This window comes from Nonomuraea sp. NPDC005650, assembly GCF_040605375.1.
Classification (GTDB): Bacteria; Actinomycetota; Actinomycetes; order Streptosporangiales; family Streptosporangiaceae; genus Nonomuraea.
In genome coordinates, this window is sequence record NZ_JBEXCR010000011.1 from 229165 (window position 1) to 284880 (window position 55716).

General features: G+C 70.5%; 54 protein-coding genes and 1 tRNA gene (1 of these 55 only partly in view). 25 read left to right on the forward strand and 30 right to left on the reverse strand.

The annotated features are described in order from the left end of the window. The 5 genes from chvE to ABZS69_RS20940 form a co-directional block, all read right to left on the reverse strand. Positions 1-1016, reverse strand: the 5' portion of a protein-coding gene (gene chvE, locus ABZS69_RS20920; RefSeq protein ID WP_355374693.1) for a multiple monosaccharide ABC transporter substrate-binding protein. The gene continues 94 nt to the left of window position 1, outside the view; only the first 1016 of its 1110 coding nucleotides appear in the window; its start codon is at positions 1014-1016; its stop codon lies off the left edge, out of view. 193 nt (positions 1017-1209) lie between these two features. Beyond that, entirely contained in the window at positions 1210-2193 is a 984-nt protein-coding gene (gene yjfF / locus ABZS69_RS20925) for a galactofuranose ABC transporter, permease protein YjfF (protein WP_350741728.1), read from the reverse strand. Beyond that, on the reverse strand, positions 2190-3203 hold the full coding sequence (locus ABZS69_RS20930; RefSeq protein WP_355374696.1) for an ABC transporter permease: 1014 nt from the start codon (positions 3201-3203) through the stop codon (positions 2190-2192). The genes yjfF and ABZS69_RS20930 overlap by 4 nt, the downstream gene beginning before the upstream one ends. Further along, entirely contained in the window at positions 3200-4711 is a 1512-nt protein-coding gene (locus ABZS69_RS20935) for a sugar ABC transporter ATP-binding protein (RefSeq protein ID WP_355374699.1), read from the reverse strand. The genes ABZS69_RS20930 and ABZS69_RS20935 overlap by 4 nt, the downstream gene beginning before the upstream one ends. A 140-nt stretch (positions 4712-4851) precedes the next feature. Continuing rightward, positions 4852-5817 (reverse strand): ABC transporter substrate-binding protein, encoded by a 966-nt coding sequence (locus tag ABZS69_RS20940; RefSeq protein ID WP_355374702.1) that lies wholly within the window; start codon positions 5815-5817, stop codon positions 4852-4854. A gap of 345 nt (positions 5818-6162) precedes the next feature. Between ABZS69_RS20940 and ABZS69_RS20945 the strand changes: the two genes are divergently transcribed. After that, entirely contained in the window at positions 6163-9576 is a 3414-nt protein-coding gene (locus ABZS69_RS20945) for an alpha-L-arabinofuranosidase C-terminal domain-containing protein (protein WP_355374705.1), read from the forward strand. Positions 9577-9626: 50 nt separating this feature from the next. Here the strand turns inward: ABZS69_RS20945 and ABZS69_RS20950 are convergent, their stop codons facing one another. Next, positions 9627-10376 carry a metallophosphoesterase gene (locus ABZS69_RS20950; protein ID WP_355374708.1) on the reverse strand — a complete coding sequence of 250 codons (750 nt, stop codon included), beginning with the start codon at positions 10374-10376 and terminating at the stop codon, positions 9627-9629. A gap of 147 nt (positions 10377-10523) precedes the next feature. Between ABZS69_RS20950 and ABZS69_RS20955 the strand changes: the two genes are divergently transcribed. Both ABZS69_RS20955 and ABZS69_RS20960 read left to right on the forward strand, forming a co-directional pair. Next, positions 10524-10727 (forward strand): DUF4236 domain-containing protein, encoded by a 204-nt coding sequence (locus ABZS69_RS20955; protein WP_355374710.1) that lies wholly within the window; start codon positions 10524-10526, stop codon positions 10725-10727. 114 nt (positions 10728-10841) lie between these two features. Continuing rightward, on the forward strand, positions 10842-12293 hold the full coding sequence (locus ABZS69_RS20960) for a pyridoxal-dependent decarboxylase (RefSeq protein WP_355374713.1): 1452 nt from the start codon (positions 10842-10844) through the stop codon (positions 12291-12293). A 4-nt stretch (positions 12294-12297) separates the two neighbouring features. Here the strand turns inward: ABZS69_RS20960 and ABZS69_RS20965 are convergent, their stop codons facing one another. After that, on the reverse strand, positions 12298-13242 hold the full coding sequence (locus ABZS69_RS20965) for a WYL domain-containing protein (protein WP_355374716.1): 945 nt from the start codon (positions 13240-13242) through the stop codon (positions 12298-12300). Positions 13243-13332: 90 nt separating this feature from the next. Between ABZS69_RS20965 and ABZS69_RS20970 the strand changes: the two genes are divergently transcribed. Continuing rightward, positions 13333-13722, forward strand: a complete 390-nt coding sequence (locus ABZS69_RS20970; protein ID WP_355374718.1) for a VOC family protein — start codon at positions 13333-13335, stop codon at positions 13720-13722. A 9-nt stretch (positions 13723-13731) separates the two neighbouring features. Here the strand turns inward: ABZS69_RS20970 and ABZS69_RS20975 are convergent, their stop codons facing one another. Beyond that, complete coding sequence (locus ABZS69_RS20975; RefSeq protein ID WP_355374721.1) at positions 13732-14163, reverse strand: GNAT family N-acetyltransferase; 432 nt, start codon at positions 14161-14163, stop codon at positions 13732-13734. 171 nt (positions 14164-14334) lie between these two features. Between ABZS69_RS20975 and ABZS69_RS20980 the strand changes: the two genes are divergently transcribed. Beyond that, on the forward strand, positions 14335-15438 hold the full coding sequence (locus ABZS69_RS20980; RefSeq protein ID WP_355374724.1) for an SGNH/GDSL hydrolase family protein: 1104 nt from the start codon (positions 14335-14337) through the stop codon (positions 15436-15438). 9 nt (positions 15439-15447) lie between these two features. Here ABZS69_RS20980 and ABZS69_RS20985 read toward each other — a convergent pair whose 3' ends face one another. Together ABZS69_RS20985 and ABZS69_RS20990 are read right to left on the reverse strand one after the other, a co-directional pair. After that, entirely contained in the window at positions 15448-16170 is a 723-nt protein-coding gene (locus tag ABZS69_RS20985) for a hypothetical protein (RefSeq protein WP_355374726.1), read from the reverse strand. Then, a complete protein-coding gene (locus ABZS69_RS20990; protein ID WP_355374729.1) occupies positions 16157-16684 on the reverse strand; it encodes a SigE family RNA polymerase sigma factor in 528 nt (175 codons plus the stop codon). Before ABZS69_RS20990 ends, ABZS69_RS20985 begins: the two co-directional genes overlap by 14 nt. Before the next feature lie 116 nt (positions 16685-16800). On the opposite strand from ABZS69_RS20990, the gene ABZS69_RS20995 reads away from it, so the two are divergent. After that, entirely contained in the window at positions 16801-17730 is a 930-nt protein-coding gene (locus tag ABZS69_RS20995) for a hypothetical protein (RefSeq protein WP_355374732.1), read from the forward strand. A 54-nt stretch (positions 17731-17784) separates the two neighbouring features. On the opposite strand, the gene ABZS69_RS21000 is transcribed toward ABZS69_RS20995, so the two are convergent. Further along, positions 17785-17967, reverse strand: a complete 183-nt coding sequence (locus tag ABZS69_RS21000; RefSeq protein WP_185078139.1) for a hypothetical protein — start codon at positions 17965-17967, stop codon at positions 17785-17787. Between the two features lie 146 nt (positions 17968-18113). Between ABZS69_RS21000 and ABZS69_RS21005 the strand changes: the two genes are divergently transcribed. Genes ABZS69_RS21005 through ABZS69_RS21015 form a run of 3 tightly spaced genes read left to right on the forward strand, consistent with a single transcriptional unit; the run spans position 18114 to position 20916 of the window. Then, positions 18114-18665: a TlpA disulfide reductase family protein gene (locus tag ABZS69_RS21005; RefSeq protein ID WP_355374736.1), complete on the forward strand. Its 552-nt coding sequence runs from the start codon at positions 18114-18116 to the stop codon at positions 18663-18665. Between the two features lie 2 nt (positions 18666-18667). Further along, positions 18668-20497, forward strand: a complete 1830-nt coding sequence (locus tag ABZS69_RS21010; protein WP_355374738.1) for an ABC transporter ATP-binding protein — start codon at positions 18668-18670, stop codon at positions 20495-20497. Then, positions 20494-20916, forward strand: coding sequence for a S26 family signal peptidase (locus ABZS69_RS21015; RefSeq protein WP_355374740.1), 423 nt, complete (start codon positions 20494-20496; stop codon positions 20914-20916). Before ABZS69_RS21010 ends, ABZS69_RS21015 begins: the two co-directional genes overlap by 4 nt. Here the strand turns inward: ABZS69_RS21015 and ABZS69_RS21020 are convergent. Continuing rightward, positions 20900-22639, reverse strand: coding sequence for a BTAD domain-containing putative transcriptional regulator (locus ABZS69_RS21020; protein ID WP_355374743.1), 1740 nt, complete (start codon positions 22637-22639; stop codon positions 20900-20902). The two genes, ABZS69_RS21015 and ABZS69_RS21020, sit on opposite strands and share 17 nt — an antisense overlap. Before the next feature lie 163 nt (positions 22640-22802). On the opposite strand from ABZS69_RS21020, the gene ABZS69_RS21025 reads away from it, so the two are divergent. Further along, complete coding sequence (locus ABZS69_RS21025; protein WP_350740609.1) at positions 22803-22982, forward strand: hypothetical protein; 180 nt, start codon at positions 22803-22805, stop codon at positions 22980-22982. Between the two features lie 127 nt (positions 22983-23109). Next, the gene (locus ABZS69_RS21030; RefSeq protein ID WP_355374747.1) at positions 23110-24192 is read left to right on the forward strand and encodes a pentapeptide repeat-containing protein; all 1083 of its coding nucleotides are present in this window, start codon (positions 23110-23112) and stop codon (positions 24190-24192) included. Between the two features lie 69 nt (positions 24193-24261). On the opposite strand, the gene ABZS69_RS21035 is transcribed toward ABZS69_RS21030, so the two are convergent. Beyond that, a tRNA-Ala gene (locus ABZS69_RS21035) sits at positions 24262-24334 on the reverse strand. A gap of 75 nt (positions 24335-24409) precedes the next feature. Here ABZS69_RS21035 and ABZS69_RS21040 point away from each other — a divergent pair. Beyond that, the gene (locus tag ABZS69_RS21040) at positions 24410-25300 is read left to right on the forward strand and encodes an RNA polymerase sigma-70 factor (RefSeq protein ID WP_355374750.1); all 891 of its coding nucleotides are present in this window, start codon (positions 24410-24412) and stop codon (positions 25298-25300) included. A gap of 4 nt (positions 25301-25304) precedes the next feature. On the opposite strand, the gene ABZS69_RS21045 is transcribed toward ABZS69_RS21040, so the two are convergent. From ABZS69_RS21045 to ABZS69_RS21075, 7 genes are all read right to left on the reverse strand, one after another. Continuing rightward, the gene (locus ABZS69_RS21045; protein WP_355374753.1) at positions 25305-25835 is read right to left on the reverse strand and encodes a Clp protease N-terminal domain-containing protein; all 531 of its coding nucleotides are present in this window, start codon (positions 25833-25835) and stop codon (positions 25305-25307) included. A 4-nt stretch (positions 25836-25839) separates the two neighbouring features. Continuing rightward, positions 25840-26055 carry a helix-turn-helix domain-containing protein gene (locus tag ABZS69_RS21050; RefSeq protein ID WP_355374755.1) on the reverse strand — a complete coding sequence of 72 codons (216 nt, stop codon included), beginning with the start codon at positions 26053-26055 and terminating at the stop codon, positions 25840-25842. 85 nt (positions 26056-26140) lie between these two features. Then, positions 26141-26974, reverse strand: coding sequence for a metal-dependent hydrolase (locus ABZS69_RS21055; RefSeq protein WP_355374757.1), 834 nt, complete (start codon positions 26972-26974; stop codon positions 26141-26143). Next, entirely contained in the window at positions 26971-28200 is a 1230-nt protein-coding gene (locus tag ABZS69_RS21060; RefSeq protein ID WP_355374760.1) for an MFS transporter, read from the reverse strand. Before ABZS69_RS21060 ends, ABZS69_RS21055 begins: the two co-directional genes overlap by 4 nt. Before the next feature lie 206 nt (positions 28201-28406). Beyond that, positions 28407-28787: a hypothetical protein gene (locus ABZS69_RS21065; protein WP_355374762.1), complete on the reverse strand. Its 381-nt coding sequence runs from the start codon at positions 28785-28787 to the stop codon at positions 28407-28409. Beyond that, positions 28784-29146 carry a hypothetical protein gene (locus tag ABZS69_RS21070; RefSeq protein ID WP_355374765.1) on the reverse strand — a complete coding sequence of 121 codons (363 nt, stop codon included), beginning with the start codon at positions 29144-29146 and terminating at the stop codon, positions 28784-28786. Before ABZS69_RS21070 ends, ABZS69_RS21065 begins: the two co-directional genes overlap by 4 nt. Positions 29147-29206: 60 nt before the next feature. Continuing rightward, entirely contained in the window at positions 29207-29896 is a 690-nt protein-coding gene (locus tag ABZS69_RS21075) for a TetR/AcrR family transcriptional regulator C-terminal domain-containing protein (RefSeq protein ID WP_355374768.1), read from the reverse strand. A gap of 44 nt (positions 29897-29940) precedes the next feature. Here ABZS69_RS21075 and ABZS69_RS21080 point away from each other — a divergent pair, with 44 nt between their 5' ends. Beyond that, a complete protein-coding gene (locus ABZS69_RS21080; RefSeq protein WP_355374771.1) occupies positions 29941-31296 on the forward strand; it encodes a DHA2 family efflux MFS transporter permease subunit in 1356 nt (451 codons plus the stop codon). Next, positions 31266-31760, forward strand: coding sequence for a DUF523 domain-containing protein (locus ABZS69_RS21085; protein WP_355374774.1), 495 nt, complete (start codon positions 31266-31268; stop codon positions 31758-31760). The genes ABZS69_RS21080 and ABZS69_RS21085 overlap by 31 nt, the downstream gene beginning before the upstream one ends. Here ABZS69_RS21085 and ABZS69_RS21090 read toward each other — a convergent pair. Both ABZS69_RS21090 and ABZS69_RS21095 read right to left on the reverse strand, forming a co-directional pair. Then, the gene (locus tag ABZS69_RS21090) at positions 31705-32148 is read right to left on the reverse strand and encodes a hypothetical protein (protein ID WP_355374776.1); all 444 of its coding nucleotides are present in this window, start codon (positions 32146-32148) and stop codon (positions 31705-31707) included. The two genes, ABZS69_RS21085 and ABZS69_RS21090, sit on opposite strands and share 56 nt — an antisense overlap. A gap of 79 nt (positions 32149-32227) precedes the next feature. Next, a complete protein-coding gene (locus tag ABZS69_RS21095) occupies positions 32228-32734 on the reverse strand; it encodes a hypothetical protein (protein WP_355374779.1) in 507 nt (168 codons plus the stop codon). 39 nt (positions 32735-32773) lie between these two features. On the opposite strand from ABZS69_RS21095, the gene ABZS69_RS21100 reads away from it, so the two are divergent. The 8 genes from ABZS69_RS21100 to ABZS69_RS21135 all read left to right on the forward strand — a co-directional run bounded on the left by ABZS69_RS21100 (position 32774) and on the right by ABZS69_RS21135 (position 41089). After that, positions 32774-33451, forward strand: coding sequence for a response regulator transcription factor (locus tag ABZS69_RS21100; RefSeq protein WP_355374782.1), 678 nt, complete (start codon positions 32774-32776; stop codon positions 33449-33451). Continuing rightward, positions 33448-34746 carry a HAMP domain-containing sensor histidine kinase gene (locus ABZS69_RS21105; protein ID WP_355374784.1) on the forward strand — a complete coding sequence of 433 codons (1299 nt, stop codon included), beginning with the start codon at positions 33448-33450 and terminating at the stop codon, positions 34744-34746. The genes ABZS69_RS21100 and ABZS69_RS21105 overlap by 4 nt, the downstream gene beginning before the upstream one ends. A 41-nt stretch (positions 34747-34787) precedes the next feature. Then, positions 34788-35798 (forward strand): lytic polysaccharide monooxygenase, encoded by a 1011-nt coding sequence (locus ABZS69_RS21110; RefSeq protein ID WP_355374786.1) that lies wholly within the window; start codon positions 34788-34790, stop codon positions 35796-35798. A 159-nt stretch (positions 35799-35957) separates the two neighbouring features. Further along, on the forward strand, positions 35958-37328 hold the full coding sequence (locus tag ABZS69_RS21115) for a Dyp-type peroxidase (RefSeq protein ID WP_355374788.1): 1371 nt from the start codon (positions 35958-35960) through the stop codon (positions 37326-37328). Between the two features lie 114 nt (positions 37329-37442). Beyond that, positions 37443-38126 carry a GAP family protein gene (locus ABZS69_RS21120; protein WP_355374791.1) on the forward strand — a complete coding sequence of 228 codons (684 nt, stop codon included), beginning with the start codon at positions 37443-37445 and terminating at the stop codon, positions 38124-38126. Between the two features lie 40 nt (positions 38127-38166). After that, complete coding sequence (nhaA, locus tag ABZS69_RS21125) at positions 38167-39963, forward strand: Na+/H+ antiporter NhaA (RefSeq protein ID WP_355374794.1); 1797 nt, start codon at positions 38167-38169, stop codon at positions 39961-39963. A gap of 38 nt (positions 39964-40001) precedes the next feature. Further along, a complete protein-coding gene (locus tag ABZS69_RS21130) occupies positions 40002-40466 on the forward strand; it encodes a hypothetical protein (RefSeq protein ID WP_355374797.1) in 465 nt (154 codons plus the stop codon). Positions 40467-40780: 314 nt separating this feature from the next. Further along, positions 40781-41089, forward strand: coding sequence for a hypothetical protein (locus ABZS69_RS21135; protein ID WP_355374800.1), 309 nt, complete (start codon positions 40781-40783; stop codon positions 41087-41089). A 16-nt stretch (positions 41090-41105) separates the two neighbouring features. Here ABZS69_RS21135 and ABZS69_RS21140 read toward each other — a convergent pair whose 3' ends face one another. After that, positions 41106-41558 (reverse strand): hypothetical protein, encoded by a 453-nt coding sequence (locus ABZS69_RS21140; RefSeq protein ID WP_355374803.1) that lies wholly within the window; start codon positions 41556-41558, stop codon positions 41106-41108. A 46-nt stretch (positions 41559-41604) separates the two neighbouring features. Here ABZS69_RS21140 and ABZS69_RS21145 point away from each other — a divergent pair, with 46 nt between their 5' ends. Then, positions 41605-42582: a YafY family protein gene (locus ABZS69_RS21145; protein WP_355374806.1), complete on the forward strand. Its 978-nt coding sequence runs from the start codon at positions 41605-41607 to the stop codon at positions 42580-42582. Here the strand turns inward: ABZS69_RS21145 and ABZS69_RS21150 are convergent. Genes ABZS69_RS21150 through ABZS69_RS21180 form a run of 7 tightly spaced genes read right to left on the reverse strand, consistent with a single transcriptional unit; the run spans position 42567 to position 49595 of the window. Further along, on the reverse strand, positions 42567-43583 hold the full coding sequence (locus ABZS69_RS21150; protein WP_355374808.1) for an ABC transporter ATP-binding protein: 1017 nt from the start codon (positions 43581-43583) through the stop codon (positions 42567-42569). The two genes, ABZS69_RS21145 and ABZS69_RS21150, sit on opposite strands and share 16 nt — an antisense overlap. After that, the gene (locus tag ABZS69_RS21155) at positions 43580-44560 is read right to left on the reverse strand and encodes an ABC transporter ATP-binding protein (RefSeq protein ID WP_355374810.1); all 981 of its coding nucleotides are present in this window, start codon (positions 44558-44560) and stop codon (positions 43580-43582) included. Before ABZS69_RS21155 ends, ABZS69_RS21150 begins: the two co-directional genes overlap by 4 nt. Continuing rightward, positions 44557-45381, reverse strand: a complete 825-nt coding sequence (locus ABZS69_RS21160; protein WP_355374813.1) for an ABC transporter permease — start codon at positions 45379-45381, stop codon at positions 44557-44559. Before ABZS69_RS21160 ends, ABZS69_RS21155 begins: the two co-directional genes overlap by 4 nt. Continuing rightward, on the reverse strand, positions 45378-46358 hold the full coding sequence (locus tag ABZS69_RS21165; protein WP_355374816.1) for an ABC transporter permease: 981 nt from the start codon (positions 46356-46358) through the stop codon (positions 45378-45380). Before ABZS69_RS21165 ends, ABZS69_RS21160 begins: the two co-directional genes overlap by 4 nt. Further along, positions 46355-47959, reverse strand: coding sequence for an ABC transporter substrate-binding protein (locus ABZS69_RS21170; protein ID WP_355374818.1), 1605 nt, complete (start codon positions 47957-47959; stop codon positions 46355-46357). Before ABZS69_RS21170 ends, ABZS69_RS21165 begins: the two co-directional genes overlap by 4 nt. Beyond that, positions 47956-48666: a PIG-L family deacetylase gene (locus ABZS69_RS21175; protein ID WP_355374821.1), complete on the reverse strand. Its 711-nt coding sequence runs from the start codon at positions 48664-48666 to the stop codon at positions 47956-47958. The genes ABZS69_RS21170 and ABZS69_RS21175 overlap by 4 nt, the downstream gene beginning before the upstream one ends. Further along, on the reverse strand, positions 48663-49595 hold the full coding sequence (locus ABZS69_RS21180; RefSeq protein WP_355374824.1) for a GNAT family N-acetyltransferase: 933 nt from the start codon (positions 49593-49595) through the stop codon (positions 48663-48665). The genes ABZS69_RS21175 and ABZS69_RS21180 overlap by 4 nt, the downstream gene beginning before the upstream one ends. Before the next feature lie 271 nt (positions 49596-49866). Here ABZS69_RS21180 and ABZS69_RS21185 point away from each other — a divergent pair, with 271 nt between their 5' ends. Then, positions 49867-51156: a PHB depolymerase family esterase gene (locus tag ABZS69_RS21185; RefSeq protein ID WP_355374826.1), complete on the forward strand. Its 1290-nt coding sequence runs from the start codon at positions 49867-49869 to the stop codon at positions 51154-51156. 130 nt (positions 51157-51286) lie between these two features. Continuing rightward, complete coding sequence (locus ABZS69_RS21190) at positions 51287-55207, forward strand: S8 family serine peptidase (RefSeq protein WP_355374829.1); 3921 nt, start codon at positions 51287-51289, stop codon at positions 55205-55207. Positions 55208-55716: the final 509 nt, after the last annotated feature.

Here is a 55716-nt window from a genome sequence, read left to right on the forward strand (position 1 = left end):
GGGACGACCTTGTTGCCGTTGTCGTAGTCCTTCTCGTTGTTGACCTCGGGCTTCTGGCCCTTGAGCACGGCGTCGGCCATCTTCACGGTCTGCTCGGCGAGCTTGCGGGTGTCCTTGAAGATGGTGGAGTACTGCTCGTCGGCGATGATCGACTTGACCGACTGGAGCTCGGCGTCCTGGCCGGTCACGATCGGGTACGGCTTGCCGTAGCCGGAGCTCTTCAGCGCCGAGAGGATGCCGATCGACAGGCCGTCGTACGGGGAGAGCACGCCGTCGACCTTCTTGCCGCTGGTGTAGGTCTTGGTGAGGATGTCCTCCATGCGCTTCTGCGCCGTGGCGGGGTCCCACCGCAGGATGGCGGCCTGCTTGAAGTCGGTCTGGCCGCTCGCGACCTTGAGGGTGCCGTCGTCGATCTTCGGCTTGAGCACCGACATGGCGCCGTTCCAGAAGAACGTGGCGTTGTTGTCGTCGGGCGAGCCGCCGAACAGCTCGACGTTGAACGGGCCCTTCTTGCCGTCCTCGACGCCGAGGCCCTTGAGCAGCGAGGTCGCCTGCTGCACGCCGACCTTGAAGTTGTCGAACGTGGCGTAGTAGTCGACGTTCGGGCTGTTGCGGATCAGCCGGTCATAGGCGATGACCGGGATCTTGTTGTCGGCGGCCTGCTGGAGCTGAGAGGTGATGGCGGTGCCGTCGATCGAGGCGATGATCAGGAGCTTGGCGCCCTTGGTGATCTGGTTCTCGATCTGGTTGGCCTGCGTCGGGATGTCGTTCTCCGCGTACTGGAGGTCGACCTTGTAGCCCAGCTTCTCCAGCTGCTGCTTGACGTTGTCGCCGTCGTGGATCCAGCGCTCCGACGACTTCGTGGGCATGGTGACGCCGATCAGGGCGCCCCCGTTACCGGCGGCGGCCGAGGCGGAGGCCTGGGTGTCGACGGTCTTGGCGCTCGATCCGCAGGCTGTCATCGTCGCGGCGAGGGCGATGACGGACACAACGCCCCCGATTCGTCCCAACCTCATGTCATCTCCTTGCGATGGGGGTCGCGGCAGCGCTGGACGCGGCGACTGCCGGTAGAGCGAGAGATTCGATCACAGAAAGCAACGAATCAGAACATAATTCTCGTTCGCTTCCGCCGATTGTTATCGCTAACAACGCTCATGTCAACGCCCGCGCATAACCTACCGGAAACTTTCGGGTAACTTTCATCGCAGGTCAGCGCCTCGCTCGGGCCGAAAACAGCCGCTGCAGCAAGATGAAGACGAAAAGCAACATTCCGATGAAGATCTTGGTCCACCAAGAGGACAAAGTCCCCTCGAAACTGATGATCGTCTGGATCAGTCCGAGCACGAGCACCCCGAGGACGGTGCCCAGCAGGAAGCCGCTGCCGCCGGTCAGGAGCGTGCCGCCGATGACGACGGCCGCGATCGCGTCCAGCTCCATGCCTACGGCGTGCAGCCCGTAGCCGGAGAGCATGTAGAACGACAGCAGCACGCCGCCCAGCGCCGAGCAGAACCCGCTGATCGTGTAGACGGCGATTTTCGTCCGGCCCACGGGCAGCCCCATGAGCAGCGCGGACTGCTCGCTGCCGCCGGTCGCGTACACCGCGCGACCGAGGCGGGTGTAGTGCAGCACGTACGCCGCCACCAGCACGACCACCACCGCGACGATCACGCTCGGTGAGATCCACATGTCGGCGAACAGGTCGATCCTCGCCTGCGCGAAGGCCGTGAAGGTGGGATCGTTGATCGGGATGGAGTCCGTGCCGATCGTGTAACACAGCCCCCGCGCCAGGAACATGCCCGCCAGCGTCACGATGAACGGCTGGATGTCGAAGGCGTGCACGATGTACCCCATCACCAGCCCCAGCCCCGACCCGATGACCAGCACCAGCGGGATCACCAGGTACGGCGGCCACCCGGGCCCCGCCATGAGGCTGGCCGAGATCATCGTCGACAGCGCCACCACCGACCCCACCGACAGGTCGATGCCCCCGGTCAGGATCACGAACGTCATCCCGACGGCCACCACCAGCAGGAAGGCGTTGTCGATGAAGACGTTGAGCACCACCTGCCCGCTGGCGAACCCCTCGTAGCGGATCCCGCCGACCACGAACATGGCCAGGAACAGACACCCGGTCACCAGGACCGGCAGGTACTTGGCGGGCACGCTCGCCCGCCCGATCGTCAGCGTGCTCATGTGGTGACTCGCACCTTCTCCTCGGCCACCGGGCCGGCGGGCGTCGCGCGCCCGCGTCTGCGGAACGCCTTCTCGCGGAAGGACGGGGACTGGATGAGGCAGACCGCCGTCACGACCAGCGCCTTGAACAGCAGCGTGGTCTCCGGCGGCACGCCGATCGAGTAGATCGTCGTGGTGAGGGTCTGGATGATCAGCGCGCCCAGCACGGTGCCGCCGAGCGAGAACCGCCCGCCGGACAACGAGGTGCCGCCGATCACGACGGCCAGGATGGCGTCCAGCTCGATCCACAGGCCGGCGTTGTTGCCGTCGGCGCTGGAGACGTTCGAGCTGATCATCAACCCGGCCACGCCCGCGCACAGGGCGGCGAACGCGTAGACCATGATGATGATCCCGCGCGCCCTGATGCCCGCCAGCCGGCTGGCCTCGGCGTTGCCGCCGACCGACTCGATCAGCATGCCCAGCGCCAGCCGCCGGGTCAGGAACGCCGTGATGGCCAGCACGGCGATCACGATGAGGATGCCGAACGGCACGGTCAGCCAGTAGCCGCCGCCGATCACCTTGTACGCCGGGCTGTTGACGGTGATGATCTGCCCGTCGGTGATGAGCTGGGCCAGACCGCGTCCGCCCACCATGAGAATGAGCGTGGCGATGATCGGCTGGATGCCGACGGTCGCCACCAGGAACCCGTTCCAGGCCCCCAGCACCAGGCAGAGCCCGAGCGCCGCCGCCACGGCGGTGAACAGCCCGGCGTCCTCGCTGATCTGCAGGCACGCCAGCGCCCCCGAGATCGCCACCACCGAGCCCACCGACAGGTCGATGCCGCCGGTGGCGATGACCAGCGTCATCCCGAGCGAGACCAGGATCAGCGGGGCGCCGAAGCGCAGGATGTCGATCAGGCTCCCGTACAGGTGGCCTTCCCTGACCTGGATCGAGAAGAAGCTGGGCGTGAAGAACACGTTCAGCGCCAGCAGCAGCACGAGGACCACCACCGGCCAGAGCAGCCGTCTCATGAGGTCCGGCCTCCGCTCGCGATCGTTTCCATGAGCACGTCCGTCGTCAGCTCGTCGTCGTTGGGCAGCTCGGCGACCAGCCGCCGGTCGCGCAGCACCTCGACCTTGTGGCTGAGCCGCAGCACCTCCTCCAGCTCGGCCGAGATGAACAGCACCGCCATGCCGCCGTCGGACAGCTCGGCCACCAGTCGCTGGATCTCGGTCTTCGCCCCGACGTCGATGCCCCGGGTGGGCTCGTCCAGGATCAGCAGGCGCGGTTCGAGGATGAGCCATCTGGCCAGCACGACCTTCTGCTGGTTGCCGCCGCTGAGGTTGCGTACGAGGTGCTCGGGGTTGGGCGGGCTGATCTTCAGTGCCTTGACGTATCTGCCGACCAGCTCGTCCTGCTGCTCGCGCGGCACCGGCCTGGTCCAGCCCCTGGTGGCCTGGAGGGCGAGGATGATGTTCTCGCGCACGGTGAGGTCGGGGATGAGTCCGTCGGCCTTGCGGTTCTCCGAGCAGAACGCGATCTTGTGGTTCATGGCCGCGCGGGGCGTGCGCAGCGACGCCGGGCTCCCGCCGACCGCGACCTCGCCCGTGCCCGCGTGGTCGGCGCCGAACAGCAGCCGCGCGATCTCCGTACGGCCGGAGCCGAGCAGCCCGGCCAGGCCCACCACCTCGCCCTCGTGGATCGTGAGCGTGAACGGCTCGATGGCCCCCGACCGGCCCAGCTCGCGCGCCTCGACCAACGGCCGGTCGAAGACCTTGGCCTCGCCGTGCAACCGCTCCAGCGCGGCCAGCTCCTGGCCGATCATCTTGGCGACCAGCTCGACCTGCGGGAGCCGGTCGGTGAGGTATTCACCGACGAGCCTGCCGTTGCGCAGGATCGTCATGCGGTCCGAGATCTCGTAGATCTGGTCGAGGAAGTGGGAGACGAACAGGATGGCGATGCCCTCCTCCTTCAGCCTCCGCATCACCCGGAAGAGCTGCTCGACCTCGTCCGCGTCCAGGCTGGAGGTGGGCTCGTCCAGGATGAGCACCCGCGCCTCGATGTCGATCGCCCGCGCGATGGCCACCATCTGCTGGACGGCCAGCGAGTACGCCGACAGCGGCGCCGACACGTCCACGCTCAGCTCCAGCCGCGACAGCAGCTCGGCGGCCCTGGCGCGCATCCGTTTCCAGTCGATGCGGCCCCTTCTGCGGGGCTCGCGGCCGATGAAGATGTTCTCGGCCACCGAGAGGTTCGTGCAGAGGTTGACCTCCTGGTAGACCGTGCTGATGCCGGCCTGCCGCGCCTCCAGGGGGCTGCCGAACGCGACGGGCGCGCCGCCCAGCTCGATCGTGCCCGCGTCGGCGGGGTGGACGCCGGTGAGCACCTTGATCAGGGTGGACTTGCCCGCGCCGTTCTCTCCCATGAGCGCGTGCACCTCGCCGGGCAGCAGCCGCAGGTCGACGCCGTCCAGGGCCTTCACGCCGGGGAACTGCTTGCCGATCCCGCTCATCGTCAGGACCGGCGCGGGTGTGACCATGTCTCTCCTCATATGGCTGGGAACCGCCGCCTGACCTCGTCACTACGCCTCCTTCGCGCCCCGGTCCAGAGCCTTCGGGCGTTCCGGAGGACGGCCGCGCACCCCGGCCGGAGAGCGGAGGCGCGCGGCCGGACGGCGGGTCAGTACTGGCGGGAGGACAGGACCTGCTTGGCCTGCTCCTGCGTGAACGTGGTCTCCTGGGTCACCACGCGGGCCGGCACCTGCTCACCCTTGACGACCTTCTTGGCCAGGTCCATGAGCTGCGGGCCGAGCAGCGGCGAGCACTCGACGATGAAGTTGATCTTCCCGTCGGAGAGCGCCTGCATGCCGTCCTTGACGGCGTCCACGGTAATGATCTTGATGTCCTTGCCGGGCACCTTGCCGGCGCCCTCGATGGCCTCGATCGCGCCCAGGCCCATGTCGTCGTTGTGGGCGTACAGCACGTCGATGTCCGGGTTCGACTTCAGGAAGGCCTCCATGACCTCCTTGCCCTTGGCCCTGGTGAAGTCGCCGGTCTGCGAGGCGATGATCTTGAACTTGGGGTCGGCCCCGATGACCTCCTGGAAGCCGGCCTTGCGGTCGTTGGCCGGTGCCGAGCCCGTCGTGCCCTGCAGCTCGACGATGTTCACCGGGTCCTTGGCGTCCTTGTACTCGTTCACCAGCCACTGGCCGGCCTTCTTGCCCTCTTCGACGAAGTCCGAGCCGAGGAAGGTCTTGTAGAGGGTCGTGTCCTTGGAGTCAACGGCGCGGTCGGTCAGGATGACCGGGATCTTCGCGTCCTTGGCCTCCTTGAGCACCGTGTCCCAGCCCGACTCCACCACCGGCGAGAAGGCGATGATGTCCACCTTCTGCTGGATGTAGGAGCGGATGGCCTTGATCTGGTTCTCCTGCTTCTGCTGGGCGTCGGAGAACTTGAGCGTGATGCCCGCGGTCTTGGCCGAGTCCTGCACGGACTTGGTGTTCGCGGTGCGCCAGCCGCTCTCCGCGCCGACCTGGGAGAAGCCCATGGTGATCGAGCCGCCGCCACCGCCACCGCCGCCACCGCATGCGGTCACCGACATCGCGGTCAGACCGGCGACGACCAGCGCCGAGATCCTCTTTAACACGTGGGGGTCCCTTCTGATGTTCGCGCTAACATCCCAGAGCGGGACGCGGGCGCCTTCCTGTCTTCCGGTCCGGCCTACGCACCAGCCACGCTGGTCCCCGAGGGCGTCGCCGACGCCTGTTTCCGATCGGCCGATGATGCCGACGAGCGTCTTGGAGTGCTTGGTGAGCTCGCCCCGACTGTGAACGTTAACAACGGGTCTCGTCAAGGGCCCGCCTGATTACGGTCGGATCACACGGGGCGGGCCTTGACGAGGGTCGGGGCCAGTCCTTAACTTGTCGCGAATCGCTGTTGTTAACGCTCACTTGACTTGTTAACGCTAACAACCTTGAGGAGCCCCCCACTCATGAAGCGAATCGCCTTATCCGCCCTGCTCCTGGCGGCCGCGCTGGTGGCGCCGCCACCGGCGAACGCGGCGGCCGGGCCCATCCCTGACGGCGCCGTCGTCGACCAGTTCGACGGCACCACGCTCGGCGAGGATTGGACGGTGCTGTCGCCGGACAGCTCCCGGTGGTCGCTGTCGGACGGCGCGCTGCGCGTGGAGAGCCTGACCGGCGACACCTACCAGGGCACCAACACCGCCAGGAACCTCTTCCTCGTGGACGTCCCCGCCGGCGACTTCGAGGTGGTCACCAAGCTGAGCGCCCCCGTCTCGCTGGACTACCAGAGCGCGGGCCTGCTGGCCTGGCAGGACTGGGACAACTACGTACGCGCCGGGCTCGCCCACGTCGGGTCCGCGGGCGGGCCGGTGATCGAGACGGACACCGAGGTCGGAGCCTCCTTCAACGCGAGCTTCGCGGCGCGGCCCGGCTCGACCGGCGAGATCGTCAAGCTGGCCAGGACCGGGGACGAGTTCGTCTCGTCGTACTGGGACGGCTCGGCCTGGGTCCAGGCGGCCAGGGTGAGCGCGAAGCTGGACGTGCGGCAGCTCGGCCTGTTCGCGCTGTCGGCGCAGGACGGCACGTCGATGAAGGCGGTGTTCGACTACATCGCGATCAGGGCGAGCGAGGGCCGGCCGGTGGTGCCGTCCGGGCCGTTCACGCTGCGCGCCGCCGCGCTGCCGTACCTGTCGGCGGACCCGTCGGGAGCGGTGCGGGCGTCGGCGAAGGCGGGCATGACCAGCCTGGCCCTCACGGCCACGGCCGGCGCCGACGGCGTGACGCTGAAGGACACGGCGACCGGCGAGCACCTGCGGGTCGCCGCCGGGAAGGTGCGGCTGGGCGGGACCCCGTCGGTCTTCCGGCTCAAGGACGCGGGCGGCGGCAAGGTCGTCCTCTCCTCCGGCGGCCAGAACGTCTCCGTCTCCGGCGGCGCCCTGGTCACGGGAACGGCGACCACGAAGTTCCGGGTCGAGGGCTACACCTCGGGCAAGCTGACCGTGGACACCGAGGCCAGGGGCACCAAGGTCAGCCCCGACCTCTACGGGGTCTTCTACGAGGACATCAACCACGCCGCCGACGGCGGGCTCTACGCCGAGCTGGTGCAGAACCGCTCGTTCGAGTTCGACAGCGTGGACGAGCGCTCCTACACGGGCCTGACCGCGTGGTCCAAGACCGAGCGCGGCGCCACCGCCGGGCTCGCCATCGGCACCGACCGGCCGCTGAACGCGAACAACCGCAACTACCTGCGGCTCGACGTGTCCGGCGACGGCACCGCGGGCGCGAGCAACGCCGGGTTCAACCGCGGCATCCCCGTGAAGCAGGGCAAGCGGTACGACGTGTCACTCTGGGCCAGGCGTGACGCGGCGGGGCCGCTGACGGTCTCAGTGGAGAGTGGCACTGGGGAGGGCGGCTCCACCGTGCTCGGCACGGCCACGCTGCGGGTGAAGGCCGGCGACTGGGCGAAGTACACCGCGTCGTTCACGGCCTCGGGGACGACGGACGCGGGCCGGCTGGTGGTGCTGGCGCCGGGCGGCCGGACCGACCTGGACATGGTTTCGCTGTTCCCGCGTGACACGTTCAAGGGGCACGGCATGCGCACGGACCTGGCCAGGATGATCGCCGAGCTGAAGCCCCGGTTCCTGCGCTTCCCCGGCGGGTGCGTCACGAACGTCGGCACGTATGACCCGTACTCGGACAATCAGGACCGGCGACGCATCTACCAGTGGAAGGAGACGATCGGCCCGGTCGAGGAGCGGCCGACCAACTTCAACTTCTGGGGCTACAACCAGTCCTACGGCCTCGGCTACTACGAGTACTTCCAGTTCGCCGAGGACATCGGGGCGCGGGCGCTGCCGGTGCTGTCGGTGGGCGTGAACGGGTGCGGCGAGAACCGGCCGCTGACCGACGAGGCCAAGCTGGCCCGGTGGGTGCGGGACACGCTCGACCTGATCGAGTTCGCCAACGGGCCGGTCAGCTCGGAGTGGGGGCGGAAGCGCGCCCAGCTCGGGCATCCGAGACCGTTCGGGCTGGAGTACATCGGGCTCGGGAACGAGGAGATCTATCCGGAGTTCTTCGCGAACTACCCGAAGTTCGCGGACGCCATCAGGGCGAAGTATCCGAACATCAAGATCATCAGCAACGCCGGGCAGACGTCGCAGGGCGCCTGGTTCGACCGGATGTGGCAGTTCGCCCGCGACCAGAAGGCGGACCTCGTCGACGAGCACTACTACAACAGCCCCGAGTGGTTCCTGACCAACAACCACCGTTACGACACCTATGACCGCACCGGGCCGAAGGTGTTCGTGGGCGAGTACGCCTCGCGGGGCAACACGTTCGGCAACGCGCTGGCGGAGGCGTCGTACATGACGGGCCTGGAGCGCAACTCCGACGTCGTGCGGCTGGCCTCGTACGCGCCGCTGCTGGCCAACGTGGACTACGTGGACTGGACGCCGGACCTCATCTGGTTCGACAACGACCAGGCCTACGGCTCGCCGAACTACTACGTGCAGCGGCTGTTCTCCACCAACGCCGGCGACCGGGTGCTGCCCAGCGCCTTCACCGGCGAGGGCAGGACGGTCGAGGACATCGGCGGCGCCGTGGGGCTCGGCGCGTGGAACACCGCCGTCCGCTACGACGACGTGAAGGTCACCGCGGCCGACGGGACCGTCCTGCTGTCGGACGACTTCTCGGCCGGGGCTGGCAAGTGGACCCCCGGCCTGGGCACCTGGGCCGTGCAGGACGGCGCCTACGCGCAGACCGCCCAGGTGACGGACGCCAGGTCCACGGCGGGCTCGCCCGGCTGGTCGAACTACACGATGGAGGTCACCGCCCGGAAGACCGCCGGCGCCGAGGGCTTCCTGATCATGTTCGGGGTCAAGGACACCGGCAACTTCTACTGGTGGAACCTCGGCGGCTGGGGCAACACCCAGTCCGCCGTCGAGAAGGCCGCCAACGGCGCCAAGTCCTCGATCGCCACCTCCGCCACCACGATCGAGACGGGCCGCGACTACCGGATCAAGATCCAGGTGAGCGGGCGGCGGATCACGACCTGGCTGGACGGGCAGAAGGTCTCCGACTTCGTGGACGACGCCGTCGTGGAGCCGCTGTACCAGGTGGTGTCCAGGGACGGGAAGTCCGTGACGCTCAAGGTCGTCAACGCGCAGGACACCTCCGTGCGCGGCAGCGTGGACCTCGGCCCGGCGCGGTTCCGGCCGGTCGCCACGGTGACCACGATGACGGGCTCGCCGTCCGACACGAACTCCCTCTCCGAGCCGGAGCGGGTCGTGCCGGTGGAGCGCCAGGTGCGCGGCTTCTCCTCGGCCTTCACCTACGACTTCCCTGCGCACTCGGTGACGTTCGTACGGCTGACCGAACGGTGACGGCGCGGGCGGGCCGCCGGGCGGATGCTGCCCGGAGGCCCGCCCCGCGGCTACGGGACGACCCGGTAGTGCGTGGTCATCCGGCCCGCGTCGTCGAGCACGTGGAACGCGATCGCCGGCGGGAGGTCGTAGTCCACGCCGTTGGCGAACGTCGTGCCGCCCTCCCACGGCAGCTTCAACGTGGACACGACGCCGGGGGCGACCAGCAGCGGGCGGCCGGCGAAGGTGGTGGCGGCGGCCGTGTGGGCGTGGCCGACGAGCACGGCGGGCACGTTCGGGTGCCGGCCGAGCAGCTCTTCCAGGGGCTCGTGCCGGTGCAGCCGGATGCCGTCGATCATCGGGCTGTGCAGGAGGGCGGGCGGGTGGTGGAAGGCCACGAACACCGGCAGGTCCGCGCCCGCGAGCACGTCGTCCAGCCAGGCGAGCGTCTCGTCGTCCAGGTGGCCGGAGTTTTCGCCGGGGATGGAGGAGTCGCACATGGCGTAGACGGCCCGGTCCGTGCGCAGGACCTGGTTGATCGGGCCCGCGCCGCCGCCCTGGTCGCCGAGCAGGACGCGGCGGAACGGCTCCCGCACGTCGTGGTTGCCCGGGCCGACCAGGACGGGATGGCGTGCGGACAGCAGCTTGCGCGCCTCCTCGTACTCCTCGGGGAGCCCGTGGTCGGCGATGTCGCCGGTGACGAGCACGGCGTCGAGGTCGGCGGGGAGCGCGTCGAGGTAGCGCATGACGGCGGTGGCGCGGCCCACGCTCTGGGGCGTCGCGCCGATGTGGATGTCGCTCAGATGGGCGATCACGATCATGTGACGGCGTCCTTCCCGGATTCTGCCTGCGCCCCCACCGTAGCCCCGGCCCGGATGTCCGCCGGAACCGGACGGCGGCCCCGTCCGTTGTCCAAGTGAGCGCACGAACGGCTGTCCAAGTGAGCGCACGAACGGCGAAGGAGGGACATGGGCTGGCACTACCGGAAGACCATCAAGGTGGGCCCGTTCCGGATCAACCTGTCACGGCACGGCGTCGGCCACAGTTACGGCAACCGCCGCTTCCACGTCACGACCACTCCCGACGGGCGCCGCCACGTCTCCGTGCACCTGCCCGGCGGCTTCCACCTCGGCAAGTCGTTCGGCGGCCGGCGCCACTCCGGACATTACTGACCCAAGGCGGTCATCCGACCGCTCGACATAGACGGGCCGGAGGCTGGAAAGCCTCCGGCCCGTCCCCTTTCCCAACGCCCGCCATGCGATCAGAGTGGGCGGATGAGCGGTCACATGAGTCCGGAGGAATTCCGCCGCCACGGCAGGCAGGTCGTCGACTGGATCGCGGACTATCTCGCCGGCATCGAGTCCCATCCCGTGATGTCCCAGGCGAAGCCGGGTGACATCCGCCGCGCGCTGCCGTCCGCGGCGCCCGAGCGGGGCGAGCCGTTCGAGGCCGTGCTGGCGGACCTGGAGCGGATCCTGCTGCCCGGCATCACGCACTGGCAGCATCCCGGGTTCTTCGCCTACTTCCCCTCCAACGCCAGCGGCCCGGCCGTCCTGGGCGAGCTGCTGTCCGCCGGGCTCGGCGTGCAGGGCATGCTCTGGGTGACCAGCCCGGCGTGCACGGAGCTGGAGACGGTGGTGGTCGACTGGCTGGCCGGGCTGCTCGGACTGCCGGATCATTTCCGTACGGACCGGGCGGGCGGCGGCGTCATCCAGGACTCGGCGTCGAGCGCGTGCCTGGTCGCCCTGCTGGCCGCGCTGCACCGGGCGAGCGGCGGCCGGGTCACCTCCGACGGCGTCACCCGGAGGTACACGATCTACGTGTCGTCCCAGACGCACTCGTCGCTGGAGCGGGCGGCGCGGATCACGGGGCTGGGGGCGGCGGGCGTACGAGTGGTGGACGCCGATCCCCGTACGCTGGCCATGGACCCCGGCCACCTGCGTGCCATGCTGGAGGAGGACGAGGCGGACGGCGCCGTGCCGGCCATGGTGTGCGCCACCGTCGGCACCACCTCCACCACCGCCGTCGACCCGGTGCCCGCGATCGGCGAGGTGTGCCGCGAGCGCGGGATCTGGCTGCACGTGGACGCGGCCTACGCGGGAGTGGCGGCGGTCTGCCCCGAGCTCCGGTGGCTGAACGAGGGGGTGGCCGAGTACGCCGACTCCTACTCCACGAACCCGCACAAATGGCTGCTGACCAACTTCGACTGCACCGTGCTCTGGACGGCCGACCGCGCCCCGCTGCTGGACGCGCTGTCGGTCATGCCCGAGTTCCTCAGGAACCCGGCCACCTCGGCCGGCTCCGTCGTCGACTACCGGGACTGGCAGGTGCCGCTGGGCAGGCGGTTCAGGGCGCTGAAGCTGTGGTCGGTGATCCGCTGGTACGGGGCCGAGGGGCTGCGCGCGCACATCCGCAAGGGGGTGGCGCTGGCGCAGGAGCTGGCGTCGTGGATCTCCGCGGAGCCCGGCTTCGAGGTGCACGAGCCGCATCCGCTCGGGCTCGTGTGCTTCCGCCCGGTGTGGCCGGGGCTGGCGGCGGACGAGGCGGACCGGGCCACGATGCGGCTGCTGGAGCTGCTCAACGCCAGCGGGTCCCTCTACATGACGCACACCAGGATCGGTGACCGGGTGGTGCTGCGGATGGCCATCGGCGGCGTGGCGACCGAGCGGCGGCACGTGGAGCAGGCGTGGGAGCACATCCGGTGGGAGCACGCGGCCCTGTCGGCCACGCTCCCGTAGCGGGTCAGGCACGGTAGCGTTCCACGAGCTCGGAGCCGATCCTGGCCAGGTGGGCCCTGACCTCCTCCGGCTCCACGACCTCCACCGTCGCCCCCCATCCGGCCAGCTGCTCGGCGATCGTCAACGCCATCGGCGCGGCCACCCGCACCCTGGCCCGCCCGTCCTCCTCGACGCGTTCGACCTCGCAGTGGCGCCCGAACTGGTGGCGCAGCACCGGCAGGAACCGCTCGGCGATGAGCACGGTCGCGGACAGCAGCGAGCGCCGCCGCTCCATCTCGTCCACGACCTTCCCCCACGCCTCCGACAGCACGAACCCCTCCGGCCGCTCGAACGCCAGCTCCGTCACCTCGGCCTCGACGATCCGGTCCACCCGGAACGTGCGCTGCCCGGCCTCGGTGCCGGCGATCAGGTACCAGACGTCGTCCTTGTCCACCAGGCCCCAGGGCTCGACGAGCCGGTGCGTCCGCTCGCCGGAGCGGCCCTCGTACCCGAGCCTGACCTTGCGGCGGCGTACGGTGGCGCTCTGCAGGACCCGCGCCAGCTCGGGGCGGTCGGGGTCGCGCTCACCCCAGCCGGTGGGGTCGATCACCACGGCGTCGGCGGCCGCCTCGGCGTCGTCCCTGAACGTCTGGGGCAGGGCCCGCACCAGCTTGCGCAGCGCGGACTCGACCTCGGGCGTGGCGGCCGCGGCCGGGCCGGCCAGCAGGAACAGCGCCTCGGCCTCGTTCGCGGTGAGCCCGCTGAGGTCGGTCCTGGCGCCGCCCAGCAGCGACCAGCCGCCGCCGCGCCCGGCCTGCGGATAGACGGGCACGCCGGCGGCGGACAGCGCTTCGAGGTCGCGGCGCGCGGTGGCCACGGAGACTTCCAGCTCCGCGGCCAGCTCGGCCGCGGTCACCCGGCCGCGGGACTGCATGAGCAGCAGGACGGCAACAAGTCGATCGGCTCGCATGGCAGGAAATTCTCCCCGGAAAAGTGCTCATTGGATGAGCACTTTGACCGGAAGAATCGTGGACATCACCCCGAAGGAAGGACCACACAGATGCTCCGCGGATTCGCCACGATCAGCTTCTACGCCGCCGACCTCGAGGCGGCCAAGGCCTGGTACACCGAGTTGCTCGGTTTCGAGCCGTACTACCAGGTGCCGGGCTACATCGAGTTCCGCGTCGGCGACTACCGGCACGAGCTGGGCATCATCGACGCCCGTTACGCCCCGGCGGGCGCGACCGACGGGCCCGCGGGCTCGATCATGTACTGGCACGTGGACGACCTGCGGGCCGCCCTCGACCGGCTGCTCGCCCTGGGGGCCAAGGAGTACCAGCCGATCACGGAGCGCGGCGAGGGGTTCGTCACCGCGTCCGTGATCGACCCGTTCGGCAACCTGCTCGGCGTCATGTTCAACCCGCACTACCTGGACGTGCTCGCCAAGTGACCGGGGCGCTCAGGAGTCGCCGACCCTCAGCCCGAAGGCGGACAGCCCCTGCTCGTGGTGCTCGATCAGGCCCAGCCGCCGGTAGAAGGCGTGGTTGGCGACCCCTTCCCGGGTGGACTCGTGGTCGGTGGTGAGCACGAAGTAGCGGCAGTGCGCGTACCGCTCCTTCAGGCGCTCCAGCAGCCGCCGCCCGATCCCCTGGCCGTGGAACCTCCCGTCGACGAGCAGCTCCTGCACGTAGCAGACCAGCTCGTCGTCGGAGACCGTCCGGGCCAGGCCGAGCAGGCGCCCGTCCTCGTCCCTGGCGACGAGGACGAGGTGCGAGTTCACCAGGCTCCGGCACACCTTGGCGATGTCGCGGGTCCAGGGCTTCCAGCCCACCGAGTCGTACAGGGCGAAGATCTCGGTCTCGTCGAACGACGTCTCCTGAGCGATGCTCACCACTTATGGGACTCCCGATATTCCTCGGCGAAGTAAACCTCTCCAGCTTAGTTTCACTCTCCTTTCACGGGGACGGCCGCAAAGGCCCAGGTCGGCGCGCAGGGGGTTGACCGGATCTTGCGGCCCCCGGGCAAGCGCTCGTTACAATCGCCCAGCCGAAAAGGAGAAGCTGTGCGAACTGTGCGTGTGACCGTCGTACTGGCCGCGTTGGCGGGCTCCCTGGTCCTGCCGCCCGGCTTGGCGAACGCGGGTACGGACTCCGGCGCCCTCGCCAGGGTGCACACCGCCGGACGCGTCAAGGCCGATGGGGACTCCCTGCGATACAGCTGGCCCGGCGTCTACTTCGAGGGCCGCTTCCGCGGCACCGGCGTCGGGATCGTCCTCGACGACTCCGACAACGACTACGCCGTCGAGGTCGACGGCGCGACCGTCGCCACCCTGGTGACGCCGGGCCGGACGACGTACTGGGTCAACGGCCTGACCCGGGGCACGCACCGCGTACGGCTCGTCAAACGCACGGAGAGCCCGTGGGCCACGAGCGCCTTCGGCGGGTTCGTCGCCGCCCCCGGCGGCGCGATCCTCGGCAGGCCCGCCGCGCGCCACCGGCAGATCGAGTTCATCGGCGACTCCTACACCGTCGGCTACGGCAACCGCTCCGACTCGCGCGACTGCACCGGCGACCAAGTCGCCAGGACCACCGACGCCGACCTCAGCTTCGGCGCCCTCACCGCCCGGCGCCTGAACGCCGACTACCAGATCAACGCCTTCTCCGGTCGCGGCATGGTGCGCAACTACAACGGCAGCGACCCCGGCACCGACTACCGCACCTACTACGACCGGGCCCTGCTGAACGTCCCCGGCGACGTCTGGCAGAACCCGGGCACCTGGCATCCCCAGCTGGTCGTGATCGGCCTGGGCATCAACGACTTCTCCACCGCGATCAACCCCGGCGAGCCGTGGACCCCGGAGACGTTGGTGGCCGCCTATCGCACCGCCTACCAGGGCTTCCTTGACAAGCTCCGCGCCCGGTACGGCCCCCGCACGACCATCGTGGTCAGCGCCACCCACATGTCCAACACCACCGTGTTCGCCGAGACCGCGCAGCAGATCGTCCAGGAGCGCAACAGCGGGGGCGACGACCGGATCCGTTACTGGTACTACAGCGAGTCCGGCCTGGACTACCTCGGCTGCCACTGGCACCCGTCCGTCCACGACCACCGGATCATCGCCGACCGGCTCGGCGAGTTCGTCGCCACCCTCCCCCTGCGCTGGTGACCGGAGCCGCTAGTCGACGGCGGTGAGCCCTTCGGCGATCCTGGCCAGCTCGCGGTCGACGGCCTTGGCATCGGGGAACTTCTTCACGTACACAGGGCTGAAACTGATCCTGGCCCTGCGTCGCTCCCCCATGTTCAGGATGAGCGTGGGAGTGCCCTTCATGCCGTCCTCGCCGACCCCTTCGACGACCGCGTACCCGGTCCGGTCGCCGACGGTCACCTCCTTGCCCTGCCCCTCGTCGCGGTACGCCTGCACGCTGTCGTCGAGTTCCTGGACGGCCTGGCCCTCGTACACGTAGATCTGGACGCAGTAGAAGCCTTTCCTGTCGCCGTCGAAGTTCCACGAGGTCGTGTAGGTCTCGCCGTTGTCCAACGACCAGTGGGACCACCGCAGGCCGTCGGGCAGGTAACCCACCCTGACGTTCTTGAGCGTCTTTCCGTCGCCCAGGTCCCCGAGGTCCGGGGGCTCGGACCGCGCGGGCGGGGTGTCATCGATGGCGGGCGGGTCCGGCGTCTCGGAGACGACGGGCGTCTGCATGGTGCCCGGGGCCACCGTCAGGTAGAGGGGGGCCGACGCGGCCACGGCCACCGACGCGGCCAGGGCCGCGATCCGGCCGCGCCGCCTCTTCCGCCGCGAGGACCGGACGACCCGCTCCACGAGGTCGGGCGCGGCGTGCAGCCGCGCGGTCTCCTCCGCCATGATCCGGCGGATCTGGTCCTCAAGCGTGGGCATTCCCGATCACTCCTTTCAAAGACTCCTCGCCCAGTGCCGTACGCAGCTTGGCCATCGCCTTCGACGCCTGGCTCTTCACCGTGCCGACCGTGCAGCCGAGCACCTCCGCGGTCTGCGTCTCGCTGAGGTCCTCCCAGTAGCGCAGGACGACCACCGCGCGCTGCCGGGGAGGCAGGTCGCGCAGCGCGTCCATGAGCACGTGACGCAGGTCGACGTCGGCCGAGCGGGCCGCTCTGTCCGGCGGGACGCGCATCGGGATGATGTTCAGGATCGCCCGGCGGCGGGCCCGGCTGATGGCGGTGTTGACGATGACGCGGCGCACATAGGGCTCGACGGTGTCGCGCCGCACCCGGTCCCAGTTCCTGTAGGTACGCTCCAGCGCGGTCTGCAGCAGGTCCTCCGCCTCCGCCTCGTTCCCGCAGGCGAGGTAGGCGACCCGCAGCAGGGTCGTGGCCCTGGCGGCCACGAACTCGCCGAAGTCGTCGTGCGTGCCGCTCATGGCTTTCTGTCCCATTTCACGCCCCCTTATACGCCTCGGCCGCTCCCAACGGTTGCCACCGTCGCGCGGGCAACCTCCCGCGACGCCCGGGCGTATTGGAGGACGTCGAATCGGATATCTGGAGGAAGCACATGAAGCGCGCGACCGCACCGGTCCGGCCGCTGATCGCCGTCGGGGCCGGCCTGGCCGCCATGGGCGCCGCAGCGCTACTGGGTCTGCCGAGCCTCGCGAAGGCGCCGGAAGTACGGCTCACGGCCGCCGCGTCGGCTCCGCCGGAAGGCGCCTACTGGCATACGAGAATGCTGTTCAAGAAGACCAGTCCTCGCCGTCTCGGCAGCGGCGCGAACCGCTACTGGGTGGTCGAGCAGCAGCTCATCGAGCGATGGACCACGCCGGACGGCAGATCCTGGGTCGGGTCCCGGGAGCTGGGGGCGTACCCGGAGAGCGCGGCGGACCGCGCGGCGTGGCGCCGCGACGGCTCGCCCGCCAAGTGGAGCCGCACGGCCGACGGCCAGACCGTGGCGCTGTCCACCCAACCGGCCAAGGGCCACGTCTCCCCCGCGCGGGGGGACAACACGTTCTTGCTGGCCGGGCAGCGGCTGACGTACGAGGAGGTCCAGCGGCTGCCCGCGGACCCGAACGCGCTGAAGTCCTGGCTCGCGCAGGCCGCGCGGGTCTCACGCGCTCAGGAGAACGCCGTGGACAGGGACGTCACCTGGGCGCTGCCTGATCTCCTCTACCGGCTTCCGGCGCCGAAGGAGGTCCGCGCGGCGGCCTACCAGGCCCTGCTGACGATGCCCGGCGTCCGCGCTCGCGGAAAGACCGTGGACGGTGCGGGCAGGACCGGCATGGCCCTCTCGATCGAATTTCAGACGGGCGATCGGAAAGAACCGACCAAGGCCACGACCGACCTGGTCATCGACACCGGCACGATGCTCCTGCTGTCCGAAGGGCAGACGAGCGTGATCAACGGCAAGGAGTCCCGTGGCGAGGCCGGCAACCAGACCGTGCTCCAGGCCGGCTGGACCGACGCCGCGCCGGCCGTGCCCGCCCTGCCGTAAGGCGGACGGAACAGGCGCGAAGGCCCGTCCGGACGGGCCTTCGCGCCTACACGGTCATCGGCAGCGCGGGTCCAGGCACTGGGCGCACGCGATCACGCCGCTCCCGCTCCGGAACTTGCAGATCTGGAAGTCGCAACACCCGATCCACTCCGGGGGCGGAGCGTACGCCGCCGCCTCGGCCCTTGGCACCACCAGGCCGAGCATGAAGTCGCTGACCTTGCCGAACAATCTGTTCATTCCCGCCTCCAAGCGGAACGCCGACGGTTCTCGGAGTCGACCGTAGAGAGGCTGCCGATCGGGCCGATACACGAGTGCGTATGCGGGGCCTATCGCCGCGGTTCCTAGGGTTCCGATGCCCGGCCACGGCGAAAGGGAGAGGACCCATGTCAGGTCTCGTCGCGATCGTTGCGTTCGTCAGCGTGCTGACGGTGCTCAATCTGCTGCTCACGTTCGGTGTGATCCGGCGGCTCCGCGAGCACACGGAGCTGCTCACCGGCCGGGCGACCCCGATCATGGGCGAGGTACCCTCTCTGCCGGTGGGCAGCCAGGTCGGGGACTTCGCCGCCACCACGACCGACGGGGAGCCGGTCGCGCGGGCGCTGCTCGCGGGCGACACCCTCGTCGCCTTCCTGACCCCCGGCTGCGAACCGTGCGAGGAAAGCCTGCCCCACCTCGTCGAAGCCGCGAAGAAGTGGCCGGGCGGCCGGCGGAACACCCTGGTGGTCGTCATCGGCAAACGCGACCGCGCCACCGAGTACGTCGAGCGGCTGACCCCCGTGGCGAGGGCCGTGGTCGAGGCGCCCGACGGGCCGATCGCCACGGGGTTCGGCGTGACGGCGTACCCGCTCTTCGGGGTGGTGGACTCCTCGGGGCAGGTGCTCCGATCCGAGTCGGCCCCCGCCGCACTGCTGCCGCACGACGTCGCAACGGCCTGACGGTGCGGCTGCCTCGCCTGGGAGGCGTCGGCCATGCCCTCGGCCTGGCCTGGCGGGCCGGTCCGGCGACGTTGCTGGTGTACGTGGGCCTCACCGTCGTGAGCGGCGCCGTCCCCGTCGCCGTCTCGTGGCTGACCAAGCTGATCCTGGACCAGATCTCCACCGGCCACGCCGACGCGACGACGCTGACCGGTCTCGGCGCCGGATTGGCGGTCACCGGAGCCGTCGTCACCGTCCTGCCGCGTGCCGCCCAATATGTCACCGAGGAGCTCGGCCGCTCCGTGGCGCTGCTGGCCGATGATCGCCTGTACGCGGTGGTCAACTCCTTCGCCGGGCTCGGGCGCTTCGAGGATCCCGCCTTCCTGGACCGGCTGCGCATGGCCAAACAGTCGGGCGTGGTCGCCCCGGGGCGGGTCGTCGCCGCGGTGCTCTCCCTCGTCCAGGCGGCGATCAGCGTCGCCGGATTCCTGGGCTCGCTCATCGTCATCAGTCCCCTGATGGTCGTGGCGGTGCTCATGGGAGCGATTCCGATGACGATCGCCGAATTCCTGCTGTCCCGGCGGCGGGCCCAGATGTTCTGGCACATCGGGCCGCTGCAGAGGCGGGAGATCTTCTTCGGGGATCTGCTGGGAAGCGTGGACGCCGCCAAGGAGGTGCGGCTGTTCGGCATCGGCGGTCACCTGCGCGGCCTGATGCGCGCCGACAGGCTTTCCGCGAACGCCGCCGAGCGGCGCACCAGCAGACGCGAAATGCTCACGCAGGGCGGCCTCGGCCTGGTCAGCGCGACGGTGTCCGGCGCGGGCCTCGTCTGGGCCGTCCGGGCAGCCGGCTCGGGGCAACTTTCCGTGGGCGACGTCACGATGTTCGCGGCCGCGGTGGCAGGCGTGGGGCTCGCGCTCGGACGCCTGGTCACCGAGGTCGCGGGGGCTCATTTCCAGCTCCTGATGTTCGACCATTATCGGGCCGTCGTGAACGCCGGGCCCGACCTCCCCGCGCCGTCGCGCCGGCGTCCGCTGGCGGGGCTGCGGCAGGGGATCGAGCTCCGCGACGTCTGGTTCCGGTACTCGCCGGAGCATCCCTGGGCGCTGCGGGGCGTCAACCTGTTCATTCCGTACGGCTCCGTACTCGGTCTGGTCGGCGTGAACGGCGCGGGCAAGAGCACGATCGTCAAGTTGTTGTGCCGGTTCTACGACCCCGACCGGGGCGTCATCCTCTGGGACGGCGTGGACATCCGCGAGGTGCCGCCGGAGACGTTGCGGAGCAGGATCAGCGCGGTGTTCCAGGACTTCATGGCCTATGACTTGACGGCCGCGGAGAACGTCGGCCTGGGTGACGTCCGCGCGCTCCATGACCGGCCCCGCATCGAGGCCGCCGCACGCGACGCGGGCGCCCATTCCCTCCTCGCCGGGCTGCCCGACGGCTACGAGACCCTGCTCTCGCGGCTGTTCTTCAGCGAGGCCGACAAGACCGACGCGAGCACGGGGGTCTATTTGTCCGGCGGGCAGTGGCAGCGCGTCGCGCTCGCCCGTGCGATGCTCCGCGACCACTGCGACCTGATGATTCTCGACGAGCCGAGCTCGGGGCTCGACGCCGACGCCGAACACGAGATCCACCAGCGACTGCGGCGATATCGCGCGGGCCGCACGAGCGTGCTCGTGTCGCACCGGCTCGGTGCCATGACGGACGCGAGCGCCATAGCCGTGCTGGAGGACGGCCAGGTGACCGAGTACGGAACCCACGAGGAGCTCCTCACGCTGGGCCGCACCTACGCGCGGCTGTTCACCAGGCAGGCGCGGGGATACCGGGCCGACGAGCAGAGCGTGCCGTCGTGAACGGCTGGATTCTCGCCGTCGTAGGCGGCGCCGTGGCGCTCGGCCTCGCGTACGTCAGGCGCCGGTTCGTCGCCGTGACCATCACCGGCACGAGCATGGCGCCCACCTACAGCGGCGGTGAACGCGTGCTGGTGGTACGCGCCGGAGTCGACCGCCTGCGCCGGGGCGACGTCGTCGTGGTGCGGTGGGCGGCGACGGATTCGATCCCGCTGCTGCTGATCAAACGGGTGGCGGGGGTCGCCGGTGACCCCATCCCCGCCGATGTGGCGACCGCCGTCAGCCGGCCCGCGGGCACGCCCATCCCCGCCGGGAAGTTCATCGTGCGGGGCGACAACTCCGACTGGAGCCTGGATTCCCGGACGGTGGGCTTCTTCGACGGCGAGAGCCTGCTCGGGACGACGGTCAAACGCCGGGCATGAGCCTCAGGGCGCCCCGGGACACCGTGGCGATGTCCCGGGCCAGGAGCCGGGGCAGCTCCGTCATCCGGTAGCGGTCACGCGCGTGGAAAGCGAGCAGCTCCATCTCGACCAGCCGATCGAGTGCCCGGCTGATGCTCCTGACAGGCGCATGGAGCCTCCGGGCGGCCTCCCCCGCGCTGATCTCCGCGGCGGGAAGCGAGCCGAGCTGCCGGAACACCTCGATGGCGAGCCGATCCATCGGGTGCTCACTTGCCATGAGGTGCTCGACCTGTGCGTACATGCTGGCCCGCAGCGACAGGTCACCGGCCTGGAGCTCGTCGAGCCGGTGCCGGTCGTCGGCCATCCGTTCCACCAGCTCGCGGACGGACCAGCCGGGATGCGCGACCAGCCGGGCGGCGACGATGCGCAGGGCGAGCGGCAGCCGGCCGCACAGCCGTACCACCTCGGCGGCGGCGCCGGGATCTTCCCGCAGCCTTTCCGGATCGACATGGTGCGCCAGGAACGCCATCGCTTCCTTCTGCCCCAGCCTGTCCAGCCGAAGGTGCAGCGCGCCGTCCAGCGTCGTGAGCATCGGACAGCTCGTGACGAGGAACGTGCAGAGCCGGGCGGCCGCGAGGAACGGGCGGACGTGCGCGACCCCGGGCGCGTTGTCCAGCACCACGAGCATGCGGCCTTCCGCCAGGAGCGACCGGTATCGCGCGAGGGCGGCATCGGCATCGCTCACGGGCCGGCGGCGCGGTCGCAGGTCCACGTACAGCTGCCCGTCCGGATGGCGATCCGCGACCAGATGGGCGGCGTGCAGGGCCAACGACGACTTGCCGGCTCCCGCTGGGCCGTGCACCACCACCACACCGCCGGCGGCGCCGAGCCGCCGGGTGAGAAAGGAGAGTTCCGGCTCGCGCCCGACGATGACCGGCTTCCGCGGTAGCCGGCACGGCGGGGAGGCCGAGGCGACCGCGCGGGGCGGGCGCAGGTCCCGGCGCAGGATCGCCTGGTGGAGGCGCCGCAGCTCCTCGCCCGGCTCGATGCCCAGAGACCCGGTGATCGCGGTGCGGGCCTGCTCGTACGCGTCGAGCGCCCCGGCGACGTCATGGTCGGCGTACAGAGCGCGCATCAGCAGCGCCCACGCCCGCTCCCGCAGCGGCAGCTCCGTGACGAGCGAACGGAGGGGCCAGATGGCGGGTGCCGGCCGGCCGAGCAGCAACAGTGCTTCGCAGCGGTCCTCCTGGACAGCTCGGCGCTGCTCGTCGATCGCGACCTCACGGGCGGCGATGACCGGCCCGTGGGGGACGTCCTCCAGCAGCCGCCCGCGCCACAAGGCGAGCGCCGTTTCGCATTGCCGCAGGGCTTCCTCGGCGCGTCCCTTTTCGAGCGCCGCACGACCGGACGCCGCCTTGTCCTCGAACGCCTTCAGGTCGAGTTCGGCCGCCTCGACCCGCAGCTGATAGCCGAGCGGGCGGACGACCAGGCGATCTCGCTCCGCCGCCGGAAACGCGGCTCGAAGCCGCGCCGCATAAGTGCGGAGATTGGCGGTGGCGGATTTGGGGGGAGCCGATCCCCACAATTCCTCGGTGATCTCGTGAAGCGGGGCCAGCGAGTTGGCCCGCACCAGCAGAAGGGACGTGAGCGTGCGTTGTTTCGGGGCTCCCGGCCTGAGCAACCGCCCATTCGCCCGTATCGCCAGCCCGCCCAGCACCGTGAATTCCATTGAACCAGGGGTCATCACCTCGAATCCTCGGAAACGAAAAGGCCCACAACAAGGTCAGCCACCGGACATTGAGCGGACATTTCCCGCGGGGCACGCATACACATTCGTGTATCAGCCCTATCGGCAGCGCCCCTACGGTCGAATCCGAACACATCCGCGGCGTACCTGGAGGTACACCATGAACAGATTGTTCGGCAAGGTCAGTGACGCGATGCTGGGACTGCTGGTCCCCAGGAAGGAGGCCCACGCCTTGCCCGCGACGTGGATCGGGTGCTGCGACTCCTGCATGTGCATCTACCGGTACGACGACGGCCACACGAGTTGCCTGCGCTGCTCCTGCCAGATGTGCGGCGCCTAGCCATAGCCCTGGACCACGGACAGGTCGCGTAGCCGGGCGCCCGCGGATCCGCGAGGCAGGAGACCTGCCGCCGCGAGCGTCCGGCAGACCATCCCCACGTAGGCCCTTGTCGGGCTTTACTAGCTTCATGCAGCGCATGCGCACGCTCGCGGGCTGGTTGATCGAAGGTCTTGAGCGGACCTTCTCCGACGGCCGATACCCGTCGATCAAGGGGGTGTCCCGCGCGGAGTTCGAGGCACTGCCCGTGAAGGAGCGCATCGAGATCAGGGCGCTCGCCACGCAGAACAGAATGCAGTTACTCTCCACGTCGGGGGTGCTGTTGGGGCTGCTGTTCACGGCGGCGGGGCTGTTCTACACCGCCCGCTCGCTCGACACCACGCAGGAAGGCCAGATCACCGAGCGTTACACGCGGGCCATCGAGCAGATCGGCTCGGACACGCTGGAGGGGCGGGTCGGCGCGATCTACGCCCTGGAGAGGATCTCTCGCGACTCGCCGCGCGATCAGCGGACCGTCGTGGACGTGCTCGCCACGTACCTACGCGAGCGCTCCCCGAAGAAGGTCAAAGGGAAAGAACCGCGCATCCCGGCGGACATCCAGGCGGCGCTCGCGGTGATCGCCAGGAACAAGCCCGCCGGCACGCCGCCGCCGACAGGGCCGCCGTGGTCCGCGCAGCACTGGGTGAACTTGTCGGGCATCCGCGCCACGGGCCTGACGCTGGTCAACGCCGACCTGTCCGGCGCGGACCTCACCGACACCGACTTCGGCCACCGCGAATACATAGAGAAGGCGGACGGCTCCATCAGATGGGTTCGCAGTTTCCTCGACCACGCGAACCTCGCCTACACGAACATAGGCTTCTCGACCTGGATCCGGGTGTCGCTGTCCGGGGCGAACCTCACCGGGGCGAACTTCAACAGGTCCGACCTGACGAACATCGACCTCAGAGGGGCACGGCTTCCCGGCGCGAGCCTCGTCGGCGCGAAGGTCCGGTACGCGAGCCTGGACGGCGCCGACCTCACGGGCGTCGACCTGGCCGGCGTCGACTTCACGGGCACCGACTTTGGTCGGGCCGACCTCACCGGCGCGAGATGGCCCAGCGGCCAGGGGAAGATCGATCTGCGCGGCGCCGACCTCAGCGGAGCCAAGGGAGTCCCGTCGGAAGAGGTCCTGAAGAAGATCGCGCTGATGGACGACAAGACCCGGCTCTGACCGGCCCCAGACGCGGAACCGCCCCCGACCTTGAGCCGTTTCGGCAGGTCGGAGGCGGTCTGATCAGGGTGGAGCTATGGGGATTCGAACCCCAGACCTCCTCCATGCCATGGAGGCGCGCTACCAACTGCGCTATAGCCCCTTGCGATCACCAAGTGTATCGGAGATCGGGAGCGACCGTGTCACGCTGGAGCCCCTGTGGTACGTCTATGGGACTATGTCGACCTTTGAAGACCACCGAAGCCTGCTGACCGGGGTCGCCTACCGGATCCTGGGCAGTGTCGCCGACGCCGAGGACGTCGTGCAGGAGGCGTGGCTGCGCTGGTCGGGGGTGGACGAGGCGACCGTCGACGACCCCAAGGCGTACCTGATCAGGGTGACCTCGCGGCTGGCCATCGACCGGCTGCGGTGGGCGAAGTCGCGGCGGGAGTCGTACGTGGGGCCGTGGCTGCCCGAGCCGATCAGCACGGCGCCCGACGTGGCGGAGCACGCCGAGCTGGCCGAGACGGTGGAGCTGGCCCTGCTCCTGGTGCTGGAGACGCTGTCGCCGCTGGAGCGGGCCGTGTTCGTGCTGCGGGAGGCGTTCGACCTGCCGTTCTCCGAGATCGCGGAGATCATCGGGCGGGCCGAGCCGGCGACCAGGCAGCTCGCGCGGCGGGCGCGGGACCACGTGCGGGAGCGGCGGCCCCGGTTCGACGTGGACCGGGAGGAGCGGCGGCGGATCACCGAGCGGTTCATCAACGCCTCCGCCCAGGGCGACCTCGACGGGCTGATCGAGCTGTTCGCGAGCGAGGTCACGATGGTCAGCGACGGCGGCGGCAAGGCCAGGGCCGCGCTGCGGGCCATCACCGGCGCCGACAACGTCAGCCGCTGGCTGGTGTCGATCAACACCCCGGCCAACATCGCGGCCTTCATGGCCTCGATCGGTATGGCGGGGATCTCCGACCTGACCTTCGGCCTGGTGACCATGAACAACGCCCCCGTGATGGTCATCTCCGCGGGCGGGCAGGTGATCTCGGTCGCCTCGCTGCTGATCTCGGACGGCAAGATCGAGACGATCTATCTCATCGCGAATCCCGAGAAGATCGCCCACCTGGAGCCGGTCTGACGGGTCAGGCCGTGCGCCGGGTGGGGACCCGAGCCTCGCGGATCAGCGCGGCCAGGTCCACCCCGGCGTCCCGGAGGATCGCGGCGACGCCGTTCGCGTGGTCGGCGAGCAGGCCCCACAGCAGGTCCTCGCCGGCGACCGGCCCGGGGCGCCACATGGCCACCTCGATCACCTTCCTGGCGTGCATGGCCAGCGGGATCTGCCCCAGCGGCCCGTACAGGGTCACCCGCAGGGGCCGCACCCGCGACCGCCGCAGGCTCCACAACCCGGGCGCGTCCAGACCCGCCCTGGTGCGGCGGTGCACGGCGTCGAGGTCGATCCCCAACGTGGCCAGCAGCGACCGCGCGTCACCCACGTCCACCCGCGCCCGCACGTCGGCCTCGGAGGCGGTGAACGACTCCAGCGAGAACGGCCGGACCTCGGCCACCCCCAGCAGCAGCAGATCGGCGTCGAGCGTGGGCCGGCCCGCGTCGAGCGCGAGCGTCCCGGCCCTGACCACGGCCCTGCGGGCCCCCTCGGCGAACCTGGCGAACATGCGGCTACCTCCCCGTCCTTCGAGCATGCTTGCGATGGGCCGACTGCCGCCGAACCCCCAGCGCGTCGGCGATCTGCTCCCACGACCAGCCCTGGGCGCGGGCGTTCGAGACGTGTGTCGCCTCCAGCTCCTCCAGCAGGGCCCTGAGCGCGGCCACGGCTGCCAGCCCTGCTCCCGGGTCGCGATCGGCGGCCGCCTCGGCCAGCTCGGTGACTTCCATGGTGTCAGCATGTGCTGACAAGCACCCGCTTGTCAACAGATGCTGACGGAGGTGATCCGGCGCTCGCGGGCACGGCGCTGACCGGCTAGCCCGCGCCGCCGCAGGTGGTGCGCATGGTCAGGGCGGCCTCTTCCATCGAGAACGCGACCTCGACCCGTCCCAGCTCGGCCGTGCTCCGCACGTGGGTGCCGCCGCACGGGATGGACGCCTCTCCCTGCGGCAGCGAGCAGTGCCACGTGCGGCGGGCCGTCAGCCCCGGGCCGGGGACGTCCAGCCGGACCGGCGCGTCGGCCGCCACCCAGGCCGCCAACTGCTCGTTCGCCTGCTGGGCGATCTTCCCGAAGTCCACGCCCTCGGCGGAGAACCCCTTCTTGCGCAACGACTTGCCCAGGCGGTAGACGTCCACGCTGCCATACGGCTCGATCCTGGACGAGACGATCGCCGTCTGGTCGAAGTCGGGGTGCCCGAGCCGGTCGAGCGCGGCCTCCTTGCGCCAGTGGCCGGCCAGGGCCGCGTTCACGGCGAGGGCGGCCAGGTGGCAGGCGGTGTGGCCCGCCGAGAGCGCCGTCCGGAAATCGGCGTCCACCTCGAGCTCCACCTCCGCCCCCGCGGGTAGTGGCGTCTCGGTGACGTGGACGACCAGCCAGTCCCAGCCCTCCTCCGTGCCGCGCCGCACCGGGATGGCATCGCCGAGGAGAACCTCGCCGGCGCTCGACTGGGCCCCTGTCACGCAGTCGACGACCGGCAGGCCCCCGATCGTGCCCCGGTCTGCGGGCTGGTCGGGCCAGGTGTGGTCAAGGGGGTGGAACGGCGTCTCGGCGACGACGAGACCGTGCCGGTCCCCCACCGGCACGGCCCCGACGATCTGGGAACGGCCGCTGGTGCGGCCGTCGGGGAAGGTGACGAGGGTGGATCTCACCCGGTCATTCTGGCAGGGGCGGTCTGCTCGTCCTCCAGGTAGCGGTTGCGGCCCGCGTACAGGCCGGTGAAAAGCTGCACGACGAGCACCACGAAGATCAGCGCGTACGGCAGCGTCCACCCGCCGGTCACCTCACGCAGCACGCCCACCAGCAGCGGACCGGCGCCGGCGATGAGATAGCCCGCGCTCTGCCCGAACGCCGACAGCGCGGCCGTGGCCTCCGGCGTACGGGTGCGCAGGGCCAGCATCATCAGCGCCAGCGGGAACGATCCCATGCCCACCGCCACCAGCGTCACCCAGAGGAGCGCCAGGGTGGGCGGCCCGGCCCACAGCCCCAGGAACCCGGCCGTGTAGAACACGACGAGCGCGACCACGGCGGGACGCTGGTCGCGGAAGCGGGAGGCGACGACGGGGACGAAGATCGAGACCGGGATGTTCAGCGCGGTGAACACGCCGAGGATCGCCCCGGCCTCCGACGTGCTGAAACCGCTGTCGGTGAGGATGGTGGCGAGCCAGCCGAACATCATGTACGCGATCATCGACTGGGTGCCGAAGTAGATCGCGATCATCCACGCCAGCCGGCTCCGGAGGAGACGGCGCAGGCCCGCGTCCCGGCTGCCCGCGTTCCGCTCCGGCTCACTGCGCAGGAGCGCGAGCCACGGAATGGCGGCGACGGCGGCCAGGGCCGCCCACACGCCGAGCGCGATGTGCCAGTCGCCCGACGCGCGCTCGATCGGCACGGTCGCGGCGGCGGCCAGCATGGTGCCGACCGCCAGGGCCGTGGTGTAGACGGTGGTCATGATCCCGGTGCGGGCCGGGAAGTGGCGCTTGATCAGCGTGGGGATGAGCACGTTGCCGACCGCGCCGCCGGAGAGCGCCACGGCGCTGCTCAGCAGGAACACCGGGGCCGAGCCGACGAGCGACCTGACCAGCATGCCGACGCCCAGCGTGACGAGGGCGAGCAGGAGCAGCCGGTGCTCACCGAGGCGCCTGGCCAGGGTGGGCGTGATCGCGCCCACGGTGGCGAAGGCGAGGACGGGCAGCGTGGTGAGCAGGCCGGTGCCGACGCTCGACATGCCCAGCGCGCCGGTGAGCTGGTCGAGGAGGGGGCCGACGCTGGTGACGGCGGTGCGGAGATTGAGGGCGGCGAGGACGATTCCCAGCACGAGGAGCCAGGCGAGGGGTCCGGTGGTACGGCCTCGTGCCTCTTGGGTCAGCACACTCATGTCGGGGGCGGTCCTCCACTCATCAAGTCATAGGACGAATCGCCATCTTAACAGGACCGAAATATCCATTTATTCCTGGCCGCCCACCCGGCGTTCCCGAGGCACCCCACGCAACACCACCGCAACGCGAGCGGGCGCGGCGGCGGGCTCAGCTCAAGCGAAGGCGCGGGAGAAGGCGGGGGCGCGGGCGGCGTCGCACGCGCGGGCTAGCGGTTGCGGCGGAGCACCCAGTAGAGGCCGACCACCGGTAGCACGAGCGGGATGAACGCGTACCCCTTCCCGTACGCCGACCAGACCGTCTCGTCCGGGAAGGCGGCCGGGTCGAGGAGGCTGAGGGTGCCGATGACCAGCACGCCGGCCAGCTCGATCCCCAGCCCCACCAGCGCGAAGAGGCGCGCCCCGCGCCAGAGCGCGACGGTGAGGGCGATGTAGACGACCGCCGCGAGAGCCGACAGCGAGTACGCCAGCGGCGCCTCGCCGAACTTCGTCGCGATCTGCACCCCCGCACGGGCGCCGGCGGCCAGCGAGAACAGCCCGTAGACCGCGATCAGGGCACGCCCAGGCCCCGTGCCGATGGAGGTGGTCACGCGCCCCCCGCCCAGATCTGCAGCAGCCGCCCCGTCATCACCGCGATCGCGAACCCGGCCACGACCAGGATCGCCGACCCCCACCTGCTCCGCTCCGCCAGCGCCAGGAACACCCCCGCGGGCGGGATCACCACCTGGCCCCCGATGTAGCCGAAGAGCGTGACCTTCTCGGCGGGCCCCTGGCCCCCGGCCACCGCCGCGATCACGAAACCCGCCTGCACCAGCACGGCCACCTCGAGCACGGCGAAGCCGATCAGCAGCACCATGCCCATCGGCCGGTTGCGGATCGCGACGATCAGGCTCGCCAGCATGAGCAGCAGCGAGATGACGATGACGATCGTGGAGATGACGGTGTTCATCGGGGCTAAGGCTATCCCCAGGGTGCCCCGGTCCCCGTTTCGCGGGACGCGTAGGTCCCGCTACCGCTGCGGGATGGCGCGTTCGATGCCGTCGAGGACCCAGTTGAGGCCGCGTTCGAAGTTGTCGTCCGCCCCGCGTACCCCCTCCTCGATCATCGGCGCGAGCCGCGGGAACTCCCCGCCCTCGACCAGCTCCTTGATGTACGGCTCCGCCACGGCCGCCCGCTCCGCCTCGTTGATCCCCTCCGATCGCGGCGCCCCGCGCTCCTGCGCCTCCCGCACCACGAACCCGGTCATGTAGTCGTTGAACACCGCCAGGAACCGCCACCGCGTCAGCCGGTCGACCCCCAGCCCGTCGAAGGCGGCCAGCTTCTGCTCCACGTGCCGCAGCGCGTTGGGCCCCACGGCCACCCGATGCGAGATCAGCTCCACCCGCCACGGATGCCGCAGCACCAGCTCGCGCTCCCGCCGCGCCATCAGCAGCAGCGCCTCCCGCCACGAGGACGGCAGCGGCTCCGCGACCAGCACCTCGGCGCTCACCTCGTCGAGCATCAGCGCGAGCAGGTCCTCCTTGCGCTCGATGTACGAGTACAGCGTCATCGCCCGCGCGTCCAGCTCGGCGGCCACCCGCCGGATCGAGACCGCGGCCAGCCCTTCGGCGTCGGCGACGGCGATGGCGGCGGCCACGATCGCCTCCCGGGTCAGCGTGGGGCGTCGGGGCGGCGTGGGACGGGACCAGATCGAACTCACGGCCCAGATTTTAGACACTGTACGAAAGTGCTACGGTGTACGACATGCGATACAGCGTACGAAGTTCGTTCCGGACCACGGGCCTGGTCGTCCTCCTGGGCATCGTCATGACGATGCTCGACACCACGATCGTCAACGTCGCGCTCGGCACCCTGGCCCGCGACTTCCACACCACGCCGGCCACCATGCAGTGGGCGGTCACCGGCTACCTGCTGGCGCTGTCGATGACGGTCCCGGTCACCGGCTGGGCCGTGGGCAGGTTCGGCGCCAGGAACGTCTGGCTGGTCTCGCTCGTGCTGTTCGTCGCGGGCTCCGCGCTCACCGCCGCCGCCTGGTCGGTCGGGAGCCTGGTCGCCTTCCGCGCGGTGCAGGGGCTGGGCGGCGGCCTGCTCCTGCCGGTCGGCCAGATGATGCTGGCCAGGGCGGCCGGCCAGGAGCGGATGGGCCGCGCGATGGCCATGATCTCGCTTCCCGCGATGCTGGTGCCGGTGCTCGGGCCGCCGCTGGGCGGGGTGATCGTGGAGAGCCTCGGCTGGCGGTGGCTGTTCCTGATCAAGGTGCCGATCTGCGCGGTGGCGCTGCTGGCGGCGTTCGTGCTGGTGCCCCGCGAGCCGGGCGCGAGCCCGCAGGGGCTCGACGTGCTGGGCCTCGCGGTGCTCGCGCCCGGCCTGGCCGCGCTGGTCTACGGGCTGTCCGAGATCGGCAACGGGGCCTCCGCGCTCCATCCCGCGCTGTGGATCGGCGTGGCGCTGGTCGCCGCGTTCGCCGTGCGGGCGCTGCGGACGACGGGCACGCTGCTGGACCTGCGGTTGTTCGGGAACAGGACGTTCGCCGCCGCTGTGGGCGCGCTCGTGTGCTACTCGGCGGCCATGTTCGGCTTCACGGTGCTCGTGCCCCTCTACAGCCAGCTCGCGCAGGGCGGGAGCGCGCTTGAGGCGGGCCTGCTGCTGGCCCCGATGGGGATCGGCGCGGCGATCACGATGCCGGTCGCGGGCAAGCTGACCGACAGCAGGGGGCCGCGCGGCGTCGGCGCGGCGGGCGTGGTCGTGGCGGTGGCGGGCATCGCCGGATTCGCCGTCTTCGGCGGTCTCGTGCCGATGTTCGTCCTGGGGCTCGGGCACGGGCTGGTGTCGACGTCGCTGATGGCGGCCGCGTTCAAGACGCTGGAGCCGGTCGCCATCCCGGCCGCGACCACGCTGAGCACGATCGCGGTGCGGCTCGCCTCGCCGTTCGGCGTGGCGGTGCTGGCCGTGCTGTTGCAGGTGTTCACCAGGACGGGCGTGGAGCGGCCCTTCACGTACGCGTTCGGCGTGGCGATCGCGCTGGCCGCCGTCTCACTGGTGCCGATCGCACTCATAGGATCGAAGACATGGAGAGGATCCTCGTCAGCGCCTGCCTGATGGGCCGCCGGGTGCGCTACGACGGTCGCGCCAAGACCAGCTCCGACGCCCGGCTCGCCGTGTGGCGCGAGGAGGGGCGGCTGGTGCCGCACTGCCCCGAGGTGTCGGGCGGGCTGCCGATCCCGCGCCCCGCCGCCGAGATCGAGGGCGGCGCGGGCGGGGCGGCCGTCCTGTCCGGGGCCGCCCGTGTGCTGGCGACCGACGGGTCCGACGTGACGGCCGAGTTCGTGGCGGGCGCGGAGTCGGCGCTGGCCGTGGCCCGCTCGCAGGGCATCCGGCTGGCGGTGCTGAAGGAGGGCAGCCCGTCGTGCGGCGCGCTGTCGATCTACGACGGCACGTTCAGCGGGCGGCGCGGCCCCGGCCAGGGCGTCACGACGGCGCTGCTCGAACAGCACGGCATCCGCGTCTTCACCGAGGACCACCTCGACGAGGCCGCCGACTACCTGCGGACCCTGGAGGCGTAGGCGCCGGCTGCCCGCGCACCCTGGACACGTAGAAGGAGCCCGCCAGCCCTGCGGCGAGCACGACCGCCATCGCGCTGTGATACCAGCTCAGCAGCGTGCTCGACGGACCCGCCCCGAGCGCCAGCGACAGGATCCCCAGCAGCACCCCGCCGAGCGCGGCGGCGTGGCCGTAGATGAGCCCGTCCCAGGCCCACGCGCGCCTGGCCAGCACGCCGTACGCCCCGACGAACGTGGCCGCGGCGCACAGCGTCTCCACGATCGCGGCCGGCACGATCACGGGTTCGCGCACCGGGCCGGCCGCGATCCCGGCGTGCAGCAGCGCGAACGAGAGGAAGATCAGCCCGTACAGCAGCGCCGACCAGCCCAGAGCCCTGCGGAGTGCGTCCATGCCTTCACCCTGGCACCCGTGACGGGCCGGCGAATCGTCCCCAGGGAGGCGGCGCGGATACCGCGTCCGCCGTAGGCGATCAGTACTCCCAGGTGTCGGTGCGCTGCTCGTGGCTGATGCAGAACACGCCCGTGCCGTGCGCGCCCTTGACCAGGTCCACCCTGATCCAGCCGGTGGCGCGGGCGACCTTGGCGGTGTAGCCGCTGACCGGGGTGGCCGACACCAGGCGGCAGCCCTCCGGGCCGAGCGTGAACGCCACCTCGCCGCCCTTGACCTTCACGACTTTCAGCGGCTTGCGCGGCTCGGGGCTCTTGGCAGGCTTCCGCTGCGTACGGCTCGGGGTGGGTGTCGCGGAAGGAGCGCGGCGGGTGGGGCCAGTGGAAGGGCTGGTGGAGGGGCTAACGGTGGGGCTGGTGATGGTCAGCGGGGCTTCGTCGGCGGCGATCGTCTGGGCGACGAAGGGCTCCACGTCCACGTCGTCCACGAACTCCTCCCGCAGCACGCCCCGCACGCCGAACCACGAGACCGACACGGCGACCGCGGTGGCCCCGCACCAGATCGCCGCATATCGAAGGGCTCGACGCATGAGACGAATTATGTCCGCTTGATCGGTACGGTTGGGCGCATGGCGACGGTTCTCGTAGTGGAAGACGATGAATTCGTCAGATCAGCGATCATCCACGAGCTCGGCAGGCGCGGGCACGCCGTCCGCAGCGCCGGGTGCGCGCTCGACGCGCTCAGGGAGATCTCGCAGCGCCCGCCGGACGCCGTCGTCCTCGATCTCGGCCTGCCCGACCTGGACGGGTCCGAGGCGCTGCGCATGGTCCGCGGCGTCTCCGACGTGCCCGTCATCGTGGCCACGGCCCGCGACGAGGAGGCGGAGATCGTCCGGCTGTTACGCGCGGGCGCCGACGACTACCTGGTCAAGCCGTTCTCCGGCGACCATCTCAGCGCCCGGCTGGACGCCGTGCTGCGCAGGGCCAGGTCCGCGCCGGCGCCCCAGACGTTCCGCGTGGGCGGTCTGGAGGTGGACGTGGGGCGGCGCGAGGCCGCGCTCGACGGCGGCCCGCTCTCGCTGACCAGGCGCGAGTTCGACCTGCTCGCCTATCTCGCCGCCCGCGCCGACCGCGTCGTCACCCGCCAGGAGCTGCTGGCCGAGGTCTGGCGGCAGTCGTACGGCGACGACCAGACGATCGACGTGCACCTGTCGTGGCTGCGCCGCAAGCTCGGCGAGAGCGCCGCCCGGCCGCGTTACCTGCACACCGTCCGGGGCGTCGGCGTGATGCTGTCGGCGCCCCGATGAGGCGGACTCTGGCGGTGCTGATGGTCGCGGTCACCTCGATGGTCGCGCTGGCCTTCCTGGTGCCGCTCGCGATGATCGTCAAGGAGACCGCACAGAGCAGGGCGCTGGCGGGCGCCGAGCGGCAGGCGTCGGCGCTGGTCCCCGTGCTGGCGCTGACGACCAGGAGCGACGACCTCGGGCACGCCATGGCCCGCACCGACGCCGGGCGGCGCGGCCTGCTGGCCGTCCACGTCAAGGGCGGCGCGACGCAGGGCACCTCCCGCGCGCCCGCCGCCGAGGTGGCCAGGGCCGCCCGCGAGACCAGGGCGAGCACGGTCGAGCTGGACGGCGGATATGTGCTGCTGCGCCCGGTCGCGCTGGACGAGGACCGGGGCGCGGTGATCGAGGTGTTCGTGCCCGCCGCCGACCTCAACCGGGGCGTCTTCACGTCATGGGCGGTGCTGACCGGGGTGGCCGTGGCGCTGGTGCTCGGCTCGGTGCTGGTCGGCGACCGGCTCGGAGCGCGGGTCGTACGGGCGGCGCGCCGACTGGGCACGGCCGCGACCGCGCTGGGCGCCGGTGACCTGAGCGAACGCGTCTACCCCGACGGTCCGCCCGAGCTCAAGGCGGCGGCGACCGCGTTCAACGCCATGGCGAACCGCGTCACCCAGCTCCTGGCGGCCGAGCGGGAGCTGGCCGCCGACCTCTCCCACCGGCTCCGCACCCCGCTGACCGCGCTCAAGCTCAGCCTGGACCAGCTCGGGCCGCAGGCGGAGCCCGGCAGGCAGGCGCTGGCCAGGCTGGAGGGCGAGGTGGACGCGATCATCGCGTCGGCCCGCCGGCCGTCGCGGGCGGCCAGGTCGTGCGACGCGGCCGAGGTGCTGCGCGAGCGGTTGACGTTCTGGTCGGCGCTGGCGGAGGATCAGCGGCGCCCGTGGGAGCTGGTCGGGGCCACGCTTCCGGTACGGGTGCCGGTGCCGGCCGGTGAGCTGACGGCGGTGGTGGACGCGCTGCTCGGGAACGTGTTCAGGCACACGCCGGAGGGCACGGCGTTCGGCGTCACCCTGCACGAGGGCACGGACACCGTCGGCATCCTGATCGCCGACGCGGGGCCCGGCATCGCGGACCCGGAGTCGGCGATGGAGCGGGGCAGCAGCGGCAGCGGGTCCACCGGGCTCGGGCTGGACATCGCGCGCAGGCTCGCCGAGTCGACCGGGGGGCGGGTGCGGCTGGACCGGGCGGCGCTGGGCGGGGCACAGGTGCAGGTGTGGTTGCGTACTGAAATAGCAGCTAAGCCAGCCTTAAAGGACACTTAAGCCCGAAGTTTCGCGCTTTCTGGTGCATCAATGTGATCTGCATGCAGCTCACCCGCAAGGCGTTCGTCGCCACCACCCTGGCCGCCCCCACGCTGCTCGTGCTCGCCGTCGCCCCCGGCACGGCCTTCGCGCACGGCACCATGAGCAACCCGCCCAGCCGCACCATGGTCTGCTACAGCGAGGGCCCGGAGAACCCGAAGTCGGCCGCCTGCAAGCAGGCCGTGGCCATCGGCGGCACGCAGCCGCTGTACGACTGGAACGAGGTCAACATCGCCGACGCGGCGGGCCGGCACCGGCAGATCATCCCGGACGGCAAGCTGTGCAGCGCGGGCCGGGACAAGTACCGCGGGTTCGACCAGGCGCGGGCGGACTGGCCCGCGACGACCCTGGCGAGCGGCGCGTCCCACACGTTCAAATATCGGGCGACCGCGCCGCACAAGGGGTCGTTCGAGCTCTACATCACCAAGGACGGCTACGATCCCGCCAAGCCGCTGAAGTGGTCGGACCTGGAGGCCAAGCCGTTCCAGACCGTGCAGAACCCGGTGGTTACGGACGGCTTCTACACGATGGCCGGCAAGCTGCCCGCCAGGCAGGGACGGCACCTGATCTACGCGATCTGGCAGCGCAGCGACAGCCCCGAGGCGTTCTACTCCTGCTCGGACGTGGTCTTCGGCCAGGCCAACCCCGCCCCCGCCCCCACGCCCACCGGCACCCCGACCGCCACCCCCAAGCCCACCCCCACGTCGGCGCCACCATCGACGCCGCCCTCGACGCCCGCGCAGCCGTCCGGCGACCAGACGGCCGTCAACGCGGGCGTCGGCCTCGCCCCCGCCACGGCCAAGGTGGGCCAGCAGGTGCGGGTGACGGCGGTCTGCGGCGGTTCGAAGGTGCGTGACGTGACCTCCAGTGCCTTCGCCACGGTCAGGAGCCGCCCCAGTGCGCCCGCGGCCACCTGGTCACAGGCCCTGAAGGCGGTCAAGGCGGGCCGGTTCGCGGTGACGGTGCGCTGCGAGAACGGCGGCGCGGCGCGTACCGGTCTGACCGTCGGCTGATCGGGAAAGCAACCCGACCCATTTCTCGGAAACCTTCCCGCGTTCCCAGGAGTCGTACAGGTGGGGCGCGTTGGAATACGGGGGATTCGTGGAGAGCGTTCCTCGTGCCGCGCGCAAGGGGGCCCGATTTCACATCGAAACGGGGAAGGGACTCGGCAAATGCCTGTCGACCTGAACAACGCACAACCTCTGGCCTGGGACTCGGCCACGCTCGACGCCGACACCAAGGCGATGCTCGACAATCTCCAGCCGAACATCCTGCGCGCCCACGTGCGCGAGCACCTGTCCGTGCTGTTCGTCAGGTTCAACGACGTGACGGAAGGAAAGGCGTTCCTGCGCCACGTCGCGACCACCAAGATGAAGTCGGCCCGCAAGCACCTGGAGGAGGTGCGCGACTTCAACGCGCGAGGCGGGCGCGGCACGCCGTACGTGGGCATCGGCATCAGCAAGGCCGGATACCGCGACCTCGGCCACTCGGTCGAGGACGTGCGCAAGTTCCAGGACAGGGTCTTCCGCGACGGCATGAAGCGGCGCGTGGCCGAGGTCGCCGACCCGGCCGTGGAGACGTGGGAGCGCACGTACCAGCGGGAGATCCACGCCGTCATCCTGATCGGCGACGCGGAGCCCGAGCCGGTGGCGGCCATGCGCGAGGAGATCCTCGGCGAGCTGCCGGAGAGCGCGCGGCTGCTCGGTGAGGAGACCGGCCAGGGCATGCGCAACCCCGCCGGCGACGGCATCGAGCACTTCGGGTACGTGGACGGCCGCAGCCAGCCGCTGTTCGTGAAGGACGAGGTGGACAAGGAGCCGAAGAAGCACTGGAACCCGGCCTTCCCGCTGAGCAACGTGCTCGTGCCCGACCCGTTCGCGCCGAACCCCGTCCGTCACCACGGCAGCTACCTGGTGTTCAGGAAGCTGGAGCAGAACGTACGGGCGTTCAAGCGGATCGAGCAGGAGCTGGCCGACGGCCTGGGCCTGGCCGGCGCCGACCGCGACCGGGCGGGTGCCATGCTCGTCGGCCGGTTCAAGGACGGCACGCCCCTGACCGGCAAGCCCAAGCCGGGCGGCGGGCCGGTGGGCAACGACTTCACCTTCGACGGCGACGACGGCACGAAGTGCCCGTTCAGCGGGCACATCAGGAAGACGAACCCGCGCTCGTTCGGGCGTGAGGTGCTCATGGCGCGGCGCGGGCAGACGTACGGCGAGCGCACCGACGAGCCGTGGGACGACTCGCCGCCGGAGACCCGGCCGAGCGGTGAGGTCGGCCTGCTGTTCATGGCGTTCAACGGCAGCCTGCTGAGCCAGTTCGAGTTCACACAGCAGTCGTGGGCGAACAACCCGGACTTCGAGAACCCGGCCACCGGCCACGACCCGGTGATCGGCCAGGGCGATCGGGACATCAAGGTCGCGTTCCCCAAGGTCTGGGGCAAGCCTGAGCTGTCGGCGCCGCAGGCGCAGGTGGCCCAGACGGTCACGATGAAGGGCGGCGAGTACTTCTTCGCGCCGTCGCTGGCGTACCTGCGGAACCTGTAGCCGGAAAGGCCGGGCGCGGCTCGGCCTTTTCCCGCGCCGTACGAAGAAGGATGTACGCCCGGTTCAGCCCGCCGGAGGATGAGGCGGCGGTCGCGACCCAGCACGATCTATAGCATGACGATCGGACTGTTGCTCGCCCTCGCCGCCTTGGCCCTCGTCGACAGCACCAGCTTCGGCACCCTCGGCATTCCCGTCTACCTGCTGCTGGCCTCCAAACGGTCGCGCGGGCTGTTGATCTACCTCGCCACCATCACGGTCTTCTACTTCCTGGTGGGGGTCGCGCTCATGCTGGGGCTGTCCACGGTGATGGAGCGCTTCGGCGACGTGCTGCGCAGCGATCCCGCTTACTGGGTGCAGCTCGTGCTGGGCGTGGGGCTGTTCGCCTTGAGCTTCCGCTTCGACCCCAAACGGCGGGCGAAGCGGGGCGAGCCCGCGCGCCGCTTCGAGCCCCGGGTGGGCGGTCCGCGCGTGATGGTGCTGCTGGGGCTGACCGCCGGAGCGCTGGAGGTGGCGACCATGGTGCCCTACCTCGCCGCGATCGGCATCATGACCACGGCGGAGCTGACCACCGCGCAGTGGGTGCCGGTGCTGGCCGCGTACGTGCTGGTCATGATCCTGCCGCCGCTGGCGCTCATGGCGCTGCGCGGCCTGGCGGGAGCCTGGCTGGAGCCGAAGCTGGAGCGGCTGCGGACCTGGATGAACAAGCACGCGGCATCGGCCCTGAGCTGGGGCTTGGCCATCATCGGATTCCTGCTCGTCCGGGATGCGGCGGTTTATCTGTTCTTTCTGAGACCGTAGGATCGGATGCCTCCGCTGGATCTTCGGGGGGAGATCTGTGATGTTGCGGGCATTCCTGCGGACCGAGGCAGGCAGCACGAGCGTGCTGCTGGTGGCCACGGTGCTTGCCCTGCTCTGGGCGAATTCGCCGTGGGCCGACACGTACGAGGCGTTCTGGCACATCCCCATGGGCATCTCCTTCGGGGACGCCGCCTTCTCGCTGGACCTGCGCCACTGGGTCAACGACGGGCTGATGACCGTCTTCTTCTTCCTCATCGGCCTCGAGGTCTCGTACGAGGTGCGGCTCGGCCAGCTCAGGGACCGGCGCCTCATCGCCGTACCCGCCGTCGCGGCCCTCGGCGGGATGCTGGTGCCGGCCGGGATCTACCTCCTGCTCAACTTCGGCGGGCCGGGCGCGGGCGGTTGGGGCGTGCCCATCGCCACCGACACCGCGTTCGTGCTGGGCGTGCTCGCCGTCGTGGGGGCCCGGTGCCCGGACCCGCTGCGGGCGTTCCTGCTGACGCTGGCCATCGTGGACGACGTGCTGGCCATCATGATCATCGCGATCTTCTACACGGCCAGCCTCTCCGTCACCGCGCTCATCAGCGCGGCCGTGCTCCTCGCGGCCATCGTGACGCTGCGGTGGCTGAAGATCTGGCGGGCGCCCGCCTATATCCTGCTGGGGTTCGCGCTCTGGGTGGCCACCCTCGAAAGCGGGATCCACCCGACGCTGGTCGGCATCGCACTGGGCATGCTGGTCTTCGTCTACGCGCCCACGGACCAGAAACTGCTGCTCGCCGGCGAGGCCGTGCAGGGGTTCACCAGCGAGCCGAGCGCGCGGGCCGCCCGCGAGGCCATGCGGCGGGTCCAGCGGGCCGTCTCCGTCAACGAGCGGCTGCAGCTGCGCCTGCACCCGTGGAGCAGCTACGTGATCGTGCCGATCTTCGCCCTGGCCAACGCCGGGGTGCGGCTCGACGCCGAGACCCTGCGGGCCGCCCTCACCTCGCCGGTCTCCATCGGGGTGGCGCTGGGGCTGGTGCTGGGCAAGTTCGTCGGGATCTCGCTCGGCACGTGGCTCCCGCTGCGGTTCGGGTGGGGCGTCCTGCCCGGGAACCTGGTGTGGGGTCAGCTGCTGGGCGGGGCGGCCGTGTCCGGGATCGGGTTCACGGTGGCGCTGTTCATCGTGGACCTGGCCTTCAGCGGGTCCCCGGTGCACGCCGAGGCGAAGATCGGCATCCTGGCGGGGTCGCTGCTGTCCGCCCTGCTGGGGTGGGTGATCTTCCGGCTGGCCTGGGATCGGGGCGGGGTGTGCGCGCCGCCCGAGGCCGAGCCTCCCGAGGAGCTGCCCGACCGGCTCACCGTGCCGGTCGGTCCGACGGACCACGTGCGCGGGCCCGAGAACGCCAAGGTCACGATCGTCGAGTACGGGGACTTCGAGTGCCCCTACTGCGGGCGGCTGCACCCGATCCTGGAGGAGATCCGCCAGAGGAATCCCGACGTACGGCTGGTCTTCCGGCATTACCCGATCCGCACGCTGCATCCGCGGGCCGCGTCGGCCGCGATCGTCTCCGAGGCCGCGGCCGACCAGGGCAGGTTCTGGGAGATGCACGACATCCTCTACGACAACCAGCGCTTCCTCACCGACGCGGACCTGGAGCACTACGCCGCCGAGCTGGGCCTCGACCCCTGGTCAGACGTGCCGGGCCACGCCGCGCGGATCGCCCTCCACGAGGAGTCCGGCCGCGACAGCGGCGTGCGCGGCACCCCCACGCTCTTCCTGAACGGCGTGCGCTACCAGGGCCCCCTGAACGAGGGGTCGATCCGCCAGGCATTGGACGATCTACTCGAATCCCCGTAGCGTCGTCGCGTCCGGCTTGTCCTCAATCGGAGTCCCCCGTGATATCAACGATCACCAACATCATCCCCTTCGTCGTGATGGGCATCCTGTTTCTCGTCGGCATCGTCGTGACCGCGATGGCCCGGCGCGACCACGGCTCGGCCGCCATGATCGGCATGGGTGGCTGCATCCTGCTCCTGCTGGGACTGGTGTTCAACATCTTCCGCAGCTACGTGCTCTTCCCACAGCTGAGCGGCTCGATGGACCTCCAGACGACCCTGACCGTCACCAACCTGATCTCCCTGTTCTTCGACGGAGGCGGCACGGCCCTGCTGATCTGGGCCGTGGTGGCCCGGCGCAAGCCGCGCCCGCCCGTCCAGCCGCAGCCGGGCCCCGGCTGGCAGCAGCCCCCGGCCGACTGGCAGCAGCCTCCGGCCGGTTGGCAGCAGCCCCAGCAGCCGCCCTACCAGCAGCCCGGCTGGCAGAACCCGCCGCAGGGGCCCTACGGCGGCGGCCAGAGCTGACGAACTCGCGGGACGGGTCCCCCGGCGAAGTGTGACAATGGCTGTGTACGCCCGCACTCTCCGCAGCGGCTCCTGAGGAGATCATGACTCGAGAGCGACCTGACCCGCAGGGACCGGATCCCCACCAGACGATCAGGCACCGTCCCCCCTTCCCGACCCAGCCCTCCCCCCAGGGACCACCCGGACAGGTCCCGCCGCAGTCCTACCGCCAGGGACCACCACAGCCTTACCACCAGGGGCCCGGACAGGTCCCCCCGCAGGGCCCTGCGCCCGCCCGTGTGCCGCCGCCCCCTCCGGGACCTCCGCCCGCCCGTGTGCCGCCGCCCCCGCAGGGGCCCCCGGCCGTCCACGTGCCGCCGCCCCCTCAGGACCCGGTCACCGTACGCGTGCCGCCTCCCCCGGCCCCGCCGACCGTGCGCGTGCGCCGGCCAGGGCGTGGGCCGCAGGACCCGCCCTCCACGCAACGGCTCCCCTACACGCCGGACATGCTGCCCGACGTGGCCCACTACGAGGCCGGGGCGCCGAAGTCGGCCTGGTGGTGGGCGATCGTGGCCGGGTCGCTGGTGCTGCTGGTCGCGGCCGTCGCGGTGGCGGCGATCCTGTGGGCACGCTCCGGCGCCTGACCCCCGGAGACCGCCCTCACGCCCGGCTGAAGTCCATCGTCCAGTTCGTCTCCCAGGTCCGCCCGCCGTCGGCCGAGAACGCCTGCTCCCAGCGGGCCGCGTCCGATCCGAGCACCGTCCAGATGAACCGGCACCGCACCCGCCTGCCCTCATACGTCTCCTCCCCGTAGAACTCGCCCCGGCTCCCCGCGAACTCGCCCACCATGGGCGAGGCGTCGAGCGTGCCCCTCGTGCTGCTGGCCCAGTAGATGGACCACTGCCGCGCCCCGGGGTCGAACAGGCGCACGGTCAGCCCGCTGGACCCCTTCGTCGGGAACGCGATCTCGTCGAAGCTGGCCGCCCCGTCGAAGTGCCGGGTGGCGACCGATCGGCCGGGGAACTCGTCCCATTCGTCGCTGCCGGCGAGCGCCTTCACGAGCCTGCGGTTGACGACGTTCCAGTGGCCGGCGAGAAAGTCGAAATCGTTCATGCGGGCGACGCTAGGGCGTGGTCACTGACAGGTAGTGTCAGTGAATGTGCGTGCCTCCCGCCTGGTCTCGATCCTCCTGCTCCTGCAGACGCGCGGCCGGATGACCGCGCAGGACCTGGCCGGGCGGCTGGAGGTCTCGGTCCGCACCATCTACCGCGACGTCGAGTCCCTCCACGCCGCCGGCATCCCCCTGTACGGCGACGCGGGCCCGAAGGGCGGCTACCAGCTGCTCGACGGCTACCGCACCCGGCTCACCGGGCTGACGGCCGACGAGGCCGAGTCGCTGTTCCTGGCCGGCCTGCCGGGTCCGGCGGCGGAGCTGGGGCTGGGCGCGGTGGTCACGGCCGCGCAGCTCAAGCTCATGGCCGCGCTGCCCGTCGAGCTCCGCGACCGCGCCGGGCGCATCCAGGAGCGCTTCCACCTCGACGCGCCCACCTGGTACCGCGACCGGGAGCCGGTGACCTACCTGCCCGCCGTGGCCGACGCCGTCTGGAACGAGCGCCGCGTCCAGGTCAGGTACCGGCGCTGGAAGGCGCCCCAGGAGGTGGAGCGGCGGCTGGACCCGTACGGGCTGGTCGTCAAGGCGGGGCGGTGGTATCTCGTCGCGCGGGCGGGCGAGGACGTGCGCACCTACCGCGTCTCGCAGATCCTCGACCTGCACCCGCTCTCCGAGGGTTTCACCAGGCCGGACGACTTCGACCTGGCGGCGTACTGGCAGGGCTACCTGGCCGAGTTCGAGGCCCGGCTGCGGCGGGGCGAGGCGGTGCTCCGGCTGTCGCCGCGCGGCGTCGAACGCGTGCCCGACCTCATGACCCCCGGCGTGGTGGCGGCGGCCGGGGAGAGCGCGCAGCCGCCTGACGAGGAGGGCTGGACCCGCGTCACGGTGCCGATCGAGTCGATCGAGCACGCGCTGGCCGAGTTCCTGCGGCTGGGCACGGACGTCGAGGTGCTCGCCCCCGCCGAGCTGCGCGACCTCATGGCCGACACCGCCGCCGAGCTCGCCGCCCGCTACCGCCCCTCCTGACCGGCCTGACCCGCCCGAGCGGGCGCCGATCCCACGTGCCAGCAGTGGGTCCAGTGACCGTCTCCCAGCTCGGTGCGCGCGGGCGCCTCCTTCGAGCACACCGGCAGCGCCACCGGGCAGCGCGGATGGAACCGGCACCCGCCCGGCGGGTCGATCAGGCTCGGCGGCTCGCCGTGCCGCGTGACCTCCGGCGCCGTCACCCGGTCGGGATCCGGCGCCGACTCCAGCAGCAACCGCGTGTACGGGTGCCGCGCCGACTGCGTGAGCTCCTCGCTCGGCCCGCTCTCGATCAGCCGCCCCGCGTACATGACCGTGATGTCCTCGGCGAAGTAGCGGGCGCCGGCGATGTCGTGCGTGATGTAGAGCAGCGCCAGCCCGCTCTCCTTCGCCAGCCCCTCCAGCAGTCGCAGCACCCCGAGCCTGATCGACACGTCCAGCATCGACACGGGCTCGTCGGCGATCAGCGCGACGGGCCGCACCGCCAGCGCCCGCGCGATGGCCACCCGCTGCCGCTGCCCACCGGACAGCTCGTGCGGCAGCTTGTCCATGAACTGCTCGACCGGCGTGAGGCTGACGCGTTCGAGCAGCTCGGCGATCTGCGCGCGTTCCTCCGCGTCCGAGCGGACGTGTCCGTGGATGCGTAGCGGCCTGGCCAGGTGGTATCGCACCCGGTGGAAGGGGTTCAGCGAGGCGAACGGGTCCTGGAAGATCAGCTGCACCTGCCGCCGGAAGTCCCTGAACGCCGCCCCGCGGTGGGCGCGTACCGGCTCGCCGCGCAGCAGCACCTCACCCGACGTGGCCGGATACACCTGCGCGAGCAGCCGCGCCACCGTGCTCTTGCCGCAGCCGCTCTCCCCCACCAGCGCCGACACCGTCCCGGCCCGCAGCGCGATCGACACGTCCTCGACGGCCCGCACCGGCGGCCGCCGGCCGAAGCGGCCCCGGGGACCGCGGGCCGCGGTGAAGTGCTTGGTGAGGTTCCGCCCCTCCAGAACGATCATGACGCGTCCTCCAGACCGCGGCCGCCGTTCAGCAGGCACGCGACGTCGCCTTCGAGCTCGGGCAGGACCGTGGAGCACGCCGCCACGGCCACCCCGCACCGCGGGTGGAACGCGCATCCCGGTGGCAGCGACCTCAGGTCGGGCGGGCTGCCGGGGATGCCCAGCAGCTCCTCGCGCGGCCCGTGCAGGCGCGGGAACGAGCGGAGCAGGCCCAGCGTGTACGGATGGCGCGGCGACCTGTGGATGGCCTTCGCGGAGCCGGTCTCCACGACCCGGCCCGCGTACATGATGGCGATCCGGTCGGAGATCTCCATGAGCAGCGACAGGTCGTGCGTGATGAACACCACCGCGAAGCCGTACTCCTGCCTGAGCTCCCTGATCTCGTGGAGGATGTCGCGCTGGACCACCACGTCGAGCGCGGTCGTCGGCTCGTCCATGATGATGATCTCGGGGTTGAGCGCGAGCGCGATCGCGATGGCCGCGCGCTGCCGCATGCCGCCGGACAGCTCGTGCGGGTACGAGCGCCGCCTGTCGGCGCTGATGCCGACGCGTTGCAGCAGCTCGACCGCCCGCTCCGTACGGTCGCCGCGGGACATCCCCGGCGCGTGGATCCGCAGGACGTCGTCGATCTGGGCGCCGACGGTGCTGACCGGGTTGAGCGCGTTCATGGCGCTCTGGAAGACGACGGCCAGCTCCTTCCAGCGGAAGGCCCTGAGCTCGCGACTGCCGAGCCCGAGCACGTCCACCGACGAGCCGTCCCGGCGGCGGTGCACGACCGAGCCCGAGGTGATCGCGGCGGGCGGCCGCAGCAGCCGGGCGACGGCGTTGGCCAGCGTGGACTTGCCGCTGCCGCTCTCCCCCGCGAGGCCGAGCACCTCGCCGCGCCGCAGGTCGAGGGAGACGCCGGTGACGGCGTGCACGGTGCCGCTGCCGGACAGGTAGTCGACGCTCAGGTCGCGGATCTCCAGGACGTTCATGTGCGGGCCTTCACCTTGACCGTTCGCAACCGGGGGTTGGCGATCTCGTCGATACCGAAGTTCACCAGCGCGAGCCCGGTGCCGATGAGCGCGATGCACAGGCCGGGCGGGATGAACCACCACCAGGCCCCGATGAGCAGCGCCTGGCCGTTCTGCGCGAAATAGAGCATGCTGCCCCAGCTCACGGTGGACAGGTCGGCCAGGCCGAGGAACGACAGCCCGGCCTCGGCCAGGATCGCCGCGACCACGGTGGCCAGGAAGCTGGTGGCGATGACCGGCAGCAGCACGGGCAGGATCTCGAAGAAGACGACCCGGAACGCCCCCTCGCCGCTCGCCCGCGCGGCCTGGACGAAGTCGCGCCGCCGTACGGACAGGGTCTGCGCCCGCAGCACCCGCGCGCCCCAGGCCCAGCCGGTGACCGCGATCACCACGGCCACGGACGCGACGCCGCGCTGCGGCAGGTAGCCGGCCAGCACGATGATCAGCGGCAGGGCGGGCAGCACCAAGAAGATGTTGGTGAGCACGGACAGCGCCTCGTCCACCGCGCCGCCGAAATAGCCGCCGACCAGGCCGACCGCCACTGCGATCACGTTGGCGATGACCGCCGACAGCAGGCCGACGCCCATCGAGACGCGGGCGCCGTACACGATCTGGGTGAGGATGTCCTGCCCGGTCTGCGTGGTGCCGAGCCAGTGCGCGGCCGACGGGCCCTGGAGCCCGTCGGCGCCGGTCGCGGCCGGGTCGGCGCCGATGAGCAGCGGCCCCAGCACGGCCATCAGCGTGAAGAAGACGAGGATGCCGGCGCCGATCTTGATCTTCATTCGGACTCCTGCCTGGTCCGCGGGTCGAGCACCACGTACGCCAGGTCGGCCAGGAAGTTGGCGACGAGCACGGCCAGCGAGATGACGAGGAAGATGCCCTGCATGAGCGGGAAGTCCTCGTTCTCGACGGATTTGAGGAGCATCGACCCGATCCCGGGGTACGAGAAGACGATCTCGGTCAGCACCGAGCCGCCCACCACGAAGCCGAGCGACAGGGCGAAGCTGGTGATGTTGGGCAGGATCGCGTTGCGGGCGGCGTAGGCCCACATGACCCTCCTGGAGGTCAGCCCCTTGGCCTCGGCCATCACCACGTAGTCCTCGCCGAGCGTGGTCACCATGACGTTGCGCATGCCGAGGATCCGGTCGGCCATCGACGCGACCACGATCGTCACCGCGGGCAGCGCCGCGTGGTAGATCACGCTGCCGGCGAACTCGCCGGTGAAGCCGGGCATCACGTCCAGCCCGTACGCCCTCGACACGGGGAACCACTGCAGCGTCACCCCGAAGACGAACACCAGGGCCAGCGCCACCCAGAAGTACGGCACCGCGTGCATGAACGTGGCCGCCGGCAGCACCCCGTCGAGCCAGGTGCCGCGCTTCCACGCCATCAGCACGCCCAGCGAGGTGCCCATCAGGTAGCTGATCAGGGTGGCCACCCCGACGAGCCCGACCGTCCACGGCAGGCTGTCGGCGATGACCGTGGACACTTCGGCGGGAAAGAAGGTGATCGAGCGGCCCAGCTCGCCTTGTGCGAGATTGCCCAGGTAGTCCAGATACTGCTGCCAGAGGTTCGCGTCGCTGATGCCGAACGCCCGCCGCATGGCGTCGATGGCGGCCGGGTCGACGTTGCCTTTCATCCGGGCCACCAGCAGCTCCACCGGGTCCCCCGGCATGAGCCGGGGGATCAGGAAGTTGAGCGTGACGGCGGCCCAGGCGGTCAGCAGGTAGAAGCCGAGCCGCCGGGCCAGGAACCTCACTTGACGGCCGGCTTCAGGTGCAGCAGCACCACGGCCGCGTCGGGCGAGGTGTACGGCGACGGCATCGCGTACGGGTCCTGCTCCGACGGCCAGCCGACATACTTGTTCGTCCGGAACTGCGCCCACCCCGGGCTGTAGAACAGCGGCAGCTGGGGCAGCTTCTCCACCATGATCCGGCCCAGCCCCTGCGTGGCCTTCTGCTGCTCGGTCAGGTCGTCGGTGGCGGCGTACTCCTCGATCAGCCGGTCGGTCTCGGCGTCCTTCCACCGCTCGTAGTTGCCGCTCGCGGCCTCGCCGACAGGCTTGGCCAGGCCGCCGAAGAGCATGAAACGCATCTGGAAGTACGGGGTCGGTCCGGCCTCGGCGCCCCTGATCGACAGCTCGTAGTCGCCCTTGCCGACCTTCGACACCCAGTCCTGGAAGGCCACGCCCCTGGTCTCGACCGTGATGCCGACCTTGGCCAGGTCCTCCCTGATGAGCTGGGCGGCGTTCACCCAGTCGGTGAACGGCGACGGCACCAGCAGCGTGAACTTCAGCTTGCCCGGATCGACGCCCTTGAGCAGCTCCTTGGCCTTCTCCACGTCCACCTTGAACGCGGCGTCCTTGTACTCCGGCGGCACGTACGCCTCGCCGCCCGGCATCGGCACGCCGGTCGGGTGCGCGACCTTGGTGTAGCCGCGCTCGGCCACCTTGACGATCTTGTCGCGGTCGACGGCGAGGCTGATGGCCTGCCGTACCTCCGGCTTCGCCAGGATCGGGTTGGTCAGGTTCGGCAGCAGCGAGACCACGCCCTCGGGCGGGAAGAAGAACTTGTTCTGCTCCGGCTTGCCCTGCACGAAGATCTTCTGGATGTCCGGCACGAACGCGCCCGCCCAGTCCACCTCGCCCTGCTGCAGCGCCGTCTGCAGGGCATTGGCCGTGTACGCCGGGAACCGCAGCAGCGGCACCTCCGGCTTCCCCGGCTGCCAGTAGGACGGGTTCTTCTCCATCTCGTAGAGCTGCGCCGAGAACTTCGACAGCTTGTACGGCCCGGTGCCGACCGGCTTGGCGTTGGTGAACGTCGCCGGGTCCTGCTGCTTCTCCCACAGGTGCTTGGGCACGATGGGCGAGCCGCCGGCGATGTTGTAGAGCTTGGCGTACGAGGTGGTCTTGAAGTCGACGCGCACCTTGTCCGGGGCCAGCGCCTGCGCGTCCTTGATCTCCAGCGCGGACGTGTTGAGCTGCGCGTGGTCCTTCAGCATCCGGAACGTGAAGGCCACGTCGTCGGCGGTGAACGGCTGCCCGTCGGTCCACTTCACCCCCTGCCGGAGCGTGAACGTCAGCGACTTGCCCTTGTCGGACCATTCGTGCTTCAGCGCCAGCCACGGGACGATCTCTCCGGGCTTGAGCTTGTTGAAGTACATGAGGGTCTCGTAGATCATCCCGCTCGTGCCGAAGTTCACGCCTTCGAGGTGGTACGGGTTGAAGTCCTCCTGGAAGGTCCCCGCGTCGACGGCGTGGACCACCAGCGGCGGTGCGCTCCCACCGCCGCTCTTGCCGGTGGAGCCGCTCGAACAACCCGCGAGGGCGAGGGCGAGGAGTACTGCCAGACTGCGTTTCATTGGGGGGTGGCCTTTCCGAAATACTTTGTCCGGAGGTCGCGCGAGCCCTTCGGGGCGGCGAAGGCCTGGGCGCGGCCGAATCCGGCTGGTGCGCCGCGCACGATCGTCAGCGCGCGGTAGTACTCGACGTACGGGAAGCCGTAGGTCTCGCCTCTGGCGTAGGCGTACCCGGTGATCGCCTGCGACCAGAGCTCGTACGCCTCCTCCGTCAGCTCGACGAACACGTCCGGGGTGTAACCCTCGGCGTCCTCCCAGTTGTCGGCGTAGTAGAGCTCGCTCGCCCAGTAGGCCGGGTGTTCGCGTTCGAGCGTCTTGAGCCCGCCGTAGAAGCGGGCGTCCTCGACGATCCGGTGGGTACGAGCGTGATCTTTGTGGATGGACGCGCTCCAATGGGTCAGGATGACGTCCGGGCGCAGCTCCCTGATCAGGTCGCCGACGCGCAGCTTGACCTCTTCGTCCTCGGGCAGCAGGCCGTCCTCGTAGTCGAGGAAGCGCACGCCCGCGCCGATCCGCTCGGCGAACGTCTCGGCTTCCTCGCGCTTCTGCCTGGCGTAGTCGGGGACGGGCAGGCGGGGGTGGCCGCGTTCGCCGAGGGTGAGGTGGAGGAGCGTGGCCCGGTCGCCGCGCAGGACGTGCTGGGCGAGCACGGCGCCGGCGGTCAGGTCCAGGTCACCCGCGTGAGCGCCGATGGCCAGGACGTGTGTCATGACTTCCTCATCACGTGGAAGCGCCGGGTGACCTCGTAGCCGGCCCTGGCGTAGAGGCGGCCGGCCGGGCTCGCCTCGCCGGTCCAGAGGAACCATGACGAGTGGAGCCCTTCGGCACGCATCATGGTCATGGTGAGATGGAGGAGGATCTTGCCGAGGCCGGTGCCGCGCCGGTCGGGGTCGACGCCGAAGGGGCCGAAGCGCTCGGGGACGCCACGGTAGGCCGCATACAGCGCGAACCCCACTATCTGATCTTTTTTCGCGATGATCATGCGTTTTGGGTCGCGGTGCTGGCGGATCGCCTCGCCCCAGTCGGGATTGAAGGCGCCGGCCGCGAAGCGGATCAGCTCGGGCAGCTCGCCGTCGGTGGGGCTGCGGAAGACGTACCCCTCGCTCTCGCGCTTGGCACGCAGCTCGCGTACCTCGTCGGGGGTGACGTAGCCGACGAGCGTCCGGTCCATGGCGACCGGCGAGTACAGGGTGCGGAAGCCGAGCCCGTTCAGCAGCCGGTAGCCGTCGGGGTAGAGCTCGACGTCGGCTCCGGGGAGCACATAGTTCGGCGTATAGGACGAAAAATCGACCTTTAGTCGGCCGGTCCGCTCCAGGAACGCCAGCGCCTCACCCACCAGCCGCCGCCCGAGCCCGCCCCCGCGATGCTCGGGGACGACGAAGAAGAACGGAATCCATCCGGTGTCGGGCTCCAGGTCGGTCCCCGGGGCCAAGGGGGTCAGGCGGCGTACGCCGTACGCGCAGCCCACCACCCGACCACCGGAGACGGCCACGCGCAGGCCCTCGGGGTCGAAGTTGGGGTCCAGCAACACGCAGTCGCGGAACCAGGCGGAGGTGGTGGGATCGGCCGGCATGCTGCGGTTCCAGGCGTCTACCAGGGAGACCTCGTCACCGGACGCGAAGGCGCGGACTGTGACCATCAGGGTCCTTTCACCTTTGGCTCTCCCGTCACAGCTTTCCCATGGTCATCGGCCCGGTCAAGATGAATCGGGAATTAATTTTCTCCGTCGACGCAGGTTTGAAAATTTCTTTTGCCCCCACCCTCGGCCGAAACTTTCACGACCTCCCACTACTCGCTCGCCCTTCTCCGCAGGTCACCCAGTCCACTCCACACATCACCACCAGCGACGATTGCGTTGACGAAAGTTTCTCTTCACACTCGCAATGTTTCAGGCGAACGAGAGGAACCCGATGAACGTGAGAGCTCGGATCGTGGGTGCCCTGATCGCCGCCGTGACGCTGATCGTCGCGGGGCTGATCACCGCGCCACCGGCCTCGTCGGCACAGTTGACGGAGGTGACCGGCTTTGGCACTAACCCGACAAACCTACGCATGCACCTGTACGTCCCGGACGGCGTCGGGACCCGACCACCTCTCCTGGTCGCCGTGCACTACTGCACGGGATCGGGCCCGGCCTTCTACTCCGGCACGGAGTTCGCCTCGCTGGCCGACCGGTACAAGTTCATCGTGATCTACCCGTCCGCGACCAGGAGCGGCTCCTGCTTCGACGTCTCCTCGCCGCAGGCGTTGCGGCACGACGGCAGCAGTGATCCGGTGGGCATCGTCTCCATGGTCAGGTACGTACAGCAGCGCTACGGCACCGACACCGACCGCACGTTCGTCACCGGGGCCTCGTCGGGCGCCATGATGACGAACGTCCTGCTGGGTGACTATCCCGACGTCTTCAAGGCCGGAGCCGCGTTCGCGGGCGTGCCGTTCGCCTGTTTCGCCACCACGGACGGGTCGATGTGGAACAGCGCCTGCGCCAACGGCCAGGTCTCCAAGACGCCGCAGCAGTGGGGCGACCTCGTACGCGGCGCGTACCCCGGCTACACCGGGCCCCGGCCGCGCATGCAGGTGTGGCACGGCACCGCCGACAACACGCTGTACTACCCGAACTTCCAGGAGGAGATCAAGCAGTGGACCAACGTCCACGGCCTGAGCCAGACGCCCAGCAGCACCGACCAGCCGCAGTCCGGTTGGACCAGGACCAGGTACGGCGGCACCGGCACCATGGCCCCCGTCGAGGCGATCAGCCTCCAGGGCGTCGGCCACAACGTCCCGATGAGCGGGATGGCCGCCGCCGTGATCGCGTTCTTCGGCCTTGACCAGGGCGGCGGCGGGCCCACGACGACGCCGACCCCACCGCAGACCCCGACGCCCGGGACCGGGGCGTGCCAGGTCACGTACACGATGAACACCTGGAACACCGGCTTCACGACCGCGGTCACGATCACCAACACCGGCACCAGCCAGCTCACCTCGTGGGCGCTGGCCTTCACGCTCCCCGGCGGCCAGACGGTCACCTCCGCGTGGAACGCCACGATCTCGCCCGCGAGCGGCCAGGTCACGGCCAGGAACGTCAGCTACAACGGCACGATCGCGCCGGGCGCCTCCGCCTCGTTCGGCTTCCAGGCCACCCACACGGGCAACACCTCCAAGCCGTCGGCCTTCACCCTCAACGGCGCCACCTGCACGTGACGGCTCTCCGCACCGGGTCCGGCCCCTCGGGCCCGGTGCGAACCTCCTTGATCAACTGATGGATACTGGCCCTCTCGGAGAATTTGGGAGCGCTCCCGAAGCGCTCCCGCTCTAACCGAAAGGGCACTCCTTGTCCATATTTCACACGCGGTTATCGGCGGTGTTATCGGGCTCGGCGCTCATGCTCGCCGCCGGACTCACGCCCCTTCACCAGGCGGCGGCCTCCGCCGAAGTCACGCCGCTCCACCAGGCGGCGGCCTCCGCCGAAATCACACCGCTCCACCAGGCGGCCACCTCCGCGGAAACAACGCCACCCCACCGGACGGCAACCGCAGCAATCGCGGCCCCCGAGACCGCCGAGAGCCGGCCGACCCGCGAGCCCGCCGAGACCCAGTCGGCCAGTGTCACCCTCACCCTCATCACCGGGGACGTCGTCGACTACGCGCCGGCGCAGAGCGGGGCCCCCTCCATCACCATCAGGCCGGCGCCCAGGCCCGACGGCGCGGAGGTCACGTTCGCCACGCTGCCCGGCAGGGACGGCGGATATCTCGTCCTGCCCTCCGACGCGGCTCCCATGGTCGCCGCCGGGACGCTGGACGAGGAGCTGTTCGACGTCGAGACGCTGGCGCGGGACCAGCGCGTCGAGGCGATCCCGCTGCTCGTCACCTACCCGGGCGACCCGGCCCCCGCCGCCCTCGCCAGAGCCGCCCAGGCCCTGCCGGCCGGCGAGAACGTACGGGTGCTCGACAGCGTCAACGGCGCCGCGCTCACGGTACGCGCCGACCGGGCGGACGACTTCTGGGCCGGACTCCGCGGCGGCGCCAAGCTGACCGGCGGCGCGCCCTCCAAGATCTGGCTGGACCGCAAGACGCGAGCCTCACTCGACAAGAGCGTGCCCCTCATCGGCGCGCCGGCCGGATGGGAGCGAGGGTTCGACGGCAAGGGCGTCAAGGTCGCCGTTCTCGACACGGGGATCGACGTCGGCCACCCGGACTTCGCCGGACGGATCCTCTCCAGCGAGAACTTCTCCGACTCCGTCGGCATCGCCGACAAGGTGGGGCACGGCACGCACGTCGCCTCGACGATCGCCGGCGCGGGCCCGACGTACAAGGGCGTGGCGCCGGCCGCGTCCCTCCTGGTCGGAAAGATCCTCGCGGACAACGGGCTGGGCGACTGGTCGTGGGCCATCTCCGGCATGGAGTGGGCCGCCGCGCAGGGCGCCGACGTGGTGAACATGAGCCTGGGCACCTGCTGCGGCAACGGGACCGACCCGATGAGCCAGGCGCTGAACGAGCTCACCAAGAAGTACGGGACGCTCTTCGTGACGGCGGCGGGCAACGAGGCGGACCCGCTCACGGTGAGCGTCCCGGCGGCGGCCGACGAGGCGCTGGCCGTGGGCGCGGTGGACAAGGAGACCGGCACGACGCTGGCTGACTTCTCCAGCAAGGGGCCGCGGCTGGACGACGCCGCCGTCAAGCCGAACATCGTCGCCCCCGGCGTCGACATCGTCGCCGCACGCTCGGCCGACTCCTCGCTGCCCGGCATCCCGGGCGACGACAGGTACACGACCTTCAGCGGCACCTCCATGGCGACGCCGCACGTCGCCGGGGCCGCCGCGATCCTGGCCCAGCAGCATCCCGGCTGGCGGGCCGCCGAGTTGCGTGACGCGCTGACCTCGACGGCCGTGCGCAACGACGGGCACAACTGGTTCGAGCAGGGCAGCGGGCGAGTGGACGTGGCCCGCGCCGTCACCCAGAGCGTGTTCGCCACCTCCGTGGTGGACTTCCGGCTCCTCGGCAAGCCCGCCACCAGGCAGGTCACGTACCGCAACCTCGGCTCAGAGCCGGTCACGCTGGCCGTGTCGCTCGTCACGCGTGGCTGGAGCGGCAGCCCCGCGCCGGACAAGGCGGTCAAACTGGGCGCGCAGAGCGTCACTGTCCCCGCGAACGGCACCGCCGACGTCTCCCTCACCGTCGACCCGTCGGCCGGCCCGATCGGCGCGTACGGCGGCTGGGTGACGGCGAGCGGCGGCGACGTGCGGCTCGTGACGCCGTTCAGCTACTACACGGGTCCCGCCACGCACCGGCTGGGGGTGTCGCTGGTCAACTCGTACGGGACCAAGGAGTTCTTCCCCGGTTACCAGGCCGAGCCCCTGGTGTACGCGATCCCGTCGAAGCGGGCGAACAGCCCCGAGGACCCGTTCAACCCGTACGGGTACTACTACCTGCGTACCGACTATTCGGGCAACGGCGAGTTCTGGCTGCCCGCCGGGGACTACGAGGTGATCGGGGTCGCGAACGAGAGCCGGATCAGCAACCGTACGAGCTGGGTGATCGAGAACATCCGGCTCGACGGGGACAAGACCGTCACCCTGGACGCGCGCAAGACGGCGCCGATCCGGCCGCGGACGCCGAAGGCGCTGGACGGGGGCGGGAACGCGTACTACGTGCGCACGTTCACCGACCGCACCCAGCCGGTCTCTCTCTATGGCGGGGTTCAGGGCGGCGGGCAGGACCTGTTCGTCACACCGGTGTCCTCGGTGAAGACGGGCAAGGTGCGGCTCTCGCACCAGTGGAACCTGGAGCCCCCCGTGCTCACCTCGGCCACCGCCGACGGGCTGACCCTGCACCCGGCGTACGACGTGGACTCCCTGCGCCGCCTCACCACCGCCACCACATACCCGCTCGTCTCGGTCGGAAGAGGCCGGCCGGAGGATTTCTCCGGTGTGGACGTCTCCGGCAAGATCGCACTTGTCGGGATCCCGGTCGAGAGCGGCTACGTCAACGCGAGCGTCCAGATGGACGACGCCGGCCGCGAGGCCTCCCTGCGCGGCGCGGCGGGCGTCATCGGCTTCCTCGACGTGGACGGCGGGCGGGCGCGCGTGCCGCAGGGCTGGTCGCTCCGCATGGGTCTGACCGCCGCCGAGGGCCGCTCGCTGCGCTCCGCGCTGGCCAAGGGCCCGGTGTCACTGCGTCTGGAGCCGTACGCGGGGCCGGGCGCGACCTACCACCTCCGCTTCGACTCGCGCGGCCGGGTGCCCTCGCAGCCCGTCAAGGTCGACCTGCGGCGGCTGGTACGGATCGACACCGCCTACCACGCCGACAAACCGGACACCAGCGGCTGGGAGTTCGGCGAGTCGACGACCGGCGAGGAGCCGGGGCGGATGGCGTACGGCGGGCCGCTGCGGATGCCCGTCACCCGGGCCGAGTACTTCGGACCCGTGTCCGACGACGTCGTGTGGTCCCGCACGATCACGAACGACGGACTGATCCTGCACTCCGACGACCGGTTCACCGGCGAGAACCGGCGGGTCTCCGAGCAGTGGTTCAAGGCCCCGCTGGTGCCCGGGGCCGCGGACGTGCCGTCGGGCTACCCGGTCAAGGTGCCGTGCGCGCTGTGCCGGGACTCGGATCGGTTCGTACCGTTCGAACAGTGGCGCGACTCCGACCCCCGCCACTACAGCGACCTGAGCCCGGTCACCTCGACCCCCCGCCTGTTCGTCGGGGACCGCGAGATCGCGCCGCAGGGCCGCCGGCCCCGATCCTTCACGGTGCCCGGCGACCCCGGCTCCTACCGCGTGGAATCGCTGGACACCTCCGGCCGCACCCTGTCCACCAAGATCACGACCACGTCCCGCTTCCCCACCTCCCCACCGCCACCGTCGGGAACTCCTCGCGGCTATTCGTGCTCGTTCGGCCCGGCCTGCGCCTTCCAACCGGCCGTCCAACTCACGTACGACCTCCCCCTCGACCTCCAGAACCGCGCCCCGGCCGGACAGCCGTTCACCTTCGACCTACGCGCCGGCACCCACTCCACCATCCGCCGGGCGCCCGCCGTCAACCAGGTCACGGTCGAGTTCTCGGTCGATGACGGAACCACGTGGCGCACCGCGACCCGCGTCAAGAAGCGCGGCGACGGGCGATTCCAAGTGGAACTGCCACACCCCGCCCTGGCGCAGACCAACGGCTTCGTCTCGCTACGAGTCACAGCATCCAACCCCCCAGCCACCTCAACCACCCAAACCATCACCCGCGCCTACACCCTGAAATAACCCCCGGACGGCCAAGACCCACCGTCTTGGCCGTCCCCCTCCTCCCACAACCAAGCCCTTCCCCCATCCCACATCCCTCCCCCGGCTCTGACCCACACACCTTCCTGCACCGATGACCGCCGCCACACCCACCCCTTGGACCACCGCCCACCCCACACCCCAGCCACCAACCTTCAGCGCGCCCGCCACTCCCCACCCCCTCAACCACCGGCCTTCCCGCGAACCCTGACCACCGCCCACCCTTAACCACCGGCCATCCCACGGACCCCGACCACCGCCCTCGCCCTGCCCCCACGCCCCCTTAACCACCGGCCTTCCCACGGACCCTAACCACCGCCCTCGCCCTGCCCCACAGGTGACGACTGCCAGCTGGCCCTCCCCATGGGCGACCGCCACGCGTTATCCACAGCCGCAACCCCGGCACCCCGCCCCATCCCCAGAACCCGATTCGGCGCCCACACACCTCGGCCCGCCAAAGCATCCTCGTTCCACATCACCACCCACCCTTC

Excerpts from the sequence above, each read along its gene's own strand:
- yjfF (WP_350741728.1), bottom strand. The coding sequence starts at position 2,193 with ATGAGCACGCTGACGATCGGGCGGGCGAGCGTGCCCGCCAAGTACCTG.
- ABZS69_RS20930 (WP_355374696.1), bottom strand. The coding sequence starts at position 3,203 with ATGAGACGGCTGCTCTGGCCGGTGGTGGTCCTCGTGCTGCTGCTGGCG.
- ABZS69_RS20935 (WP_355374699.1), bottom strand. The coding sequence starts at position 4,711 with ATGGTCACACCCGCGCCGGTCCTGACGATGAGCGGGATCGGCAAGCAG.
- ABZS69_RS20945 (WP_355374705.1), top strand. The coding sequence starts at position 6,163 with ATGAAGCGAATCGCCTTATCCGCCCTGCTCCTGGCGGCCGCGCTGGTG.
- ABZS69_RS20950 (WP_355374708.1), bottom strand. The coding sequence starts at position 10,376 with ATGATCGTGATCGCCCATCTGAGCGACATCCACATCGGCGCGACGCCC.
- ABZS69_RS20955 (WP_355374710.1), top strand. The coding sequence starts at position 10,524 with ATGGGCTGGCACTACCGGAAGACCATCAAGGTGGGCCCGTTCCGGATC.
- ABZS69_RS20960 (WP_355374713.1), top strand. The coding sequence starts at position 10,842 with ATGAGTCCGGAGGAATTCCGCCGCCACGGCAGGCAGGTCGTCGACTGG.
- ABZS69_RS20965 (WP_355374716.1), bottom strand. The coding sequence starts at position 13,242 with ATGCGAGCCGATCGACTTGTTGCCGTCCTGCTGCTCATGCAGTCCCGC.
- ABZS69_RS20970 (WP_355374718.1), top strand. The coding sequence starts at position 13,333 with ATGCTCCGCGGATTCGCCACGATCAGCTTCTACGCCGCCGACCTCGAG.
- ABZS69_RS20985 (WP_355374726.1), bottom strand. The coding sequence starts at position 16,170 with ATGCCCACGCTTGAGGACCAGATCCGCCGGATCATGGCGGAGGAGACC.
- ABZS69_RS20990 (WP_355374729.1), bottom strand. The coding sequence starts at position 16,684 with ATGGGACAGAAAGCCATGAGCGGCACGCACGACGACTTCGGCGAGTTC.
- ABZS69_RS20995 (WP_355374732.1), top strand. The coding sequence starts at position 16,801 with ATGAAGCGCGCGACCGCACCGGTCCGGCCGCTGATCGCCGTCGGGGCC.
- ABZS69_RS21000 (WP_185078139.1), bottom strand. The coding sequence starts at position 17,967 with ATGAACAGATTGTTCGGCAAGGTCAGCGACTTCATGCTCGGCCTGGTG.
- ABZS69_RS21005 (WP_355374736.1), top strand. The coding sequence starts at position 18,114 with ATGTCAGGTCTCGTCGCGATCGTTGCGTTCGTCAGCGTGCTGACGGTG.
- ABZS69_RS21020 (WP_355374743.1), bottom strand. The coding sequence starts at position 22,639 with ATGACCCCTGGTTCAATGGAATTCACGGTGCTGGGCGGGCTGGCGATA.
- ABZS69_RS21025 (WP_350740609.1), top strand. The coding sequence starts at position 22,803 with ATGAACAGATTGTTCGGCAAGGTCAGTGACGCGATGCTGGGACTGCTG.
- ABZS69_RS21030 (WP_355374747.1), top strand. The coding sequence starts at position 23,110 with ATGCAGCGCATGCGCACGCTCGCGGGCTGGTTGATCGAAGGTCTTGAG.
- ABZS69_RS21040 (WP_355374750.1), top strand. The coding sequence starts at position 24,410 with ATGTCGACCTTTGAAGACCACCGAAGCCTGCTGACCGGGGTCGCCTAC.
- ABZS69_RS21045 (WP_355374753.1), bottom strand. The coding sequence starts at position 25,835 with ATGTTCGCCAGGTTCGCCGAGGGGGCCCGCAGGGCCGTGGTCAGGGCC.
- ABZS69_RS21050 (WP_355374755.1), bottom strand. The coding sequence starts at position 26,055 with ATGGAAGTCACCGAGCTGGCCGAGGCGGCCGCCGATCGCGACCCGGGA.
- ABZS69_RS21060 (WP_355374760.1), bottom strand. The coding sequence starts at position 28,200 with ATGAGTGTGCTGACCCAAGAGGCACGAGGCCGTACCACCGGACCCCTC.
- ABZS69_RS21070 (WP_355374765.1), bottom strand. The coding sequence starts at position 29,146 with ATGAACACCGTCATCTCCACGATCGTCATCGTCATCTCGCTGCTGCTC.
- ABZS69_RS21080 (WP_355374771.1), top strand. The coding sequence starts at position 29,941 with ATGCGATACAGCGTACGAAGTTCGTTCCGGACCACGGGCCTGGTCGTC.
- ABZS69_RS21085 (WP_355374774.1), top strand. The coding sequence starts at position 31,266 with ATGGAGAGGATCCTCGTCAGCGCCTGCCTGATGGGCCGCCGGGTGCGC.
- ABZS69_RS21090 (WP_355374776.1), bottom strand. The coding sequence starts at position 32,148 with ATGGACGCACTCCGCAGGGCTCTGGGCTGGTCGGCGCTGCTGTACGGG.
- ABZS69_RS21095 (WP_355374779.1), bottom strand. The coding sequence starts at position 32,734 with ATGCGTCGAGCCCTTCGATATGCGGCGATCTGGTGCGGGGCCACCGCG.
- ABZS69_RS21100 (WP_355374782.1), top strand. The coding sequence starts at position 32,774 with ATGGCGACGGTTCTCGTAGTGGAAGACGATGAATTCGTCAGATCAGCG.
- ABZS69_RS21105 (WP_355374784.1), top strand. The coding sequence starts at position 33,448 with ATGAGGCGGACTCTGGCGGTGCTGATGGTCGCGGTCACCTCGATGGTC.
- ABZS69_RS21110 (WP_355374786.1), top strand. The coding sequence starts at position 34,788 with ATGCAGCTCACCCGCAAGGCGTTCGTCGCCACCACCCTGGCCGCCCCC.
- ABZS69_RS21115 (WP_355374788.1), top strand. The coding sequence starts at position 35,958 with ATGCCTGTCGACCTGAACAACGCACAACCTCTGGCCTGGGACTCGGCC.
- ABZS69_RS21120 (WP_355374791.1), top strand. The coding sequence starts at position 37,443 with ATGACGATCGGACTGTTGCTCGCCCTCGCCGCCTTGGCCCTCGTCGAC.
- nhaA (WP_355374794.1), top strand. The coding sequence starts at position 38,167 with ATGTTGCGGGCATTCCTGCGGACCGAGGCAGGCAGCACGAGCGTGCTG.
- ABZS69_RS21140 (WP_355374803.1), bottom strand. The coding sequence starts at position 41,558 with ATGAACGATTTCGACTTTCTCGCCGGCCACTGGAACGTCGTCAACCGC.
- ABZS69_RS21150 (WP_355374808.1), bottom strand. The coding sequence starts at position 43,583 with ATGATCGTTCTGGAGGGGCGGAACCTCACCAAGCACTTCACCGCGGCC.
- ABZS69_RS21155 (WP_355374810.1), bottom strand. The coding sequence starts at position 44,560 with ATGAACGTCCTGGAGATCCGCGACCTGAGCGTCGACTACCTGTCCGGC.
- ABZS69_RS21160 (WP_355374813.1), bottom strand. The coding sequence starts at position 45,381 with ATGAAGATCAAGATCGGCGCCGGCATCCTCGTCTTCTTCACGCTGATG.
- ABZS69_RS21170 (WP_355374818.1), bottom strand. The coding sequence starts at position 47,959 with ATGAAACGCAGTCTGGCAGTACTCCTCGCCCTCGCCCTCGCGGGTTGT.
- ABZS69_RS21175 (WP_355374821.1), bottom strand. The coding sequence starts at position 48,666 with ATGACACACGTCCTGGCCATCGGCGCTCACGCGGGTGACCTGGACCTG.
- ABZS69_RS21180 (WP_355374824.1), bottom strand. The coding sequence starts at position 49,595 with ATGGTCACAGTCCGCGCCTTCGCGTCCGGTGACGAGGTCTCCCTGGTA.
- ABZS69_RS21185 (WP_355374826.1), top strand. The coding sequence starts at position 49,867 with ATGAACGTGAGAGCTCGGATCGTGGGTGCCCTGATCGCCGCCGTGACG.